This is a genomic window from Caulobacter sp. CCNWLW153, assembly GCF_036889365.1.
Lineage (GTDB): Bacteria > Pseudomonadota > Alphaproteobacteria > Caulobacterales > Caulobacteraceae > Caulobacter > Caulobacter radicis.
The window spans coordinates 1-55393 of record NZ_JBAKFV010000012.1 but is presented as its reverse complement, the minus strand read 5'-3'; the positions used below and the strand labels follow the sequence as shown (position 1 = coordinate 55393).

Here is a 55393-nt window from a genome sequence, read left to right as displayed (position 1 = left end):
CCAAGCCCATGGGGCCGCTGGAGATCGTCATGGGCGACTGCGCCTTCATGCCCGATCGCGGCGAGCTGACCCGCGCCGGCGCCCCGGTGCGCCTGACCGAGGCCGAGGTCGCCCTGCTGCGCCGCCTGGCCCGCGCCCTGCACGAGCCGGTCGACCGCCTGGAACTGGCCCGCGACACCGCCGACGCCACCGGCCGCGCCGTCGACGTCCAGGTCACCCGTCTGCGCCGCAAGATCGAGCCCGACCCCAAGAACCCGAGGTACCTGCAGACCGTGCGGGGGGTGGGCTATCGGCTGGCGCCGGATTGATGGCTACGCATCAAAATCCTTCTCCCCTTGCGGGAGAAGGTGTCGGCGAAAGCCGACGGATGAGGGGTCTCTCAAACCGGTCCGCTGCGTTGCTCCTCCCCCGCATGCGGGGGAGGGGGACCACGAAGTGGTGGAGGGGGCGAGACTGGGCGGGGCAGCGGCGGTCGCCCCCTCCGTCACGCTGCGTATCCGCAGCGCGCCACCTCCCCCGTTGCACGGGGGAAGAGTAGATGCGCCTGCGCACCCGCCTGTTCATTCCGCGCCAGATCAAGCGCTGGCTGCCGACCTCGCTGTTCGGCCGGTCCCTGCTGATCATCGTGCTGCCGGTGGCGGTGATGCAGATCGCCGTCACCTGGGGGTTCTTCGACGCCCACTGGGAGACGGTGAACAGCCGCCTGTCCGAGGGGCTGGCCGGCGACATCGCCTGGGCCGTGGCCACCTACCAGGACGATCCCAGCCCCGCCGCCGTCGACCGCATGGCCCAGCGGGCCGAGGAGACGATGGACCTGTCGATCGCCCTGCTGAGGGGGCGCGAGCTGCCGACGGGCAAGCGGCCGGCCATGTTCGCCTCGCTCGACCGCTCGATGCAGCGGGCCCTGGAGGAGCGGCTGGACGAGCGGTTCTGGTTCGACGCCTCCAACCGCTACGCCGCCCACGTGCAGATCCAGGTGAAGGTCAGGGAAGGCGTGCTGCGGATCTACGCCCCCACCGACCGGGCCTTCGCCACCCAGGGACACATCTTCATCCTGTGGATGGTGGTGGCGACGATGCTGCTGACGGCCATCGCCATCCTCTTCATCCGCAACCAGGTGCGGGCCATCGAGCGCCTGGCCGACGCCGCCGACGCCTTCGGTCGCGGGGCCGACCACGAGTTCAAGCCGCACGGCGCGCGCGAGGTGCGCCAGGCGGCCCAGGCGTTCCTGGCCATGAAGGCCCGGATCCAGCGCCACATCGAGCAGCGCACGGCCCTGCTGGCCAGCGTAAGCCACGACCTGCGCACGCCGCTGACCCGCCTGAAACTGGAGATGGCCCTTTCCGAGCCCGGTCCGCAGGTCGAGGCCATGAAGCGCGATCTCTCCGAAATGGAGCACATGATCGACGAGTACCTGGCCTTCGCGCGGGGGGAGGGCGGCGAGGCGCTGCAGGAGATCGAGCTGGCGCCGCTGATCGCCGGCGTCTGCGCGGCCGCCGAGCGCGGCGGGGCGCGGGTCGAGACCGTGCTCGAGCAGGACCTGGTGGCCAACCTGCGGTCCAGCGCCTTCAAGCGGGCCCTGGCCAACCTGGTCGACAACGCCGCCGCCCACGGCGACACCGTCCGGGTGACGCTGGAGGCGCGGCTGACGGGCGGGGTGAGCATCATCGTCGACGACGACGGCCCGGGCATTCCCGAGGACCGCTACGAGGACGCCTTCAAGCCTTTCAACCGGCTCGACGAGTCGCGGAACCAGAACGAAAAGGGCGTGGGCTTGGGCCTGGCGCTGGCCCGGGACATGGCCCGCGGGCTGGGCGGGGACCTTGTGCTGGAGCGCTCGCCGATGGGCGGCCTGCGGGCGGTGATGAGACTGCCGGGCTAGAACGGTGCGGGAATGCGGCCCTGGATGAGGATCCTGGGCCTGGCTTCGGACGCGCGCTCGACCGACACGTCGTACATCAGGTGGACGCTGTCGCCGAGCGGCCGGGGATGGCGGCTGATCCAAAGGCTCCAGCGGCCGTCCTTGTCCTTGCGCAGGTGATAGAGGCTGGGCAGCGGCAGGGCGGCGAAGGCCGCCGCCTCGCCCTTGGGGCAGGCGGGCGGGCCGCTGATCGTGTCGCAGGCCAGGCTCGCCTCGGCGCGCCGGCCCAGGGCCTGCTGGCCGACCAGCCAGGCCAGGAGCTGCGCGGCCTCCTCCGGCGTGGCGCCCGAGACCGTGGCGAAGCCCTCCAGGCTTTGGCCTTGGCAGGCGGCGCCGACGGCCAGGGTCACTTTGACGCCGATCTTGTCGGGATCGGGCGCGATCGTCGGATCGCCGCCGCCCGGATCCTGGCGATAGCGCAGCCCGACCTCGTGGATGCGGCGGGTGCAGACGCCCGGCGCGACGGGCTTAGGCGCGTCGCCGAACTCGAAGCGGCCCATCACGGCCAGCATGTGGTCGGGGCTGAACCGATGCGCGGTCGGGGCGGCGCCGGCCGGCAGCAGGGCGCGGGCGGCCGCCAGATTGGCCGGCGTGTCCGGCGAGGGCGCCTGGGCGAGCGCCGGGCCGGCGAGCCCCAGGGCGAGGATGATCGGAAGGGCGGTGCGGGGCGGGCGCGGCATGGCGCGAAGGTCCCGTGTTTTCGCGTTGCGCGCAACGACCTTGAATGCATCTAATAGTTGATTATCTGCGATGTTCGCCTTTCCCGTATTCGCGTTACGCAAAAGGGGTCGCGAGATGAAGATCAGGGACATCCAGCAGCAGTTGGCCGCGCGCGGCTACACGCCGGGGCCGATCGACGGGATCTGGGGGCGTCAGACCATCGCCGCCGTCCGTCGTTTCCAGGGGCGACACGGGCTGGAGCCCGACGGCGTGGTCGGGCCGCTGACCCTGGCGGCGCTGTTCCAGGGCGCGCCGGCCGTCGCCGCCCCAACGCCTTCGGCCCTGACGGGCTTCGACGATCCCGGCCTCGTCTGGTTCCATGAGGCCCGCCGCCTGATCGGCACGCGCGAGAAGCCCGGCAAGGGCGACAATCCCGAGATCCTCGACTGGGCCTCCGAACAGGGCCTCAAGAGCCTCTATACCGGCGACGACATCCCCTGGTGCGGCCTCTTCGTCGGCCACTGCGTCAGCAGCACGCTGGACCGCGAGGCCACGCCCTCCAACCTGCTGTCGGCCAGGGCCTGGGAGCGGTTCGGCATCCCGATCGCCCCGACGCCCGGCGCGGTGATGGTGTTCTGGCGGGAGAGCCGGGGCAGCGGCAAGGGCCATGTCGGCTTCTATGCCGGCGAAGACGAGGCCGGCGCCTACCGAATCCTCGGCGGCAACCAGTCCGACAGCGTCTCCCTGGCCTGGCTGGGCAAGGACCGCTTCCTCGGCGCCCGCTGGCCCGCCACCGTGCCGCCGCCGGTCCCGCGCGCGATCAAGGTGACGCGGACGGCCGGCCTGTCGTGGAACGAGGCCTGAGGGCGGAGAGCTCTTACTTGGCGCGTCTCGGCGGTCTTCAGAACCCCGCGCCGACCTTGGCCAGTTGCTCGGCCATCTGCTTCAGGCGCTTGTCGAGTTCGGCCATGGTGCGGTTCAGCGCGCCCTCGTCGTCGCGCCAGACCTGCAGGGTGCGGGCCCAGACGGCGGTCATGGCCGCCAGCCGCACGGGCGAGGCCTCGATCCCGGCCGCCTCCAGGATCGCCCGGGCCGTCCTGGGGAAACGGGCGGCGACGCGGGGCAGGCCTTCCGACTTGGAAATGGCGATCAGGGCGTGGCGGTGCGGTTCCATGGCCTCGACCCGGGCCATGGCGGCGTCGAACAGGCGGTCGTGGGCGGCCGCGCCCTCGCCGGCGTCGGCGTTCAGGGCCGCCTGGTCGAAGCGGCGCGAAAGATGGGCCAGAACCTTGGCCTTGCTGTCGGCCTTCACATACAGCTCGGCGAACGGCGCGCCGGCGGCGACGGCGATGTCGCGCAGGGCGATCTGCGGCCAGGGACGGTCGGCGGCCAGGGAAAGCGCGGCGGCGGCCGCGCGGTCGAGCAGGTCTTCGGCGGGCGTGGTCATGGCCAAAGACATGGCCGCGCGGGCGCCGGCTGGCAAGGTCGGCGCTTGCCTCGCGGCCCTAGTTCGGGGAAAGGGGCGCCCATGAGCCTTTCCTATTTCCGCTGCGACTGGGCCCACGAAAGCGCCGAAGAGCCCGTGTCGATCTTCTACGAGGTCGACGACGAGGGCCGGGTGCTGCGCCTGATCGATGTTTTCAGAGACGGCAGCCGCGAGCGCGACGCCGTGGCCAACTATGTCGGGCGCGAGCACGAGCTGCCTGGCGTGGACAGCCTGTCGGAAGACGACTTCCACGACTCGGTCGAGGCCCTGCTCGACGATGAAGACGTCATCGAGGGCGAGGATCGCCTGTCGCTGACCCCCGTGGAGGCCTCGGTGTTCGAGGCGGCCTGGCGGTTGGACGCCTGATCCAGCTTTAGCCCAGCAGCCACCTCAGGCCGGCCGCGGCGACGATGCCGATCGGCACGACCGCCAGCATCGGCAGGCGCAGGGCCGCCAGGAAGGTGATCGCCAGCGCCAGCAGCTCGGCCGGGCGGGGCGAGACGAAGTGCGGGGCGATCACCGCGATCAGCACGCAGCCGGGCGCGGCCTCCATCACCGCCGTGGCGCGCGGGCCCAGCGTCCGGTTCCGCAGCACAAGATAGCCGCCGATTCGGGTCAGGTAGGTGACGGCGGCCATGGCCAGGATCGTGGCCAGGACGGGCAGCGAGATCATGCGGCGGCTCCCGTCTTGCGCGGGGCGGCCCACAGCCAGGCCGTGGCCAGGCCCGCGATCGCCCCGGCCGCCACCGTCCAGGCCCCCGGCGCCAGGAGGTGGCCGGTCGCGGCGACGGCCAGGCTGACCAGCCACGGCCGCGCGGCGCGGAAGCTGGTCCACATGCCGCGCAGCAGCACCAGGAAGATGGCCGGAAAGGCCATGTCGAAGCCCAGGGTCTCGACGTCGCCCAGCACCGGCCCGACCAGGGCGCCCAGGGTCGTGAAGGCGATCCAGGCCAGCCACATCGGCAGGGCCACGCCCATGTAGTGCGCCAGGCTGAAGGTCTTGCGCGAGCGAGCGTCGGCCAGGGCCATGGCCCAGCTCTCGTCGCACATCAGGAACAGGGCCGGCAGCACCCGCCGCTTGGGCAGGGCCTTGAGGAACGGCGCCAGGGCCGCGCCCATCAGGAGGTGGCGGCTGTTGACCATCAGGGTCACGGCGGTGATCAGGGCCAGGTGCGGCGGCGAGGTCCACAGGCCGATGGCCGCGAACTCCGACCCGCCGGCGAAGTTGAGGCCGGTCATCAGCGTGGTCTCGAGCGCCGACAATCCCTTCTGGCCGGCCTGGGCGCCCAGCACCAGGGCGAACGGGACGAAGCCGGCCGTCACCGGTAGCGAGGCGACCAGGCCCCGCATGAATTCGGGCCTGGGGTTGGAACGCAGTTCGGAGGGCCCGTCGCCAGGCATGGCGGCGGGAGCGCAGGTTTCGATTGTCATGGGCGACCGGGGGAGGAGCGGTTGCGAGGAGGATTGGCAGCCTAGCGCAAGCCTCGCGCAATCGGGTTGCGATCATGCTCCCATATGATCGATGTTTGGCAGCCAGGCGAAGCTGATCGCCAGATATTGGTTCTCGATTCCATGAAGCTCGACGACATCGACCGCCGCATCCTGCGCGAACTGCAGAAGGACGGCCGCATCCAGAACGCCGAGCTGGCCAAGCGCGTGGGCCTGTCGCCCTCGCCGTGCCTGCGCCGGGTGCGGATCCTGGAAGAGACGGGGGTCATCGCCCGCTACGTGGCGGTGGTCGACGCGGCCAAGGTCGGCCGGGGCCAGACCTTCTTCACCCGCATCTGGCTGAACTCGCAGCACGAGGACGCCGTCGACCACTTCGTGGCCGAGATCAACAGGATGCCCGAGGTGGTCGAGTGCTACGTCATGCTCGGCGACTGCGACATGCTGCTGCGGGTGGTCGCCGCCGACATCGCCGCCTATCGCCGCTTCCAGGCCGACCATCTCAGCCGCATCCGGGGCGTGCTGAACGTCAAGACCGACATCCCCGCCCAGACCGTGAAACAGACCTTCGCGGTGCCGCTCTAGTGTACCTTCTCCCATAGGGAGAAGGAGGGGCCCGCGCCGGCAGGCGTGGGAGCATGAGGGGTTACGCCGTCGGACGCCTTCACCCCTCACCCTCCCGTCGCTGAGCTATGGGCCCCTCCCTCTCCCCTCCGGGAGAGGGTCTTTCTGTTACTCCGCCGCCGCCGCCAGTTCCGTGGCCGGACGGTACTTCTCCAGCCAGTGCGCATAGGGCGCCGGCAGGGTGGTCCAGGTCGGGCGCTCCACGCCCAGTTCCTGGGCCAGCTCATAGGGGTAGTGCGGGTTGGCCAGGTGGGCGCGGCCGATCATCACGAGGTCCATCTGACCGCTGGCGACCAGGTTTTCGGCCAGTTTCGGCGCGTCCAGGCCCCAGGACGAGGCGACCGGCAGGCCGGCTTCCTCGCGCACGCGCTTGGCGATGGGGCCCAGGAACGGCGTGCCCCAGGGGATGCTGGTGTTTGGAATGGTGAAGCCGACGCTGACGTTCAGCAGGTCCAGGCCCCCGGCCTTCATCCGCCGGGTCAGGTCGATCGACTCGGCCAGGGTCTGCTCGTCGCGGCCGTCATATTCCAGCACGCCGAAGCGGGCGGTCAGCGGCAGGTTCTCGGGCCATTCGGCGCGGACGGCCGCCAGGGTCTCTTCCATGAACCGGCCGCGACCGTGCGTGTCGCCGCCGTACTGGTCGGTGCGATGGTTGGAGTGATGCGAGAAGAAGCTCTGGGCCAGGTAGCCGTGGGCGAAGTGCAGTTCCAGCCACTCGAAGCCGGCCTCGCGGGCGCGGCGGGCGGCGGCGGCGAAGTCGGCCTTGACCCGCTCGATGTCGGCCAGGGTCATCTCGCGCGGAACCTTGGGCAGGCCCTGCCCATAAGCGATCGCCGACGGGGCGATGGTCTGCCAGCCGCGCGGGTCACCGCCTTCGATGTGGTCGTCGCCTTCCCAGGGACGGTTGGCGCTGGCCTTGCGGCCGGCGTGGGCGATCTGGATGCCGGGGACGGCGCCGGCCGCCTTGATGGCCGCGGCGATCCTGGCCAGGCCTTCAGCCTGCTCGTCGGTCCAGATGCCGGTGCAGCCGGGGCTGATGCGACCCTCGGGCGAGACGGCCGTGGCCTCGACGATCACCAGGCCCGCGCCGCCGCGCGCCAGGCCGGCATAGTGCGGCAGGTGCCAGTCGGTCGTGACGCCGTCCTCGGCGCTGTACTGGCACATCGGCGGGATGGCGATGCGGTTGCGTAGGGTGGCGTCCTTCAGACGGAAGGGCGTGAACAGGGCGGACATGAAGTCTCTCTTGGCGGGGAATGACCAGCGGCACAGGTGTAGACCGCCGCCGCCCCGCTCAAGGGCCGTCGAGGACAAACTGTTGTGCCGTCAAGGCATAGGCCGCTGGTATCAGCCGCCCGTCATCGACTGCTCAGTCGCTTGATCCGGAGTCCGAGCCGCCGCCTCCACCGCCTCCACCGGAGTCGCCGCCATAGCCGCCGCCGTCCGAGCCCGACGAGGCGTAGCCGGGATCGGGCGAGGTGGTCGCCGGAGCGGCGGCGGTGTCGCATGTGCTCCAGTCGGTTGCGGGCGAGACGTCGAGCGGGGGAATGGCGCAGTCGATCGGCGACGGCTCCGGCGTCGCCGGTTCGGCCGGCTGCATGGCCAGTTTCTGGTCCAGCGCCTGGTCGAAGGTCTCGAACATTGTCGTGCTGTAGCCGGCCTCATGGCCCGCCTGGAAAGCGTCGCGCTGGGCGAACTCGCCGACGTTCAGTTCGCTCGGCGTGAACGCCACCTCGGCCGCGGTGATCAAGGGGTGCGTGAAGGACGGCAGCTCGATCGGGTCGAACGTGGAGCCAGGCGCGACGCCGAGATCGTTGGGCGTTTCGTTCTGGACTACCGGATCGACCCGCCAGGACCCGCTTTCGTAGTCCTCCTGCGCATCGTGGACACCGGCCTGGCGTCCTTCCTCGTGCCACTGCTCGATGCGCTGGGCCTCGGTCGCTTCCTGACCATGGTTGACCGCGGTCTCGACGACGTCGCTCGCGCCGTCCAGCCAGTCGAGCACGCCGGTGATGGAGGCCATGGTTTTCTCCGACGATCGGTCACGTCCACCTGACGTTCACATCAATCATAGCGGCTGTATTGCTGGCGTCACCATTTTGTGGTGAGTGATCGATACGCAAACCTTGACCTTGTCTTGCCGCCAACCACGACCGGGGGTGCTCATGGTGGAACCGCAGTCCGGCGCCGATGCGACGCCGGCCAAGGATGATCCGACGATCCTCGCCAGCGGCATCGTCGCGGCGGTGACGACGGTGGCGGCGGAGGCCGTGCTGGCCCGCACGCCCCTGGCGCCGACGGCCCCGCTCGTGGCGGCCACCATCGGCGCCACGGTCGGCTACGCCCTGGAGCACACGGAAGCTGGTCGGGAGCTGACCCATGCGTTCGGCGTGCCCGAGGCCAGCGGGCTGATGCCCGACTGCCTGCCGCAACCGGATCCGATCTCGGTGGTGACGTCCGCGATCGCCAGGCCGTTCGAGCCGGCGCCGATCGATCCTTGGGGCGGCGCCGAAAGCCCGCCGGAGATCAGCACGCTGGAGGTGGAGGCGCTTTCCACCGCGGCCGCGGCCGGGATCGCGCTGATGCACGAGGTGTCGCACCACGGAGGCGAGGTGATCTGCGATCCACCGGGCTCGATCTCGCCGGAGGCGGACATGGGCGCGGCTGATCCCGGCGCGCCGCCAGGCGATCTCGTCTGAATCGATATCGACCCGTTCGGGTCATGTGGGGGAAGTGGCAATGATCGATGGGGCGACGATCGCCGGATACGGGATCATGGGCGGCGGCTCGGGCCTGGCCTCGGGCCTGGTCTCGCGCATCATGCAGCATATCTTTCCCACGCCGTTGGAGAAGGCGCAGCTCCACAGTCTCTACGAGAACCTGGATCTGGCGCGGCAGCGCCTGGAGCGCGAAGAGGACCGGGTCCGCGAGGAATGGAACCTCAGGCGCGACCTGCAGCTAAAGCAGATCGAGGCCGGCCATACGCTGGAACAAGATCGCGACTTGATGCGCCGCTGGCCTCTGGAAGTGCCAGCGCCGGCCTTCCTGCGCTACTCTCAGGGCCGAACCGGCGCCGCGCTCAATGTGGTGCTCTGGCCCGAGCAAAGGCGGACGCCCCATCTGGAGGCCGCGCGCGCCAACGGGCTGCTGCAAAATTTCCATACGGCGGCGGACGCCTTGCTGGACTCGGCCGCAAGAATGTTCGGCCAGGACGTGATCTTCTACCGCGAGACGGAGAAGCCCTCCGGGGTGGCCCGGCCCACGCTCAGCGGCCAGCAACTGGAGGCGACGCTCTACAGCCTGACCGCCACCGAGCCGACGGTGCTGCTTCAGGTCGCGGTCGAGGGGCCGCAGGCGCTTCGGCTGAACTACAGCTGCTGGGCATGGGCGGGTGACAAGCAGGAGCCGTTGTCGGGGTCGATCGTGGTCGAAGGCGCCGCGCCGATGTCGGCCAAGGATATCGAACGCGCGCTGCTGGCCGTCATCTGCGCCTTGAGCGACCAGTATCAATTGGTGCGTACGCTGAAGGACCCCAAGGCGCCGCGGTTCCTGCAGCTGCTCGGCGTCGACTGCGGCCTGCGGGTTCGCGACGACCGCTCGGCGGGCGAGGCGATGTCCATAGAGGAGCTGCTCGGCCGCAATTACCGAAGCGCGCTAGACGACGTCGCCGGAAGCCAGCCCACGCTGGCGGCCGAGGCCGCGGCCCGCGCGGCCCTGGCGGCCAAGGGGCGTGGCCTTCACGACCTCGCCGAGACGTTCCTGGGAACTTCGCTCGACCACTATCGCGCCGGCCAGCCGGGAGGGCACGATATGGGGCGTGTGGTCGCCCTGCTGATGCGCCCGTCATCCCGCGATCCCGAGCCCTTGGTGCGCAACGCGCTTCGAGAGATCCGCAATCTCGATCCGATGGATTTCAGGGAGAAGGGCGGCAAGATGACGCTTGAGGACGTCCTTGCCAGCTTCGGCGAGTACGACAAGCAGCTCTCGCCCGAGGCCCGCGAAAAGCTGCGGGCCAAGATCACCGAGCTTATGACTTACAGGCCCAAGGTCGGGATCTTCGGCAAGGCCGGCGTCGGCAAGTCGTCCCTGAGCAACGCCCTGTTTGGAAAGGACGCCTTCGAAGTCAGCGACGTCTCCGCCTGCACGCGTGCGCCGCAGGAGGAACTGCTGAAGCTCGAGGGCGACCACGGAATGACGATCCTCGATGTGCCCGGCGTGGGCGAGAGCGCGGCGCGCGACAAGGAGTACGGAGCGCTCTACCGCAACCTGCTTCCAGAGCTCGACGCGCTGATCTGGGTGCTGAAAGGAGATGACCGGGCGTTCTCCACCGACCACGCCTTCTATACCGATGTGGTGAAACCCCACATCGATCTGGGCAAGCCCTTCCTGATCGCCCTCAATCAGGTCGACAAGATCATGCCGTTCAGGGAATGGCAGGACGAGCTGCGGCAACCAGGACCCACCCAGGCCGCCAACATCGAGCTCAAGCGCGACGATGTCGCCAGCATTTTCGACCTGGACCGCTCTCAGGTCATCCCGGTGTCGGCGCAGGAGAAGTACGGTCTGTCCACGCTCATCGACAAGCTGTTGCTGTCGTTGCCCGACTCCAAGCGGGCGGCGACATTCATCGCCCTGCCCGCCGAGCACATCTCCAAAGCCGCGAAGGAGGCCGTCGGGGAAAGCATCGCGAACGAAGTCAGCGGGGCCCTGGTCGGCGCGGGTGTCGTCACGGGAGCCTTGATCGGCACGATCCTCTTCCCGATCGTCGGCACCATCATCGGGGGAGCCATCGGCGGCTTCCTTGGATCGCTCTGGCGCAGCTGATGTCTTCCGACGCGCTCGTCTGCCAGATCCGATGCGACGAGACGATCCATGCGCTTGCGGCGCGACGCCGGGCGTTCCGGCCGCTGCGCCGCATGACGCCCTCGCCCGACGCCGTAAGTCACTGGACGGTGGACGAGGAACCGTACGCGCTGATCGAGGTGCTGGTGATGGGCAAGACCGGCTACGGCAAGTCGACCCTGTTCAATGTGCTCGCCGGCGTCGAGGCGTTCGAAACCAGCGACGTGGAGGCCTGTACGCGTGAGATGCAGTCAGCCGAGTTTCGGTTTGACGGCCCCTCCCGCTGCGCCCTCTCCTTCACCGACCTGCCGGGTATCGGAGAGAGCGCCGCCAGGGACGAAGAGTATCTGGAACTCTACGCCCGAGCGCTGAAGCGGGCGCACATGATCGTGTACGCCTTGCGCGCCGATCAGCGGGACTATCAGGTCGACGAGGAGGTCTTCCAGACGCTTCAGCTGCTGTCGCGGCTGCGCGGCTTCACCCTGGCGCTGACCTGCATAGACAAGATCAGCCCGACCAATCGCAGCTCGCCGTTTCGAATGACGCCGGAGCAGGGCGCCAACCTCGGCCATAAGGTCAGCGAGGTGCGCGGCCTGTTCAACCTGGCGCGTGATCAGGTCGTGCCTGTCTCGGCCCTCGAAGGCATAGGCATGGACGCACTGGCGGGCCGGATCGTCCATGTCCTGTCGGCCTACATGGAGGGCGGCTCGCAAGTCCGGGCGGCGGTGCGGGCCTGAGCCCGTCCGGCCCTACGCCACCTTCACCCGGGCGGCGCTTTCGGGCAGGTCCTGGCCGAAGGCGCGCTGGTAGAACTCGGCGACGGTGGGGCGTTCCAGCTCGTCGCACTTGTTGAGGAAGGTCAGGCGGAAGGCCAGGCCGATGTCGCCGTCGAAGATCTCGGCGTTCTGGGCCCAGGTGATCACCGTGCGCGGGCTCATGACCGTCGAGATGTCGCCGTTCATGAAGGCGTTGCGGGTCATGTCGGCCACGCGGACCATGGCCGCCAGGGTGCGCTTGCCCTCGGCGGTGTCGTAGTGCGGGTTCTTGGCCAGCACGATGGCCGCCTCGACGTCGTGCTCGAGGTAGTTCAGCGTGGTGACGATCGACCAGCGGTCCATCTGGCCTTGGTTGATCTGCTGGGTGCCGTGATAGAGCCCCGTGGTGTCGCCCAGGCCGATCGTGTTGGTCGTCGAGAACAGGCGGAAATACGGGTTGGCGCGGATGACGCGGTTCTGGTCGAGCAGGGTCAGCTTGCCGCCGGCCTCCAGCACGCGCTGGATGACGAACATCACGTCCGGGCGGCCCGCGTCGTATTCGTCGAACACCAGGGCGATCGGGCGTTGCAGCGACCAGGGAAGAATCCCTTCGCGGAACTCGGTGACCTGCTTGCCGTCCTTCAGGACGATGGCGTCCTTGCCGACGAGGTCGATCCGGGAAACGTGGCTGTCGAGGTTCACGCGCACCAGCGGCCAGTTCAGGCGCGCGGCGATCTGCTCGATGTGGGTCGACTTGCCGGTGCCGTGATAGCCCTGGACCATCACCCGGCGGTCCTTGGCGAAGCCGGCGCAGATGGCCTTGGTCGTCTGCGGGTCGAAGCGATAGGCGCTGTCGATCTCCGGCACGTGGCTGTCGCGGTGCGAGAAGGCCGGGACCTTCATGTCGCTGTCGACGCCGAACGCGTCGCGAAGCGTCACCCACTTGTCCGGGACCAGGGTGATCAGGGGATCGGCGGCGTGGCTGTCGGTCAGTTCGGGCATGTTTTTCGATTAGCGCTCCACCCCAGGGAGGGGAAGGGGGAATTGCAAGAAGATGCTCCCCTTGAAGGGGGAGCTGTCGCGAAGCGACTGAGGGGGAAGTTGCTGCAAGACAGGCCGGCGCTGCGGCGGCGGAAACCCTTTCCCCTCCGGCCCTTCGGGCCACCTCCCCCTTCAGGGGGAGGGTCTTGGCGCACGCGAAAAGGGCGGCGGATTGCTCCGCCGCCCTTCGTCTTGAGGATCCGAAGGTCCCTAGTTGTTGGCGATGATCACCGAGGCGATGATGCCGGTGGCGATGGCCGCCAGGACGTACTGGTCGTTCACGCGCTGCCAGCGGTAGCCGCGGGGCGGCTGGCGCAGGCCGTGACGGCGGTAGTCCTTCACGTAGTAGCTGTCGCCGCGATAGCGGGAGTCGAGGCGTTGGCCCTTGGCCCAGCGGCGATACTCGCGACGGTCCTGCTTGCGCTCGTAGCGGGCCTGGTCCTTGCGGCCCTTCTCGTAGGCGCGCTGCTGCTCGTAGCGGTCGTGACGGTCGTCGTGGCGGGGCTGGGCCATGGCGGTCCCCGACAGGGCGGTCCCGGCCAGCAGCGAGGCGGCGACGGCGGTGATGATGAGACGTTTCATGACAAGTCCTTTCCCTTCGATGCCTCCACCTTAGTGAGGTCGATTTGGACTGGTGATGAACGAAGCAACTCAGGAACGGTTCATGTTTCTTTCATGAAACATTGTAGCTATACACGATGAATACCGGTTGCGGCCGATCTGCTTTTCGCGCGTTGAGGGTGCATGCTGCTCAAGCTCCGCCTCGATCCCCGCCGCAACCTGCCCCTGCTGCTGAAGGCCGCAAGGCGCGAAGTCGCCGCCACGGCCGCCCTGCTGGTGGCCGGCCTTGGCCTGCTGGCCTTCCTGAACATCGCCGACGAGGTGGCCGAGGGCGACACCCGCGCGCTCGACTTCCAGATCCTGCAGGCGCTGCGCGTGCCCGGCCAGCCGCACCAGCTGATCGGTCCGGAATGGCTGCACACGGCCGCCGCCGATGTCACCGCTTTGGGCTCGGTGACGGTGCTGACCCTGCTGGTGCTGCTGGCCCTGGCGATCTGCGCCAGCCTGCGCCGCTGGGCCGAGGCGCTGGTCGTCGTCGTGGGCGCGGTCGGCGGCGTCAGCATCAGCCAGGGGCTCAAGCACCTTTTCCTGCGCGAGCGGCCGGACCTGGTCTATCGCGCCGTCGAGGCGGCCAATCCCAGCTTTCCGTCCGGCCACGCCATGCTGTCGGCGGTGGTGTTCCTGACCCTGGGGACGCTGGCGGCGCGCTTTGCGCCCCGGCGCCGGGTCAAGGCCCTGGCCCTGGCGGCGGCGGTGTTCTTTTCGGTGCTGGTGGGGCTCAGCCGCGTCTATCTCGGCGTCCACTGGGCCAGCGACGTGCTGGCCGGCTGGTGCGTCGGCGCGGCCTGGGCCATGGCCTGCTGGCTGGCGGCCTGGGGTTGGGCGCGATTTTTCCGCTCGCCGCTGGCGGAGACCTGAGACCCTCCCCCTGATGGGGGAGGTGGCCCGAAGGGCCGGAGGGGGAAGTTCCTGCTGACGTCGAGGCGGTTGCTGGCTAACAGACCACATCCCCCTCCGTCGGCTTCGCCGACACCTCCCCCTTCAGGGGGAGGATTGTTCCAGCCTGGCTTTCAGCGTTTCCAGGTCGCGGGTCACGGCGGCGGCGTCGCGCTCGAAGGCGGCGTCGTCCATGTCGGACAGGCGAAAGAGGGTGAGCGTCACCTCGGCGCCGTCGCCGTTGGCCACGACGCGCAGGGGCGCCGAGATCTCGGCGCCGTCCGGCAGGGTCACCCAGTGGTCGAGGACGCCGAAGGGGTTGGCCGGCGAGAAGCGCACGCGGGCCTCGCCGGCGGGGGTGTCGGCGATCCAGACGCCGTCTTCGTCGGAAGCCCGGCGCAGGCCGTCGCCGATGCCGGCGGCCCATTCGGCCATGGTCTCGGGATCGGCCGCATAGGCATAGACGGCGTCGGCCGGGCGCGCGACGCCGATGGTGATCGGGCGGCAGGGATGCAGGGTCATGCGAGGGGCCTCGTCATCGGCGGAACGCGCCGGCGGGCCGTCCTCGCGGGATCAGGCGCGCAGGATCAGAAGAGGACGGTGGCCAGGGCGATGAGGCCGGCCCAGAGCGCGATGCTGGCGCCGACGACGGCCACGCGGCTCCAACGAACTCGGCGACGCGGCGACGCGCTGTCGTGGCGCGCGCCCATGCTGAGATAGGCCATGTCTTCCTCCCCCGCCTCTGTTCTCCCTTGGGGGCGAGAGCGGGCGGTTTCATTTGATACGATCTCCTGGGTTGCAACGCTTGGCAAGAGCAACAGAGCCACGGACTCACAAAAATGTGCGTTCCAACACAGTGACTTGTGTCGACCAGCCGACTTCATCGCCGGCGGGCGGCCTCAGATCGAACCCGTCCCATGATATGGACGGCCGATGACCTGGTCCTCGTCGCCTTCCCAGGCCTCGTCGTCGGGCATCGAGACGTTGGCGTCCCAGTGCTCGGCCTGGCTGGCGCCCGATCCGCTGTCGGTGTGGCGGACGATGGCGTCGATGTCGCGGGCGTCGCGCGGGGCGGTTCCCGGCGGGATGGTCGCCGTCTCGGCCGGGCTCAGCGCATCGTTCTGGAAGTCGACGTGCTGGGGATAGAAGGCCAGGCGCCCGGTCAGGCGCTCCATGCCCGGCAGCGGGGCCTCGTACGACCACACGGCGTCCTCGATGATCTGGCCGTCGCGATAGATCGTGTAGTAGCTGGCCGAGCCCTTGTAGGGGCAGCGGGTGGTCTTGTCGGATCGGCGCAGGAAGGCCATCGCCACGTCGCCGCGCGGGAAGTAGCGGACGGGCGGATAGTCGGCCTCGCGCAGCACCAGGACGTCGTCGCTGTCGGCGATCTCGTGACCTTCGAACAGCACGCGGACCCGGCCGCTCTCGCGGGCGCAGGTGATCGGATGGTTGGGGTCTGACGATTGCATGGGCGTTCCCCAGGCGTTGAGGGTGTCGTTGCGGAACTTGCAGCCAGTGAAACGCGCGGCGCGCCCCAACCGCTCCCTCCCGGCAAGCCTTTGCTTGTGAAACGGAAAGCCGCGTGATCTTCTCCCCGCGAACCGGGGAGGGGAGGGCGAAACGACCGTTGGCGTCGCCCTATCTGACTTAAATACAGTCAAGGTCGAGAATGAATAGCATTGTCGTTGTCGCCGGCATTCTCGTCACATTGGTGACGGGCCTGCCGGTCTTTTTGCAGCTCATCAAGGAACACCCGAAAGGGTTGATCATCCTGTTCTTCGCCGAGATGTGGGAGCGGTTCTCCTACTACGGCATGCGGGCCATCCTGATCTTCTATCTGACGCAGCACTTCCTTTTCGAGCCGAAGGTCGCCAACGGTCACTACGGCTCCTACACCTCCCTCGTCTACCTGCTGCCGTTGATCGGCGGCTTCCTGGCCGACAAGTGGCTGGGCACCCGCAAGGCCGTTGCCTTCGGCGCGATCCTGCTGGTCGCCGGCCACCTGGCCATGGCGGTGGAAGGCAAGCCCGCCACCCAGACCCTGACCTATGCCGGCCAGACCTACCAGTTCCAGGCCGAAGGCCGTGGCGGTGAACGGGTCGCCAAGCTGGTGGTCGCGGGCAAGCCCTACGACGTCTCGGCCACCAAGGCCGGCGACTTCGAGATCAAGGACCTGCCGGCCGCCGCCCCGCTGCCCGCCGTGCTGCCCAAGGGCCAGTACCAGCTGGGCGTCGAGGGCCGTGACCCGACCTACCTGAACATCTTCTGGCTGGCGCTGTCGCTGATCATCGTCGGCGTCGGCTTCCTCAAGCCCAACATCTCGACCATCGTCGGCCAGCTGTACCCGCAAGGCGACCCGCGTCGCGACCCGGGCTTCACCCTCTACTACTACGGCATCAACCTCGGCTCGTTCTGGGCCTCGATCCTCTGCGGCCTGCTGGGCATCAAGGTCGGCTGGTGGGCGGGCTTTGGCCTCGCCGGCCTGGGCATGCTGGCCGGCTTCGTCGTCTTCGTGCTGGGCAAGCCCTGGCTGCTGGGCAAGGGCGAGGCGCCCGAGCCCAAGAAGCTGAAGGAGAAGGTCGCCGGTCCGCTGACCCGCGAGCACCTGATCTACGCCCTGTCGCTGCTCGGCGTGCTGGGCGTGTTCTTCCTGGTCCAGCGCAGCGCCATCGTCGGCGTGACCCTGGTGGCCGGCATGATCGGCTCGATCGGCTACGTCCTGTGGTTCATGTTCGCCAAGGTGCAGAAGGTCGAGCGCGAGCGCCTGGCCCTGGCCCTGTTCCTGATCTTCGGCGCGGTGGTGTTCTGGACCCTGTTCGAGCAGGCCGGCTCGTCGCTGAACCTGTTCGCGGCCACCAACGTCAACCTCAACCTGACCTCGGCCCCCGTGCAGTGGTTCGGCGGCGCGGTCACCTTCGCCACGCCCGCCCAGCTTGCGGCCGCCGCCATCGACCCGGCCCGCACGCTGTGGATCGATTCCAGCTTCAACGCCGCCCAGACCCAGGCCCTGAACGCCGGCTGGATCCTGATCTTCGCTCCGGTCTTCGCGGCGCTGTGGACCTTCCTGGGCCGCCGCGACAAGGACCCGAACCCGGTCGTCAAGTTCGGCCTGGCGCTGTTGCAGGTGGGCCTCGGCTTCCTGGTGCTGCAGTGGGGCTCGACCTTCGCCGACGGCGCCTTCCGCATGCCGCTGTTCTTCCTGGTGCTGATGTACATGCTGCACACCACCGGCGAGCTGTGCATGTCGCCCGTGGGCCTGTCGCAGATGACCAAGCTGTCGCCGGCCTCGATGGTGTCGTTCATCATGGCCGTGTGGTTCATGGCCGTGGCCATCGCCCAGTATGTCGGCGGCTTCATCGCCGGCCTGACGACGGTGGAAACCGTCGGCGGCCAGGTGCTGGACCCCGAAGCGGCGCTGCGCACCTCGCTGCAGGTGTTCAACGTCATCGGCCTGATCGCCGCCGGCATCGGCGTGCTGTTCCTGATCGCCTCGCCCTTCCTCAAGAAGTGGTCGCACGGCGCGGACGAGCACCACGCCGCCCCGACCGACACGGCCACGGTCGCCGACTGATCTTCGCGATCCGTCCTGAAGACGAAGGCCCCGGAGCGATCCGGGGCCTTTTCTTTTACTCCTCCACCGTGAAACGGGGGAGGTGGCGCGGCGCCATCGGCGACGTGACGGAGGGGGCGAGGGACAGAGCGCGGAGCCCAGTCTCGCCCCCTCCACCGGCTGGGCCGGTCCCCCTCCCCCGCGGGCGGGGGAGGAGATGGACTTTCGTTTTCTTTCCCCTCCTGTCGGGTTTCGCACAGTCGCCTGTTCAGCGGTCGCGCGAAGTGACGCCGATGCACGTCAGGGTCGCGCTCGCGGCCGAACGGGGAGACGGCCATGGGAACGACCTACACGATCTTTGGCGCCGGGCCGGCGGGCCTCTACACCGCCTGGCGGCTGGTCACCGGCGGCAAGGCCGTCGCGGGCGACACGATCCAGCTCTACGAGTGGGGCGACTACGCCTTCGACGGGCCGGGCTCGGGCACGCGCCTGCCGGCCGGCCGCATCGTCACCCACTTCTGCAACGACGACCCGCGCCAGTCCTATATCGAGGCCGGCGGCATGCGCTTCATCCAGTGGGACGCGACCAAGAGCGAAGGCCACCAACTGGTGACCCTGACCATCGAGAAGCTGGGCCTGGCCGGCAAGATCATCGACTTCAACACCACCGACAATCCGCTGCTGTTCCTGCGCGAGGAGCACATCTACCAGAACGACCTGGCGACCCATCCCGCGCCCTACAACACGCCGGGCAACAACGAGCAGCCGGCCGCCACCCTGTTCTCGAACATCTCGGCCCTGATCACCGGCGACGCGCCAGTGAAGACCCGCGCCCAGCAGTGCGCCTTCTACGGCTCGGGCCGGCTGCCGCCGACCTTCAACTCGTTCGTCTATCCGCCGGGCTCGATCGCCGGCAACATCGGCTACTGGAACGTCTTCTACGACCAGGCCGGCAACGAGGGCTACGAGTACGCCGCGGACGCCGGCGGCTACACCTCCAACGTCATCAACTGGAACGCCGCCAACGCCGCCGTCTACAACGGCGAGTTCGCGCCCGGCGGGGCGTTCAAGACCCTCAGCGGCGGCTATTCCCAGGTCTTCGTCGAGCTCTACCAGCAGACCCTGAAGGCGGCCCAGGCGGCGGGCGTGACCTTCGAGCTGACCCAGCGCACCCGCCTGCACTCGATCTGGCTGGAGGGCGAGACGGTCAACTACCGCCTGGCCAGCGCCGAGACGCCGTTCAAGGGCGGGGCGGTGCAGACGACGGGGAACGCCTTCCTGGCCATGCCGCCGGCCTCGCTGGACCTGGTGGCCGAGGCCACGCAGTACGCCGACATGCCCGACGGCACGCTCGACATCCTCAACGCCGAGGGCGTGCAGCTCTATATCGACGGGGTGATCCGCCAGCCGTCGATGCGGGTGATGCTGTTCTTCGACCGTCCGTGGTGGAACGATCCCAGCGTGCCCTATCCGCCCAGCCTGACGGGCGCGCCCAACACCTTCGGCCCGACCATCACCGACCTGCCGCTGCGCCAGGTCTACTATTTCGGCGACAACAGCGACGGCGCGGCCAACCCCGCCTACGGCGTCCTCGCCTCGTACGACGACATGCAGTACGTGCAGTTCTGGCAGGAGCTGGAGGTCGACGTCACCGAGCGCCGCAAGGTGCCGATCGACCAGGACCACCAGGTGCTGTTCGGCCCGCGCAAGGCCACCGACACCATGATCCGCATGGTGCTGCTGGAGCTGGCCAAGGTGCATTGGGGCGATCCGAACGCCGCCCACCAGATTCCGTGGCCGGTCGAGGCGATCTTCAACGACTTCTCGCTGAACCCGTTCGGCGCCGGCTACCACGCCTGGGCCGCGCACTACGACATCTGCGACGTGATGCAGCGGATCCGCCAGCCGACGGGCCTGGTGCCCGGGGCAGCGGCGGCCAACCTCTTCATCATCGGCGAGGCCTATTCCAACGACCAGGCCTGGGTCGAAGGCGCCTTCTGCACGGCCGAGTCGGTGCTGGTCGACTATTTTGGAATGACGAGCATCGCCGACACGACCAACTACCCGCTGATCTGCAGCTGCGGGTGAGGGATCAGGCGGCGGCCGAGGCCGCCGCCGCGTCCTTGGCCGCCTGCACCTTGGGCTGGCGGGCGGCGACCAGGAACGACAGGATGATCGCGGCCACCCCGATCAGGGCGGTGTAGATGAAGAAGGCCACATAGCCCGCCCCCATGGCCTGGCCGCTGACGCCCAGCTTGGCGCCGGCCGCGGCGAAGGTCTCGGGCGGGGTGCGGGCGAACAGGCCCTTCAGGCCGGCCAGAGCGCCGTGCTCGGCGGCGGCGGCCGAGGCCTCGACGATGCGGCCCGACTGCGAGGCCACCAGCTTGCCCGGCAGGGCGTAGAGCGACGAGAACAGGGCGTACTGGGTGGCGGTGAAGCCGGCTGTGGTCAGGCTGGACATGTAGGCGATCAGGGCCGTGCCGGCGATGCCGCCGCAGATGTTGTCCAGGCAGATGCTGGTGAACAGCATCGGCACGCTGTGGCCGCTGACGGCCAGGACCGCGAAGCCCAGGTTGCTGATCGGCTGGGCGAAGGCGCCGATGATGAGGGCCTTCATCAGGCCGAAGCGGGCGACGATCACCCCGCCCAGGAACACGCCGATCATCGAGGCGATGATGCCGAACACCTTGCGGATCTCGGCGATCTCGGTGAGCGAGAAGCCCATGTCCCGATAGAACGGGTTCATGATGTTGAGCACGAAGTCCGACACCCGGTAGATGCAGATCGCCGCCAGGATCAGGCCGGCGACGCCCGAGAAGCGGGTCATGAAATCCTTCAGCGGCGAGCCCAGGGCGGTCGACAGGTAGACGCCGGGCTTGGTGCGCAGGCCGGGGATCGGCCAGGCGGCCAGCACGATGACGCCGAGGCCCGTGAGGGCGCCCAGCAGTTGCAGCCAGACGCCGTTGGGCTTGGCCTTCCAGGCTTCGGCCAGGGTTTCGCCGCCGACGATCTTCGACAGCAGGTCGGCGTCGCCCGCCAGGCCCGACCCCAGGATCAAGGCGCCGAACGCGATGATCGCCAGGCGCGCCAGCCACTCGAGCACCACCAGGGCCTGGGGCTGGGCGACGTCGTCGGTATGGATCGGGCGGATCGTGTGGGCCGCCTCGCGCGGGGCCCACAGGGTGGCGGCGACGCCGATCAGCACCGCCAGGGCCATCAGCGCGTAGGAGAAGTTCCAGCCGAAGCGCTCGGCGAGAATCAGCGGCACGGCGCCGGCCACGACCATGGCTCCGCGATAGCCCCACTGCACGGCCACGGCCATCGGGCCCTGGCGCTCGGCGTCGGCCACTTCGATGCGCCAGGCGTCGATGACGATGTCCTGGCTGGCGGTGAAGAAGCCGGTCAGCACCGCCAGGGCGGCCAGCAGACCCAGATTGGTAGCGGGGTTCAGGGTCGAGATCGTCCATAGACCCAGCATGATCCCGGCCTGGCAGACCAGCATCCAGGCGCGGCGATGGCCCAGCAGGCCGTGCAGCACCGGGATCTTCGTGCGGTCGATCAGCGGCGCCCACAGGAACTTCAGCGAGAACGACAGGGTGGCCAGGCTGAAGAAGCCGATCACCGCCAGCGACAGGCCCGAGTCGCGCAGCCACAGCGACAGGGTGTCGAAGATCAGCATGTAGGGCAGGCCGGAGGCGAAGCCGAGGCCCAGCAGGGCCAGCGCCCTGCGCTCGCCGAACACCGCCAGGGCGCCGGCCAGGCTCTTCCTGGGCGCAGCGGTCGCTTCGCTCTTGCTCTGCTCGGTCATGGTCTTCCCCGGAGTGGACGGGGAGGCTGGGACCGTCCCGTCAGCCGGCGACCTTGGCGCGCGTCGCGTCGTTCGTCCAGCGGCGCGGGCGGTCCGGACCGGTCCAGCGGGAAAGGGCGTCGCGCAGGGCGGCGGGGGTCAGCGGCTTGACCAGGAAGTCGTCCATGCCGGCCGTCAGGCACTGGCGGCGGTCCTCGTCGAAGGCGTCGGCGGTCAGGGCCAGGATCGGGGTGTCGACGCCCTTGGCGCGGACGGCGCGGGTGGCCTCCAGGCCGTTCAGGCCTGGCATGCGCAGGTCCATGAACACCAGGTCGTAGGTCCCGCGCGACAGGGCGGCCACGGCCTCGTCGCCGCTGGCGATGCGGTCGACCGTACAGCCTTCGCGCTCCAGCAGGGTGCGGGCCAGGAGGGCGTTGATCGGATTGTCCTCGGCCAGCAGCACGCGGGCGCCCGGCGCGGCGGCCGGGGCGATGCGGTCGTCCTGCGCCTCGGCCGGGGTGACGATGGCTTCCAGCGCCGCGTCGATCGGCTTGGCGCCCAGCACCTGGGCGGCCAGCGAGGTGCGGCGCAGCGGCTTGATCAGGTAGCCCGAGAAGCCGGCCTTGGAGAGGTTGGGGATCAGGTCGCGCTGGTCGGGGGTGAGCATGGCCACGGCGGCGCGGCCGGCGGGCGCGGCCAGCGGACCGGCCAGGGCCGCGTCGACCAGCAGCACGGTCTGGGCCGGCAGGGTCTCGACCTTGTCGAGGCCCGCGAGGTTCTTCACCCAGGCGCCGCTGGCGATGGCCTGGGCGCCGACCGCCTCGCGGACCACGGGGTTGGGCGAGACGACGGCGACGAACCGGCCTTCCAGCGGCGGGGCCGCCGGGACCTCGTGATGGCGTTCGAACGGGGCCTCGAACCAGAAGTCGGCGCCGCCGCCGGGGTTTTCCGCGACGCCGGCCTCGCCGTCCATGGCGCCGGCCAGGCGGGCGACGATGGCCAGGCCCAGCCCCGCGCCGCCCAGCTGGGCCTGGTGCGACGGGTCGGTCTGGACGAAGGCCTCGAAAATCTTCTCGCGCGCCTCGGGGGCGACGCCCGGACCGGTATCGGCCACCGAAAAGCGCACGCGGCCGGCGCCGGCGTCGCGGGCGGTGATCAGCACGCCGCCTTTTTCGGTGAACTTCACGGCGTTGCCGGCGAAATTCAACAGCACCTGGCGCAGACGGCCTTCGTCGGCCAGCAGCGGCGGCAGGCCGCGCTCGACCGCCCAGGCGATCTCGATGCCCTTCTCGTGGGCGCGCGGGCTCATCAGCTCGGCCACCTGGCGCAGCAGGTCCTCGGGCGAGACGGGCGCCAGATGCAGCTCCAGCGCCGTGGCGCCCAGGCGCGCGAAGTCCAGCACGTCGTTGACCAGGGAGAGCAGGTGGTCGCCGCTCTCGCGCAGGGCCGCGACATAGGAGCGCTGCTCGGCGGTCAGGCGGGTATTTTCCAACAGACGCGCCATGCCCAGCACCCCGTTCAGGGGCGTGCGGAACTCGTGGCTCAGGGTGGCCAGTTGCTCGGCGGAGACGGCGTCGCGGGTCTTGGTCATGGCGCGGGAGTGTAGGGCGCGGGGGTTAAGGGGCGGTGGAGGCGGGGGCGATGCTTCAGGAACCTCCCCCTGTGGGGGGAGGCGATCGCGTAGCGATCGGTGGGGGGAGTAATCAGAAAATCAGCCGGCTTCCCGGAAGCTGAAGATGGCCCCCCGCCGGCCTTCGGCCGCCTCCCCCACAGGGGGAGGTTCCTAGACTACCCCCTCCATCTCCCCCGCGGTGCTCGTTCGCCGGTGCGCCAGGGCTTCGGCCACGTGGACCCGCTTCACCGAGCCCGCGCCTTCGAGGTCGGCGATGGTGCGGGCCAGGCGCAGGGTGCGGGTCCAGCCGCGGGCGCTGATGCGGCCGGCTTCGGCGGCGCGGGTCAGCAGGGCGCGGCCGGCTTCGTCGAGGGCGCAGATGCGCTCCAGCAGTTCGCCCTCTGCCCGGCCGTTCAGCGTCTCGGGCGTTCCGGGCATGACGTCTTCGGCGCGCTGCGCCTGAAGCCGGCGGGCGGTCGAGACCCGAGCGGCGACCTCGGCCGAGCCCTCGCTGGCGGCGGGCAGGGCCAGGTCGGCGGCGGTGACGGCGGGCATGTCGACGGCCAGGTCGATGCGGTCCATCAGCGGCCCTGACACCCGGCCCTGATAGTCGCGGATGCAGCGCGGGGCCTTGCCGCAGGCGCCGCGCCCGGCCCCGCCGTGGCCGCAGCGGCAGGGGTTCATCGCCGCCACCAGCTGCACCCGGGCCGGATAGCGGATGTGGGCGTTGGCGCGGGCGACCATCACCTCGCCCGTTTCCAGCGGCGCGCGCAGGCTGTCCAAGGCCTGGACGCCGAATTCAGGGAGTTCATCAAGGAACAGCACGCCGTTATGAGCCAGCGACACCTCGCCGGGCTTGGCGCGCAGGCCGCCGCCGGTGAGGGCGGCCATGCTGGCGCTGTGGTGCGGGCTGCGGAACGGCCGGGCCCTGGTCAGCGCGCCCCTGGCGATCAGCCCGGCCACCGAATGGACCATCGAGGTCTCCAGCAGTTCCTGCGAGGTCAGCGGCGGCAGCAGGCCGGGCAGGCGCTGGGCCAGCATCGACTTGCCCGAGCCCGGCGGGCCGACGAACAGGAGATTGTGGCCCCCGGCCGCGGCGATCTCGAGCGCGCGCTTGCCCTGCTCCTGGCCCTTGACGTCGCGCAGGTCTTTCGCCCGCTCCCCCTCGATCACCGGGCCGGGCGCGGGGGAGCCCAGGACCTGACTGCCCCGGAAGTGGTTGATCAGCGCCACCAGCGAGCGGGGCGCCAGGATCCGCGTGCCGCCGGCCCAGGCCGCCTCGGGCCCGCAGGCCTCGGGGCAGATCAGTCCCAGCTCCATGGACCCGGCCGCCATGGCCGCGGGCAGGGCGCCGGCGCAGGCGACGATGCGGCCGTCCAGCGACAGCTCGCCCATAGCCGCCCAGCCGTCGAGCGCGTCGGGCGGGATCACGCCCATGACGCCCAGCAGGGCCAGGGCGATGGGCAGGTCGAAATGGGTGCCTTCCTTGGGAAGGTCGGCGGGGGCCAGGTTGGCGACGATGCGCTTGCCCGGCATCGACAGGCCAAGGCCGGCGAAGGCGCCGCGCACCCGCTCTCGGCTTTCGGCCACGGCCTTGTCGGGCAGGCCGACCACGGCGAAGGCGACGACGCCGCCGGTCAGCTGCACCTCGACGTCGACGCGGCGCGCCTCGACGCCCTCGAACGCAACCGTGACGACCTTTGCCGCCATCGCTCCCCCTGAAACAACGTTCGACTTATCCACAAGCCAAGCATGGCTGTCGGCTCGGAGCAAGAACGAAAAATGAACGTTTCAGGAAAGTGTGACGATTCAGTCGTCTACGGCGACTTCCTCAAGCAGGGGTTGATCGGATGGTTTCGATCCGATCCCAGAGCACCGCAGCGGCGTCGATGCCGCTGAACCGCTTGAGCTGCTGGGCCCCGGTGGGCGAGGTGACGTTGATCTCGGTCAGGTAGTCGCCGATCACGTCGATGCCGACGAACAGCAGGCCGCGCTTCTTCAGTTCCGGGCCGATGATGGCGCACAGTTCCTTGTCGCGGGCGGTCAGCTCGACGGCCTCGGCGCGGCCGCCGACGCGCAGGTTCGAGCGCACCTGTCCGGCGGCCGGCACGCGGTTGATGGCGCCGACCGGCTCGCCGTCGACCAGCAGCACGCGCTTGTCGCCCTTGCTCACGGCCGGGACGAACTTCTGGGCGATGACCTGCTCGCGGCCGATCATGGCGTGCAGCTCCAGGAGGGCGTCGAGATTGGGATCGTCCGCCAGCAGACGAGCCACGCCCGAGCCGCCGCCGCCATAGAGGGGCTTGAGCACGATGTCGCCGTGGCGGGCGCGGAAGTCGTAGATCGCCTCGTGGTCCGACGTGATCAGGGTCGGCGGCTGCACGCCCGGGAAATCGGTGACGAACAGCTTCTCGGGCGCGTTGCGCACCTCGGCCGGGTTGTTCACCACCAGCGTGTGCGGATGCACCTTCTCCAGGAAGTGCGTGGCGGTGATGTAGGCCATGTCGAACGGCGGATCCTGGCGCATCAGCACCACGTCGACGTCGTCCTTCATGTCGAGCAGCACGGTCTCGCCGAGCTTGGCGTGGGCGCCCTTCTCGGCGAACACCTCCAGCGGCTGGGCGCGGGCGAAGACGCGGCCGTCCTCCAGCGACAGCTTGTCGGGCGTGTAGAACCACAGCTTGTGGCCGCGGATCTTGGCTTCCATCATCATCAGGAAGGTGGTGTCGGTGTCGATGTTGATCCCCAGGACGGGATCCATCTGGACGGCGACTCTCAGCGACATGACGACTCCGGATGTTGGTTCGCGCCGCACAGGTACACGGTTCTCGGGCGCAGGTGTCTAGTTAAGTCGAAGCGGCGCGATTGCGAGGGGCGGTGCGTGAATCCTTCTCCCCATGCGGGAGAAGGTGGCGGCGCAGCCGGCGGATGAGGGGTCTCTCAGAACTGACCGTGGCGCCTGATCGATCCGCCTGTCGCGGCTGATAAGGCTTTTCGACCCCTCACCCGACCTCCTTCGGAGGCCACCCTCTCCCGCAAGGGGAGAGGGATCAGTTCAGCCTCAGCCGCACCCGCTCCCGCGCGGCCCGCGCGGCAATGGTCGCTCCCCCATCCAGCGTCTGGGCGCGGGACAGCGCCTGCAGGGCCCCGGCCAGGGCGCCCTGGCCCTCGCGGGCGGCGGCGACGTCGAGCCAGGGGTGGTGGTCGGTGGGGTCGAGCAGGGCGCGGCGCAGGGCCGAGCGCTCGGCGCGGGCCCAGTCGCGCGACTGCTGGGCGCGGGCGAAGATGTTGTTCTGCAGGCGGATCAAGACGGCGCGGTCCGAGATCGGGGCCATCAGCTGGTCCAGCCTTGCCGCGACGTCGGGCATCAGGCCGGTGCGCAGGGCGCGGCGTGACAGCTCGGACGGCAGCACCACCCGGCCCTCGCTGAACGGATCCAGCGCCAGGGGGCCCTCGTCGGTCTCGATGCGCAGCAGGAAGTGACCGGGGAAGTCGACGCCGTTGACGTCCAGCCCCACCTCGCGGGCGGCGTGGATGTAGAACACCCCCAGCGCCACCGGCAGGCCCTTGCGGCGCTCGGCGATGGCGATGACGTCGGCGTTGTCGGGGTGGTCGTAGGTCAGAAGGTCGCCGGTCAGGCGCAGGTCGCCGGCCATGGCCTCGGCGATGGCCTCCTCGGGCGACTCGCTCTGCATGCGCGCCTTCAGGCGCTCGACCGCCGAGCGGGCCAGATCCAGGGCCGGCTGCTCGTCGCGGTCGGGGTCGTCGTGCGCGGCGCAGGCCAGGGCCGCCTCGAACAGCGGGAAGGCTTCGTCGTCGAGCTCGCCGGCGCGGGTCAGGGTGGCTTCGGCCTCGTCGCGGGTCATGCGAAGGCCCTCCCGTCATCCGGCCAGGCGTCGGGCACGTGGCGGGGCGGCCGGCCGGGCGTCATCGCCAGCAGGTCCAGGCGCACGGCCATGCCCTTGAGGCCGGCGCGCGTCGCCGCGGCCAGCGCGCCGGCGCGGCGCAGGCGCATCCGTTGTTCGAAGCTCACCGCCTCCAGCGCCGCCTCCAGGCTCGTCCGACTCTTGACCTCGACAACGATCAAGACGCGTCCGCGTTGCGCCAGGATGTCGATCTCGCCCGCCCGGGTCGCCAGGCGGAAGCCCAGGATGCGGTAGCCCTTCAGCATCAGCCAGGCCGCCGCCCAGGCCTCGGCGCGCCGGCCCGAACGTCGCGCGGCCGCGCCGCGGACCTTGCGGATCTCGCGCAGCGGCGGGGCCGTCATCCGGCCTCCTTCAGGGCCAGGGCCTGGCGGTAGAGGTCCTTGCGCGACAGGCCCAGCGCCTTGGCCACCTCCGACGCGGCCTCGCCCAGCGGCAGGCGGGTCATGGCCTCGCGCAGGGCGGCCTCGGCGTCGTCGGCGCTGGCGGCCTTCTCCTCGCCAGGGCCCACCAGGATGACGATCTCGCCCTTGGGGGCCTCGAAGCGGGGATCGACGGCCAGTTCGCCCAGCGGACCGCGCACGCAGGTCTCGTAGAGCTTGGTCAGCTCGCGGCACACCGCGCCCGGACGATCGGCGCCGAACACCGCGGCCATGTCGGCCAGCGTGTCGTCCACCCGCGAGGCGCCCTCGAAGAAGATCAGGGTGGCGCGGACGTTGGCGAATTCCTCGAAGAAGGTGCGGCGGGCGCCGCTCTTGGGCGGCGGGAAGCCGGCGAACAGGAAGCGGTCGGTGGGCAGGCCGGCCAGGGTCAGGGCCGCCAGGGCCGCCGAGGCGCCGGGGATCGGGAACACCGGATGGCCGGCCGCGATGGCCTCGCGGGCCAGGCGGTAGCCGGGATCCGACACCATCGGCGTGCCGGCGTCCGACACCAGGGCCACGCGCTCGCCGGCCGCCAGGCGCTCCAGGATCGCCGGGATGGCGCGCTCGGCCACGTGCTCGTCGTGGCGCTCCAGCCTGGTGCGGATCGAGTAGGCCGACAGCAGCTTGCCGGTCACCCGGGTGTCCTCGGCCAGCAGCAGGTCGCAGGCGGCCAGTACGTCGAGCGCCCGCAGGGTGATGTCACGCAGGTTCCCGATCGGCGTAGCGACCAGGTAGAGGCCGGGCGCGAGCGGGGCGTCGGACAGGACGGGCGGGGGAAGCAAACGGCTCAAGCGGCGGTACTTTCCGTTGAGTGGGCCGGGCCAGGGCCCGTGAAGCGAGACGTTATCAGGTCGCGAGCACGCCTGTCAGCCGGTCGAGGAGCAATCGGCCTTGGCGCGTGGCGCGCAACCTCGCCGGGTCATCGACCAGAAGTCCCGCCTCGACCAGCGATTTCACCTTGGGCGTGTCTGGCGACAGGTCCAGAGCGGCCATCTCGGCGAAGGCGACGCCGTCGTCGATGCGCAGGCCCAGGAGCAGGCGCTCCTCGGCGGCCTCGACGGGGGTGAGGTCCTCGCGCTCGAAGCCGGTTCCGTCTTGGGCCACGGCGGCGATGTAGTCGGCGATCCTGGCGCGGGCGGTGGTGGCGACCTTGCCGCTCTCCAGCGTCAGGCGGCCGTGGGCGCCGGGGCCGACGCCCACATAGTCGACGCCCCGCCAGTAGACGAGGTTGTGGCGCGAGCGGGCGGCCGGGCCGCGGGCGTGGTTCGACACCTCGTAGGCGTCGAAGCCCGCGGCCTCCAGCACCTCCTGCGTGGTTTCGAACAGCTGGGCGGCCAGGTCCTCGTCGGGCGGGACGATCTTTCCCCGGCCGACGGCGCGGTCGAAGGCGGTGCCGGCCTCGATGGTCAGCTGGTAGGGCGAGACGTGCTCGGGGCCGAAGGCCAGCATCTGCGCCAGTTCCTCGCGCCAGGCCGCGTCGGTCTGGCCCGGGCGGGCGTAGATCAGGTCGACCGACAGGCGCGGGAAGAGGCGCGCGGCCGTGGCGATCGCCCGCCGGGCCGAGCCGGCGTCGTGGTTGCGGCCCAGCATCTTCAGCGAGGCGTCGTCCAGCGCCTGGACGCCCAGGGACAGCCGCGCCACGCCCGCCTGGGCCAGCGCCTCGAAGCGGCCGGCCTCGGCGTCGGTGGGATTGGCCTCGAGGCTGATCTCCAGGTCGCCGTCCGGCGTCCACAGGGCCTTGGCCGTCTCGATGACGCGGGCGACGGCCGCCGGATCCATCAGCGAGGGCGTGCCGCCGCCGAAGAAGATCGACAGTAGGCGGCGCGGTCCGGTGAGGGCGCGCTGGGCGGTCATGTCGGCGATTATGGCGTCGGCCAGCGCCGCCTGCTCGTCCGTCCGGCCCCGGTCGCGCACGACGTTGAAGTCGCAATAGGGGCAGATGCGGGCGCAGTAGGGCCAGTGGATGTAGAGGCCCAGGGGAGGCAGGCCGTCACTCAAACAGCGCCGCCTTCAGCTTCTCGAAGGCCACGGCGCGGTGGCTCATGGCGTCCTTCTGGTGCGGCTCCATCTCGCCGAAGGTCTGGTCGTAGCCGTTCGGCACGAAGATCGGATCGTAGCCGAAACCCTTGTCGCCGCGGGCCGGGAACACGAGGGTCCCGTGCACCTCGCCCTGCACCACCACCGCCGGGCCGCCGTTCGGCCAGGCGACGGCGAGCGCGCAGGTGAACCAGGCGCTCATGTCCTCCGAGCCCGTCTCCTCGATGCGCTCGGCCACCTTGTCCATGGCCATGGCGAAGTCCTTGCCCGGACCGGCCCAGCGGGCCGAATAGATGCCCGGCGCGCCGTCCAGCGCGGCGACCGACATGCCGGAATCGTCGGCCAGGGAAACCTCGCCCGACAGGTCGGCGGCGTGGCGGGCCTTGAGCAGGGCGTTGCCGACGAAGGTCGTCTCGGTCTCGTCCGGCTCGGGCAGGCCCAGCGCGCCGGCGGCCAGAACTTCGAAGCGGCCGTCGAGCAGGGCGGCCAGCTCCTTGGCCTTGCCCGGATTGTGGGTGGCGGCGACGATCTTCTGGCCGTTGATCAGTTTCAGGGTCATCGCACACTCCTCGGACGGAAACCGAGCGTGTTTAGACCTCCGCGAGGCCCGCGCCGCAAGGGCGGATCATTGCGAAAGTTTAATATCGTTTATCGATAAGCGACATTGTTCGATGGCCAAGGACCGGCGATCCTGGCGACATCGAGGAAGGCCCCGCGCCGGCCGTCGATCCGCCCCTGTCCGGAACCGCAAGATGACGCTGCCCCGTCTGTTCAGCCTCCTGGAATCCTCGGCCGTCCGCCTGGCGACCCTGGTGCTGATCGCGGGTCTTCCGATCTCGGCCGTGACGTTCCTGGCCCACACGCTCTAGACTTCAATCCCGCGGCCGCCTGGGGAGGCGAGTCGCTGTTGGCGGGGACACAAGCCCATGCGCGCCTTGGGGCCAGGCTCGGTATCGAGCTTCCTGAAGATCATTCTCGACGTCAGCTACTACGCGCTGTGGGTCTGGGTCAGTTTCCTGGCCCTGGTGACGGTGCTGGTGCTGCTGCTCAGCTTCAATCCGGACCTGCTGGCCTCGATGCTGCCGGCCGAGGCGGCCGGCATGCTGCGCAAGTACGGCGCCGGCGCGGCCGTGGCCCTGGGCGGCTGGGCGCTGATGTCGGGCGGCTGGATGGCCATCGTCGAGCGCCTGCGCAAGATCTTCGCCACCATGATCCTGGGCGACCCGTTCCACCCCGACAACGTGCGGCGCCTGCGGGTGATGGGCGTGGTTCTGGCCTGCCTGGAGATCGGCCGCTACGTGCTGTCGGCCCTGACCCGCATCCTGGTTGGCGGCGAAAAGCCGTCCGAGGGATCCTTCACCCTCACCGCCTGGTTCTCGGTCCTGGTCGTCTTCGTCCTGGCCGAGGTCTTCCGCGAGGGCGCCCGCCTTCGCCGCGAAGCCGAACTGACCATCTGATCGCGAGCTTCGCATGTCCATCCGCGTAAATCTCGACCGCGTGCTGCTGGAACGCCGCATGTCGCTGACCGAACTGTCCGACCGCGTCGGGGTGACGCTGGCCAACCTGTCGATCCTGAAGACCGGCAAGGCGCGGGCCATCCGCTTCTCGACGCTCGACGCCCTGTGCCGCGAGCTGGGCTGCCAGCCGGGCGACCTGATGACCTTCGAGCACGGTCCTGGCGACGGCGGCGAAGGCGACGGGAGCTGACGCCAGCCTTGCGAACCCGGCGGGCGGGCCACACCTGTGGCCCATGCAAATCGTCTGTCCATCCTGCGGGGCGGCCAATCGCCTGCCCGAAGACCGCGACCCCGCCGCGGCCAGGTGCGGTCGCTGCAAGAACGCCGTCTTCACGGCCATGCCGATCGAGGTCGACGCCGCCGGGCTCGACCGCCACCGCCGCCTGACCAAGGGCGCGGCCGTGCTGCTCGACGTCTGGGCTCCGTGGTGTGGACCCTGCCGGGCCATGGCTCCCAACTACGCCGCCGCGGCCGGCAAGCTGGAGCCGGGCGTGCGCCTGCTGAAACTGAACTCCGAAGCCCACCCGGCGCTGGCCTCGGCCTTGGGCGTCAGCAGCATCCCCGCCCTGATCCTGTTCCGCGACAATGCGGTGGTCGCCCGCTCGGCCGGCCTGATGAGCGCGCCGCAGATCGTCGACTGGACCCGTCGGGCGCTGGGTTGAGTTTCCCCTCCCCCTTGATGGGGGAGGGGCAGGGGTGGGGGTGACTGCGGCGGTTGGCGCTTGGCGTAAGGGCCTACGTGGTGGATCACCCCCATCCCCGACCCTTCCCCCATCAAGGGGGAAGGGAGCATTTGGAGGGAAGGTCCAAGATGATCGAACGTATCGGCAAGGCGGCGCGGTGGAGCGACGCGGTGGTCTTCAACGGCGTGGTGTACCTGTCGGGCCACGTGGCCGAGGAGACCCGCGGTCAGTCGGTGCTGGAGCAGACCAAGGAAGTGCTCGCCCAGATCGACGACACCCTGGCGCAGGCTGGTTCCAGCAAGGACAAGCTGCTCAGCGTCACCATCTACTTGGCCGACATGGCCGGCTTCGACGAGATGAATCAGGCCTGGGACGCCTGGGTGGACAGCGACAACCCGCCGGCCCGGGCGACGGTGGAAGCGCGGCTGGCGCGGCCGACCATGGCGGTCGAGATGACGGCGATCGCGGCGCGCTAGGACCGGTCTCGATCACACCTGGCGCGAGGGCTCGACCTTCGCAACCGAACGGCTAAGGTCCGCCGCGCGAGGCGTGGGGAGAAGTCGACATGTCGGACGGGCTTACTCGGCGCGAGATCGCAGGCGCGGTCCTGGCCGGCGCGGGGGCCTTGGCGTCGGCGGAGGGCGCGAGCGCGGCGGCCGATCCCCTGGTCCTCGACGACGCCAGCGGCCTGAACGCCACGCGGGTCGCCCGCCTCGTGCAGGCCAGGCCCGACAAGGCGCTGGTCGAGGCGCTGCGGCGCGAGCTGAAGGACGCCGCGGCCGCCGGTCGCCCGGTCTGCGTCGGCGGCGCGCGCCACTCGATGGGCGGGCAGAGCCTGGCGGGGGGCGGAACCGCCGTCACCTTCGATACGGGCGGCTGCGCGGCCGACGCGGCGAGCCTGACCTATCGCGCCCATGCCGGGACGCGCTGGCGCGACGTGATCGCCGTGCTCGACCCGCTGGGTTTCGCGCCCAAGGTCACCCAGTCCAACAGCGACTTCACCCTGGGCGGGACGTTCAGCGTCAACGCCCACGGCTGGGCCGCGCCTCTCGGGCCAATGGGCTCGACGGTGCGGGCCGCCACCCTCCTGCTGGCCGACGGCCGGGTGGCGCGGTGTTCGAGAGAGGTCGAGCCCGAGCTTTTCGCCCTGGCCATGGGCGGCTACGGCCTGGTGGGGGTGATCCTGGACCTCGAGGTCGAGATGGCGCGCAACACGAGCCTGGCGCCGCGCTACGAGGAGATGCCCGCGCGGGACTTTGGGGCGCGCTTCGCCGGGGCGGTGAAGGCGCCGGGCGTGGTCATGGCCTATGGCCGGCTGTCGGTGGCCCGGCGCGACTTTCTGGAGAAGGCGCTGATGGCCGTCTACCGGCCGGTGGAAGTTGCGCCCAGGCCGCTGGCCGGCGGCTCCGAGGCCATGGCCGGGGTCGCCCGCCAGGTCTATCGCGCCCAGATCGGCTCTGACGCCTGGAAGGAGACGCGGTGGTGGGCCGAGACCGAGCTCAAGCCGCGCCTGGAGCCCAAGGTCGTCACCCGCAACGCCCTGATCGCACTGCCGGTCAGCGCCCTGGCCGGCCACGACCGCCGCCGCACCGACATCCTGCACGAATACTTCCTGCCGCCGGACGGGCTGGCCGGCTTCCTCGAGGACTGCCGGCGGATCATCCCGAAGTCGGGCCTGGAGCTCCTGAACATCACCCTGCGCTATGTCGCGCCGGACCCGACCAGCGTGCTGGCCTTCGCGCCGGGCGAGCGGGTGGCCGGCGTGATGTCGTTCTCGCAACCGAAGACCGACGCGGCCGAGGCGGCGATGCGGGCGATGACGCAGGGGCTGGTCGACAGCGCCCTGGCGCACGGCGGGTCGTTCTACCTGCCCTACCGGCTGCATGCGCGGCCCGACCAGATGGCGCGGGCCTATCCGAACCTTGCGCGGTTCGCGGAGACGAAGCGGCGGCTCGATCCGGGCGGCCTGTTCCGCAACGCCTTGTGGGATCGGTATTTCGCGAACGTCGCCTGAGGCGGCGGCAAGCCGGTGAAGCTTCCGGTTGACGCGAGCGCGTGCGGGTTGAAAAAGCGGACGAACTTCGTGGAGGGCGGCTTGGCTTTGGGACTGAACATCGCGGGCGTCTGTCCGGCCTGCCAGGCGGGCGGCGTGACCTTCAGGTGGACGCAGTGCTTCAACCGGCGCGCCGTCACCCGATGCGGCAAGTGCGGCAAGGCCCTGGAGTCCAGGCTCTCGCTCGTGGCCTACCTGCTGATGATCTTCTATCTTCAGGTCTGGGCGATCGTCGGCGCGATAGCGCTGTTCATCACCGTGGCCGGCGGGGCATGGCTGCTGGCCTGCGCGATCCTGGCCGCCTTCTACCTGACCGTCGTGCTGCCCGCCAAATGGCTGCACAGCCTGGATGTCAGGCCCTACAGCCCCCTGGCCGTCTGAGCGGCGAACGACCCCGGTCGTCCGCCGCCCGAGCGGTCTTACTTCCCGCCGATCGCGGCGCGCTGGAAGGCGAACAGCTCGCCGATGCCCTTTTCGGCGAGGCCGAACAGGGTGTCGAACTCGCCGCGGGTGAAGCCGCGCTTCTCGCCGGTGGCCTGGATCTCGACGATGTCGCCGCCGCCGGTCAGCACGAAGTTGCCGTCGGCCTCGGCGTTTGAGTCTTCCTCGTAGTCGAGGTCGAGGACAGGCGTGTCCTTGAACACGCCGCAGGAGACGGCGGCCACCTGGCCCAGGATCGGGTCGGCCTTCAGCACGCCCTCTTCCAGCAGGTAGTTGGTGGCCAGGCGCAGGGCGACCCAGGCGCCGGTGATGGCGGCGGTGCGGGTGCCGCCGTCGGCCTGGATGACGTCGCAGTCGAGGCTGATCTGGCGCTCGCCCAGGGCCTTGAGATCGACGACGGCGCGCAAGCTACGGCCGATCAGGCGCTGGATTTCCTGGGTGCGGCCGGTCTGCTTGCCGGTGGCGGCCTCGCGGCGGCCGCGGGTGTGGGTGGCGCGGGGCAGCATGCCGTACTCGGCGGTGACCCAGCCGGCGCCCTTGTTGCGCATCCAGCCCGGAACGTTCTCCTCGACCGTGGCGGTGACCAGCACCTTGGTGTGGCCGAAACCGATCAGGCACGAGCCTTCGGCGTAGCGGTTGACGCCGGTCTCCAGGGTGACGGCGCGAAGCTGGTCGGGGGCGCGTTCGGACGGACGCATGGGCAAACTCCGGTCTTTGAGGCTCCAGGGGAGCCGAAGGGTCTGGTCGTATCTGAAGGCGCCGCTTATCCTCCCCCGAACGGGAACCTCCAAGTCCCCGCTCGATTTTTTCGACATCCGTTCCTATCTCGAAGGGCCATGACGCAGCTTTTTCCGGGACCGATCGCTCGGACGCCCGGCCTGACCGAGCTGGACGCCCGCGCCCGCGACATCTTCCGCCGGGTGGTCGAAGGCTATCTGGAGACCGGCGAGCCGGTCGGATCGCGCACCCTGTCCAGGGGCGGCGTGCAGCTGTCGCCGGCCTCGATCCGCAACACCATGCAGGACCTGGCGCAGCTTGGCCTGCTGGATGCGCCCCACACCAGCGCCGGCCGGATGCCGACGCATGCGGGCCTGCGGATGTTCGTCGACGGCTTTCTGGAGGTCGGCGACGTCGGCGAGGACGAGCGGCGCGAGATCGAAAGCCGCCTCTACGCCAAGGGCCGCACGTTTGAAGAGGCGCTGAACGAGGCCTCGGCCATCCTGTCGGGCCTGGCCGGCGGGGCCGGCATCGTCGTCACGCCGGTCCGCGAGGGCGGGGTCAAGCACGTGGAGTTCGTGGCGCTGGGCGGCGGCCAGACCCTGGCGGTGATGGTCTTCGAGGACGGCACGGTCGAGAACCGGCTGATGCGCGGCGGAGCGGGACTGACGCCCTCGGCCTTCCAGGAGGCGTCGAACTTCCTCAACGCCCGCCTGCGCGGCCGCACCCTGACCGAGGCCAAGGACGAGATCCGCGCCGAGCTGGAGACGGCCCGCCGCCAGCTGGACGAGACCGCAGCCCGCCTCGTCGAGGACGGCCTGGCCGCCTGGGGCGGCGGGGAGGGGAGCGAGCGGGCCCTGATCGTGCGTGGCCGCGCCAACCTGCTGGGCGACGCCGCCGCCCGCGAGGACCTGGAGCGCGTGCGCCAGCTGTTCGACGACCTGGAGCAGAAGGGCCAGCTGATCGGCCTGCTGGACGACGTGCGCGACGCCGAGGGCGTGCGCATCTTCATCGGGGCCGAGACGCGACTCTTTTCGCTTTCGGGTTCCTCCGTGATCGCGGCGCCCTATATGACGGGGCGACAGAAGGTGCTGGGCGCGATCGGCGTGATCGGCCCCACGCGTTTGAACTATGCCCGGGTGATCCCGCTGGTGGACTATACCGCCCGCGTGCTCGGCCGGATGATCGATGGATGAGGACTGTTTGAAATGACCGACGAGCAAACGCCGGCCGAAGACGTCGCTTTCGAAGCCGAGGACCTGGCGCAGGAAATCGAGGCCCTGAAGGCCGAGATCGCGGCGATGAAGGACCAGGCGCTGCGCTATGCGGCCGAGGCCGAGAACGTCAAGCGCCGCGCCGAGCGCGAGATGAACGACGCCCGCGCCTACGCCATCCAGAAGTTCGCCCGCGACCTCTTGGGCGCGGCCGACAACCTGTCGCGCGCCACCGCGGCCAGCCCGCGCGATTCGCAGGACGCGACGGTGAAGAACTACATCGTCGGCGTCGAGATGACCGAGAAGGAGCTGCAGGCGGCCTTCGAGCGCAACGGCCTCAAGAAGGTCGACCCGACCAAGGGCGAGAAGTTCGATCCCCACCTGCACCAGGCGGTGATGGAGCAGCCCTCGGACGAGGTCGCCGCCGGCGGCGTCGTCGCGGTGCTTCAGGTCGGCTACGAACTCTTGGGCCGCCTCGTGCGCCCGGCCATGGTCGCCGTCGCCGCCAAGGGCTCGACCGGCCCGGCCCCGGCCGAACCGGCGGCCGCCGCGGCCAACCCCTACGCCGCTTCGGGCGAGGAATCGGGCGGGTCGTTCGACACCAAGGCTTGATGAAGAGGCCCTCTCCGAAAGGAGGGGGCCTTTTTCCTTGGGGGCTTTGGGTGGGCCGCAGGCATCGGCCCTCTATCCGTAAAACCCCCGCGAAAGCGGGGTTTTACGGTTTAGGGGCAGCCCCTAAGCCGCCGCCTTCTCTTTCCCCACCTTGCTCCAAACCCGCTCATGCAGGTTGAACGCGACCGTCTGGACCATCGGTTCGACGATGCCCACGGCCAGGGCCACGCGCCAGTCGCGGGTCAGGGCGTAGGCGACGGCGATGGCCACCGTCAGGTGCATGGTGGCGTAGGTGGCGGTCTTGAGGGCGAGGCGCATGATGCGATCTCTTGTTGCGATTGATTATCAATATAAGAAATTGACTTGACCCCGCAAGGGTTGCGAACGGGATTCGCCCACTGCCGGATGCGCCAAAAGGCCGCGCTGGGCTCTTCCCCCGCCGCGCGTTTGCGCTAATGTCCGTGGTCCATTGACGACGGGGCCGTTGCGCGAGGGGGATTCTCTTGATCGACCAGGCCCTGCGTCCAGCTTGGACCGAGAAATGAAGCTTACCATCGAGCGGGCGGCGCTGCTGAAGGCGCTGGGTCACGTGCAGAGCGTCGTCGAACGCCGCAACACCATCCCGATCCTGTCCAACATCCTGCTGTCGGCGGATCGCGACACGCTTTCGTTCTCGGCCACCGATCTCGACATGGAGATCATCGACGAGGGCCTGGCCCAGATCGACGTGCCCGGCCAGATCACGGCCCCGGCCCACACCCTGTATGAGATCGTCCGCAAGCTGCCGGACGGCTCGGACGTGTCGCTGAACTTCTCGGGCGACGATCCGCGCCTGGTGATCCAGACCGGCCGCTCGCGCTTCAACCTGCCGGTGCTGCCGGCCGGCGACTTTCCGGTGATGAGCAACGAGGGCCTGTCGAGCCGCATCGCCGTCGACGTCAACGAGCTGATGCGCCTGATCGACAAGACGCGCTTCGCCATCTCGACCGAAGAAACCCGCTACTACCTGAACGGCCTCTACCTGCACACGGTCAACGAGGGCGGCGAGACCAAGCTGCGCGCCGTGGCCACCGACGGCCACCGTCTGGCCCTGGCCGAGATGCCGGCGCCGGAAGGCTCGGCCGGCCTGCCGGGCGTGATCGTGCCGCGCAAGACCATCGCCGAGGCCCGTCGCCTGCTGGAAGACGCTGGCGAGTCGATCGACCTGCAGGTCTCGCCCCAGAAGGTCCGCTTCGAGTTCGGCCGCGCCGCCCTGACCTCCAAGGTCATCGACGGCTCGTTCCCCGACTACATGCGCGTGATCCCCAAGGACAACGCCAAGATCCTGACGCTGGACAACGACCTGTTCGCCAAGGCCGTCGACCGCGTGGCCACCATCTCGGCCGAGAAGAGCCGTTCGGTGAAGCTGGCCATCGAGCCGGGCCGCATCACCCTGACCGTCCGCAACATGGAAGCCGGCCAGGCCGTGGAAGAGGTCGAGGTCGACTACGACGGCGAGCCCTTCGAAATCGGCTTCAACGCCCGCTACCTGCTCGACGTCTGCGGCCAGATCGGCGGCCCGCAGGCCGAATTCCGCTTCGCCGACCCGGCCTCGCCCACCCTGGTGGTGGACCCGACCGATCCGGGCGTGAAGTACGTGCTGATGCCGCTGCGGGTCTGATCGCGCGGTCTGGAACATGGACGGGCGCCCCGAGGGGCGCCCGTTTTGCTTTGAGGGGTCTCTTATCGTGATGAAACGCATGCTCGGCGCGTCGCTCGCCGTCCTGGTGCTGGCCGCAAGCCCGGCTTTCGCTCAAGCACAAGCGGGCGCCCAGCCCGTCGAGCGCCGCGAGATCGGCAATCAGATCCTCGAGAAGGTGCCGGTGGCCGATCCGGCGATCCGGGCCGGCCTGGCGCGCTACCAGAACGCCCGCAGCGCCAGCTTCCAGGACTGGGCGGCCGGCGGCGGCATGCTGATCGTCACGCGCTTTGGCAACACCAACCAGATCCACCAGGTCGCCGCCCCCGGCGCGGACCGCAGCCAGCTGACCTTCCACGACGAGCCGGTCAGCGGCGTCCACACCCTGCCCGGCGGCGATGTCCTGTTCTCCAAGGACACCGGCGGCGACGAGTGGTTCCAGCTGTTCGTGCGCGACGCCTCGGGCAGGGAAGTCCAGCTGACCGAAGCGGGCACGCGCAACCAGTCGCCGGCCTGGTCGGGCGACGGCAAGGTGCTGGTCTGGAGCCGCGCGACCAAGGGCTCGGCCAACTATGACGTCGTCATGCGCGATCCCGCCGCGCCCGACGGCCGCCGCGTGATCTTCAAGGGCGAGGGCCAGGTCTCGCCGATCGACGTCTCGCCCGACGGCAAGACCGTGCTGCTGGGCCGCTATTTCTCGATCGGCGAGAGCAAGCGCTGGCTGCTCGACGTGGCCACCGGCAAGACCACCGAGCTGAACCCGGTCAAGGGCAAGGTGTCGTACGACGGCGGCCTGTTCACGCCGGACGGCAAGTCGCTGCTGATGCTGTCGGACGAGGGCTCGGACTTCATGCGGCTGGTCGAGTTCGACCTGGCGACCGGCAAGAAGCACCTGGTCTCGGGCGAGCGTCCGTGGGACGTCGAGGACTTCAAGCTGTCGAAGGATGGCCGGGTGCTGGCCTATGTGGTCAACGAGGACGGCTATTCGAAGCTGGTGGTGCAGGACTTCCGCACCCGCCGCGCCCTGCCGCAGCCGCAGCTGCCGGGCGGCGTGGTCTCCAACCTCGCCTTCTCGGAAGACGGCTCGAAGATCGGCTTCAGCCTGGCCACGCCCACGGCGGCCAGCGACGCCTGGAGCTTTGATCTGGCCAGCGGCCAGGTGACCCGCTGGACGGCCTCGGAACTGGGCGGCCTGGACGCCAAGGCGCTGGTCAGCCCCGAGCTGGTGCGCTTCCCGTCGTTCGACAAGCGCTCGATCCCGGCCTTCGTCTACAAGCCCAAGCTGGCGGCGGGCCAAAAGGCCCCGGTGATCATCGACATCCACGGCGGCCCGGAAGGCCAGTCGCGACCGGTCTTCAACCCGTTCCACCAGCACACCACGGCCGAGCTGGGGGCCGCGGTGATCGTCACCAACGTTCGCGGCTCGTCGGGCTACGGCAAGACCTTCCTGAACCTCGACAACGCCGAGAAGCGCGAGGACTCGGTCAAGGACATCGGCGCGCTGCTGGACTGGATCAAGACCCAGCCGGACCTCGATGCGAGCCGCGTGGTGGTCTACGGCCAGTCCTACGGCGGCTACATGTCGCTGGCGGTGATGACCCACTATTCCGACCGCCTGGCCGGCGGGGTCGAGCGCTACGGCATCTCCAACTTCGTCTCGTTCCTGCAGAACACCGAGGCCTATCGCCGCGACCTGCGCCGGGCCGAGTACGGCGACGAGCGCGACCCGAAGATGCTGAAGGCCTTCGAGACGATCTCGCCGCTGAACAACGTTGCCAAGATCACCAAGCCGATGCTGGTCATGCAGGGCTGGAACGATCCGCGGGTGCCCAAGTCGGAGTCCGACCAGGTGGTGGCCAAGCTGCGCGAGAAGGGTGTCGAGACCTGGTACGTCCAGTTCAAGGACGAGGGCCACGGCTTCGCCAAGAAGATCAACAACGACCGCCGCCGCGAGGTCGAGACCCAGTTCCTGCAGAAGGTGCTGGGGACCGGCGCCGCGCAGTGAGCCATCGAGGCGGTCCCGCCGGCCTGCTGCGCGAGGACCGCTTCGACGACCTCTTCGAGCGCATGCTGACCCTGTGGGCGGCGATCGACTTTTCGGATTGCGCGACCTGGTTCGAGCGCTCCGAGACGGTCGCCAGCGCCTTCGCCTCGCTGGAGCACGCGGTGGATCTTTCGGCGATGAACGTCGCCGTGCACCGGGCCATCGCGATCGACGCGCCGTTCGAGGCTTCGGTGCGCGAGCTAGTCGACCGCGCTGTCGCCCGCGAGGTGTTCGAGGTCGAGATGCGCCGCGTGCTGCTGGGCGCGGCGGGGGTCTGGCGGCTGACCGACGTGGAAGTGGCTCGGGGGTATTTCGGGTAGGGGGCGTTGGGCGTCTCGCCGAACCCCGCCATCGCCTGATCCCAATCCGCCTTCCTCGCCCTTGTGGCGAGGATCCATCGTTCAGCCTGCTCAGGCCTTTCGAGTTCTGCTCAGGTCTGAGCAGCGGCCGCCATGGGCCCTCGCCACAAGGGCGAGGGAGGCAGATTTTTTGCTTATGGAACTTGGAGCAAAGCGGCGGCGCTACGCCCCTTGCCCCCACTGCTCGCGCCATGCCAACGTCCGTTTCATAAGAAAACGGGAGGCGCCGCCATGGCCAAGATCAGCTACATGACCGTCGGTTCGAACCGGCTGGAGGAGGCCAAGGCCTTCTACGACGCCCTCTTGGGCACGATCGGCATGAGGCCGCTGTTCGAGCATCCGTCCGGCGGCCGGCTCTATCGCGGCAAGGGCGTGGGCATGTTCGGGGTGCTGGGGCCCTATGACGGCAATCCCGCCTGCATCGGCAACGGCATGATGGGCGGCTTCGACTTCGACACCCGCGAGGAGGTCGACGCCTTCCACGCCAAGGCCATCGAACTGGGCGGAACCTGCGAAGGCGCGCCGGGCGAGCGGATGCCCAAGGCCTATTTCGCCTATTTCCGCGACCTCGACGGCAACAAGCTGTGCGCCTACCGGCTGGGGGAATAGATCTCCTCAAAAATCCCGTCATTCCCGCCCTTGTGGCGGGAACCCCTCTTTCAGCCGCAAGGGCGGATGGGGCGGCGAGCTCGGCGCGCCGCTTGCGGTTCACGTGGAAGCGGAACCAGGGTTTCCCGCCACGAGGGCGGGAATGACGGGAAGAGAGGTGGCGGAGGTTCTTTTTTCCGCCCTGATCCGAGCGTAGCGCGGCGGTGTCGCTTTTTGCTGCTGGAGGCACCCCATGCGCCTGGCCTGGGATCGTATCGCCGTCGTGCTGGTCAGCGCCGGGGCCTGGGCCATGGTGCTGCTGGCCGGGCCGCACCTGATGCACGGCCTGCGGACCGCGCCGCGCCTGCTGGCCCACGCCGGGGCGGGCCGCCGCTTGCAGGGGTGAACCCAAGGCCAGCCGAGGCGTGACGCCGTCCGCGACGTGGCTTACAGAGGCGCCATGGCGTCCGCCACCATCGCCCGCCTGCGGCTCACCGACTTCCGATCCTACGAGCGCGCCGATCTGTCGACCGGCGGGCGCAGCGTCTACCTGTTCGGACCCAACGGCTCGGGCAAGACCAACCTGCTGGAAGCCGTCAGCCTGCTGTCGCCGGGCAAGGGCCTGCGTGGGTCGAGCCTGGCGGAGGTGGGCCGCCGCATGCCGGGCGAGGGCGTTTGCCGGGCCTGGGCCGTGGCCGCCGAGATCGAGCAGGCCGACGGCGAGGTCCTGAAGGTCGGCACGGGCACGGAAGCGGCCGGGGCCTCGCGCCGCATCGTCCGCATCGAGGGCGAGACCGTGCCGCCGGGACGGCTGGCCGACCACGTCCGCCCGATGTGGCTGACCCCGGCCCAGGACCGCCTGTTCCTCGAGGCGGCCTCGGATCGCCGCAAGTTCTTCGACCGGCTGGTGTTCGCCGCCGAGCCGGCCCACGCCAGCCACGCCAACGCCTATGACAAGGCCCAGCGCGAGCGCATGCGGCTGCTGAGCGACGCCGCCGACGGCGGGGCGCCGGCCGATCCGGCCTGGCTGACCGTGCTGGAGGCTCGCCTGGCGCAGGCCGGGGCGCTGATGGCGCAGGCGAGGGCGCGCACCCTGACCGCGCTTCAAGCCGAGATCGACGGGCGCGGCGACCGGCCGTTTCCGCAGGCCCGCCTGACCCTGACCGGCGCCTGGGAGCTGATGGCCCTGGACGGGGTTCCAGCGGCCGAGATCGAGCTTCAGCTGGCGGGGGCCCTGGCCGCCGCAAGGCCGCGCGACGGGGCCGCGGGCAGGGCCTTGACAGGCCCGCACCGGGGCGATCTGGCGGTGTTCCACGTCGACAAGGACCGTCCGGCCTCGGAATGCTCCACCGGAGAGCAAAAAGCGCTGATTTTGAACCTGGTTTTGGCCCAGGCGGCGAGACTTTCGCGTGCGGAATCCGCGCCGAATCCTATAGTGTTGCTCGACGAAGTCGCCGCGCATCTCGACCTCACCCGGCGAGCCGCTCTGGCCGACGAACTCACGGCGCTCAAGCTCCAGGCCTTCCTCACCGGCACGGACGAGTCGCTGTTCGACCATCTCAAGGGTCGGGCGTTGGGCGTTCGCGTCAGCGAGGCCGGCCTGACCCCCATTGAGTCTACGGCTCTGGAAGACGAATGACCGAGAATACCGAAGGCCAAGTCCCCGAAGTTCCCGAAGAAGCCGTCGCCGGCGAATACGGCGCGGACTCGATCAAGGTCCTCAAGGGCCTGGATGCGGTGCGCAAGCGCCCGGGCATGTACATCGGCGACACCGACGATGGTTCGGGCCTGCACCACATGGTCTACGAGGTGGTCGACAACGCCATCGACGAAGCCCTGGCCGGCCACGCCACCAAGGTTCAGGTGATCCTCAACGCCGACGGCTCGGTGACGGTCACCGACGACGGTCGCGGCATCCCCACCGATATCCACGAGGGCGAAGGCGTCTCGGCGGCCGAGGTCATCATGACCCAGCTGCACGCCGGCGGTAAGTTCGACCAGAACAGCTACAAGGTCTCGGGCGGTCTGCACGGCGTGGGCGTCTCGGTCGTCAACGCCCTGTCGGACTGGCTGGAACTGCTGATCCACCGCAACGGCAAGGTCCACCAGATGCGCTTCGAGCGCGGCGACGCGGTGACCTCGCTGAAGGAGACCGGCGTCTCGCCGGTGCGCGAGGACGGCCCCAAGGCCGGCGAAACCCTGACGGGCACGGAAGTGACCTTCTTCCCGTCGAAGGACACCTTCGCCTTCATCGAATTCGACCGGAAGACGCTGGAGCACCGCCTGCGCGAGCTGGCGTTCCTGAATTCGGGCGTGACGATCTACTTCAAGGATCACCGCGACGCCGAGCCTTGGGAAGAGAAGCTGTTCTTCGAAGGCGGCATCGAGGCCTTCGTTCGTCACCTCGACAAGGCCAAGACCCCGCTGCTCAAGGCGCCGATCACGGTGCGCGGGACCAAGGACAAGGTCGAGCTCGACCTGGCCATGTGGTGGAACGACAGCTACCACGAGCACATGCTGTGCTTCACCAACAACATCCCGCAGCGGGATGGCGGCACGCACCTTTCGGCCTTCCGCGGCGCCCTGACCCGGGTGATCAGCAACTACGCCGAAAGCTCGGGCATCCTGAAGAAGGAAAAGGTCAACCTGGGCGGCGAAGACAGCCGCGAAGGCCTGACCTGCGTGCTGTCGGTCAAGGTGCCCGACCCCAAGTTCAGCTCGCAGACCAAGGACAAGCTGGTCTCGTCCGAAGTGCGTCCGGCCGTCGAGAACCTCGTCGCCGAAGGTCTCTCGACCTGGTTCGAGGAGCATCCGAACGAAGCCAAGCAGATCGTCAGCAAGATCGCCGAGGCGGCCGCGGCCCGCGAAGCCGCCCGCAAGGCGCGCGAACTGACCCGCCGCAAGAGCGCTCTGGATATCACCAGCCTTCCCGGCAAGCTGGCCGACTGCTCGGAACGCGATCCGGCCAAGTCCGAAATCTTCATCGTCGAGGGTGACTCGGCCGGCGGCTCGGCCAAGCAGGCCCGCAACCGCGACAACCAGGCCGTCCTGCCGCTGCGCGGCAAGATCCTGAACGTCGAGCGGGCGCGCTTCGACAAGATGCTGTCGTCCGACCAGATCGGCACGCTGATCACGGCGCTGGGCGCCGGCATCGGCCGCGACGACTTCAACCCGGACAAGGTGCGCTACCACAAGATCGTGCTGATGACCGACGCCGACGTCGACGGCGCCCACATCCGCACCCTGCTCCTGACCTTCTTCTACCGGCAGATGCCGCAGCTGATCGAGCGCGGCTACATCTACATCGCCCAGCCGCCGCTCTACAAAGCCAGCAAGGGCAAGTCGTCGCGCTACCTCAAAGACGACACCGAGATGGACGCCTTCCTGGTGGACGAGGGCGTCGACGGCGCCGAGCTCGACCTGGGCTCGGGCGAGCGCCTGATCGGCCAGGACCTCCTGGCCCTGGTGCAGCTGGCCCGCTCGGCCAAGGGCAATATCGACCGCCTGGCGGCCCGCGCTCCGGCCTCGGCCATCGAGCAGGCGGCCCTGGCCGGCCTGCTGGGCGAGACCCCCAACGCCGACGCCGCGGCCGCGCGCCTCAACCTCTACAACGAAGAGGGCGACGGTCCGTGGTCGGGTGAGCGTGGCGACACCGGCTTCGTGTTCAGTCGCGTGCGCCGCGGCGTGTCGGAACGCATCGTGCTCGACGACGTGCTGCTGCACGCCGCCGACGCCCGTCGCCTGGCCGAACGCGCGGTCAAGCTGGCCGAAGTGTTCGAAAAGCCGGCCGTGTTCCGCCGCAAGGACAAGTCGACCACCATCCGTGGTCCGCTCGACCTGGTGCAGGCCGTGCTCGACGCCGGCCGCAAGGGCCTGACCATCCAGCGCTACAAGGGCCTGGGCGAGATGAACCCCGACCAGCTGTGGGAAACCACGCTGGACGTCGACGCCCGCACCCTGTTGCAGGTCAAGGTCAACCACGCCGACGACGCCGACGACATGTTCAGCCGCCTGATGGGCGACCTGGTCGAACCGCGCCGCGAATTCATCCAGGAAAACGCCCTGGACGCCGAAGTCGACGTCTGACGAAGCTTGGCCCTTGTGGGCGAGCGAGGTTCTGTGAAACCCTCCCAGGTTGAGGCGCCTGGGAGGGTTTTTCATGTCGGTTTCGGTGTTGGCGGCCGCGATGCTGGCGCTGTCGGTTCCGCAAGGGCCGGTCCCGCCGGCGGTCGACGAGGTCGAGGTCTCGCCCCAGGGCGTGGATCCCTATCCGGCCTTCGTGCGGCGGGCCACGCCCCTGACGCCGGCCGGCAAGGTGATGGTGTGGTCGACGGCGCTGTGCCCCTACGTGGCCGGCGGACGGACCGAAGAGAACCGTTACCTGCACGACCGCATCAGCCAGGCGGCGCGCCAGGCTGGCGTGCGGATGGCGGGCAAGGGCTGCCGGCCCAACCTCACCGTCGTGCTGGCCGACGAGCCGGAGGCGCTGGTGCGCAAGGCCAGGGCGGCGGGCAAGTTCTGGGTCGACCGCGAGCGTCCGCTGAGCTTCGAGCGCTACGCCACCACCGACCGGCCGGTACGGGTGTGGACCAACTTCGCCGAGGTCGACGTGATGCGCGGGGCGGTGAGCGCCGACGGCCTGGGCAACGACCTGCTGATGTTCACCACCAGCAGCGCCGGCTCGCGCGTGCGCACCTCGGTCGCGGGCGTGATCCAGGACCAGTTCGTGGTCGTCGATCGTCGCCGGATGGGCGGACGCAAGTTGGCGGGGCTGGCCGACTACGTGGCGCTGGCGGGCGTGGCCTCGGCCCGCGCCGACCGGGACTATGCCGGCTTCAACACGGTGCTGAACCTCTTCACTGAAGAGGGCAGGGGCGACGCCTCGCCGATGGACCGGGCCTATCTGCGCGGCCTGCAGACGGTGAAGGCCGACTCGCCGGGCGGCTCCCAGCTGGGCCAGGTGGTCACGGCCATGCGCGCCGAGCGCGACGGAAGGGCCGACCGCTAGACGACCCGGCCGACGCCCGACGCCAGCTGCGACATGGCCTGGGACAGCGTGCGGCCATCCGGCCCCAGCGGGGTGTTCAGGGCCGCGGCGCGGATGCGCTCGGCGGCGCCGGCGTCGCCCTGCATCGCGGCCATCAGGCTCTTGGCCAGGGCGGCCGACAGGCAGGCGCGGTCGAGGCGCAGGGCCACCTGGCAGCGCCGCGTGGCCGCGTCGATCCGGCCGTCGAGCACGTCCAGCACCGCCAGGGCGCCATGGGTCTCGGCGAAGCTGTCGTCCAGCGCCAGCGCCTTGTCGAACAGGCGGCGGGCGGCGGCCAGGTCGCCTTGCGCGAAATGGCCCCAGCCGGCGGCGATCCACGAGCCGAGATGGTCGCCAAAGCGCGCGGCCGCGGCTTCGACCAGGGCCGTGCCAGCGACGGAGTCGCCCCGGGCCAGCAGGGCCAGGCCCTTGCCCAACTGCGCGCGGCCGCTGGTCGGGTCGGCGGCCAGGGCGCGATCGAACAGGTCGGTGGCCTCGGATACCTGGCCCTGGTCGAGCGCCAGGGCGGCCAGGGTCGAGAGGCCTTCATGGGTGTCGCCGGCCTCAAGGGCGTAGGCGCGCGCCAGTTCGGTGTCCTCGGCGTCGACCGCCGCCACCGCCAGGGCGCTCATCAGGGCCTGGTCCTGGACGCCGGCGGCCACATAGGCCGCGCCCTCGGCCAGGGCCTCATCCAGCCGCCCAAGGCGGTGCAGGGCCTGCACCTTGAGCGCGGCGGCGGCCGGCGCGGCGGCGACCACGGCCTCGTCGACCAGGGCGACGACGGCCTCGGGGGCGGCGGTCATGGCGCTGGCCCAGGCCAGGTTGAACCGCAGCTGCGGGTCGCCTGGCGCCTCGGCCAGCAGCGGCTCCAGCAGCGCCACGGCGTCGGCGTGACGGCCCTCGCCCATCGCCGCCAGCCCGGCCAGGTTGCGCAGGCGCGGCGACAGCGGAGCCTGCGCAGCATAGCGCTCGACCAGTCCGGCGACCTCCGCCCAGAGCCCCTCCTCGACGGCCGCCCCGGCCGCGTCCTCGATCAGCCGCAGGTTCGACGGATCGATACGCAGGAAGCCCGAAAGGCGCTCGAAATGGGACGCGGCAGGCGCGGATACGGTCTGGGACATCAGGGGCGCCGGGGTGAACGGTGATTGGAACGCAAGGTTACGCGTTGCGGGGGATCAGCCTATGGGGCGGGTTGCGGGGCGACAAGGTTGCGTGTTTCGATTAGTTCTGAGCGGTCTTCGGTGGGCAGTTTCTCGGTTGAGGCCGTCATTGACGCCCACCCTGGTCCCTCTTCCATCCCCGCAACCTTCCGGATCAGGCAGCCGGGCGATCCAGCAGCCGGACCGGCCTTCAGGAGGCTGGTGTAGGCGGTCGGTCCGTCCGGGCCTAGCGCGGGGGGGCGTTCCGAAAGCCAGCGCCAGAACATCATCGCGTCGAACAACGACCCCGCGACGGTCGCTTTGGTCACCCATTTATATTACATGCCGCGCAAAGTGCCGGTGAATTTCCCGCAGTCGCATTCGTGAACCAAGGCGGTGCCGCGCTCTTCGAAGCGGATCGGCACGTGGCAAATGTCGCATTTCACCGAATTCATTCCCGTGCGGCGGTAATCATCAAGGGCTTGAAGAAACAACGCCTTGTCGGCCTCAGTAAGCGGGCTAAGCATGGGGCCTCTCTATCGTCCGAACCAGTACTGGGATTTGTCGACATCCCGTACACGCAAGCCACTCGCATGAATGCGCTCAACCGCATCGCGCAACAACAGGGTGCGATCCTTTGGTGTCAAGCCTGGGGCCAAACGAGCAGCTCGCCAACTAGCCTGAACTTCATCATGAAGAGAGCCTGCCTCGAAAGCTCTACCGGCCAAGCTGGTTTCTCGGTGACCGACAATCTCATGCGCAAGCAGGCCGTTCGGCGAAATTCTTGAGTTCGCAGAAAGGCCTGGACCGATTCCGGGGTTGAGATCGGGCCCCACAAAGACCGTGTCGAATAGGTCGCTATATGCGCTTCGTTGGTGAGCGGCGACGCCTGTGAAGAATTGAAGCTTCTCATCCGGCAACCCAAGGGTAGCCGCATACTTGCGCGCTGACTGGATTTCTGCCTGTGAAAGGGCTTCTGTACCTCGGCTCAAGCCACCAAGGAGCCGGTCTCGACCGAGGGAAGCTGTATCAAAGCCAATATTGTCCAGCACCAGCGGTCCGCCGCGTAGAACCGGAGCCGCCGCGCCAAATCGCGCCACGGCGGCTTCCCCGCCCGTTACCGCGCTCATCACGATATCAGGGGTGTAGTAGCCCAGCCTGTTTGCGACGAGCAGGTCCAGATTTCCCTGCTGCTGCGCCGTCTGAATCTGCGTCACCCCCTTCTCGATCTGGCCGCCAACCGCCAGGGTAAACTCGATGCGGCCTTTGAAGTTGAGCGGGTTCATCAAGCGCGAGATGGCCCTCCCGCCTTCCCACGTCGCCTTCAGCATCTCTCCCGTGACGCCGACGGGGTCCAAGACCCAGCTATCGACCGCATCCGTGAACGCGTTGGCCCGTTCGGTGAGGCCGTCTGCGTAGGCAGAGGAGCGTAGTCCTGCCCGCGTCAAAGCCTGGTCTCGCTTGGAGACGGACAGGGAGAACATCTCACCTGTGACCTCGAGGCCTTCGAAGTAACCGCCCTGATAGTAGACATCGCCAGTATTGGTGTCGGTCACCGTCAGCGTCGAATATTTACGTCCGTCGCCAGCCTCAATCTCTCCATAGGTCGGATGGAGATCTGCGCCTGCAGGCCCCTGCATCGTCAGGGATCCGAACTGGCCCACCGTCTGCTTGTAGGCGAAGCTCGTCGAGTACCGGCTTGCCGGGATGAACGTTGCATCGCCAATCTCGATCCTGCCGCGGCGCGAGACCTTGGTGATAGCGCCGGACGGCGTGGTGCGGAACGTCGGCATGGTGCTCAGCGGGCCCGGATCATCCGGTCGCCACGCTTGCAGTGGTGCTGGTTCTTCGACCGACACGGTGTCGTTCCACACCTGGACGTTGCCGTAGGCCGGCTCCTTGGATCCCGCCTTGTTTCGCCCATCGTGAGCGGATTGGGGCTTGGTCGCCATCCCGTTGGTGATCGCCCGGCCGATCGTGCTGCCGACCACACTGGGCAGCATGGATCTGACGTTGTCACCGAAGTCGGTGCCGGTGAGCAGCGATTGCGCGCCCGCGCTGGCCAGCAACTCGGCTGTGCCGGCCAGGGCCATGTTGCGGATTGAGCCGGCCGGCGCCCAGGACGTGCCGCCCGCGGCCCTGGCGACGCCGCCGCCGACAGCCGTCCCGACGGCGCTGACCGCCACGCTGGTCCAGTCGAACTTCGACTGGAGTCCCGTGGCGACGGCGACCCCCTGCGTTACGACGTTGGCGGCGGCGCCGCGGACGATCTGCGTGCCCAGATTTCCCGGGCCACCAACCCCCACCGCTCCGCCGACGGCGCCGTTGATGGCCGCCATGCCCACGCTTTTCCAGCTGAACTTGTCCTGCACGCCCGTGGCGATGCCCACGACCTGCTGGGCCACGTTGCCCACCGCCATGGACGCGGCGCCGATGACGATTTTTCCCAGGAAGGAGGCCGACGGTCCGCCAAGCGCGCCAGCGGTGACGTAAGTCACCACGGCCGCCACGACCACGGCCAGGATCTGGCCGAAGACGCCGCAGCCCTGCTTCTTACGCGGCTGGACCGGCGCCACCTGGTCGGGCGCGACCGAGCCCAGGGCCTGGGTCGGGTCGTAGGCCTGGAAGGTGTCGCTGCTGTGGTGGACGTTGGTGACCTGGGCCGGGATCTGGATCCGCGTGCCCTGGACCAGTTCCTCGGACCCCGTCAGGCCGTTGAAGTTGGCGATCAGGTACCAGAGGCTGGCGTCGCCCCACAGGCCCGCGGCGATCGACTGCAGGGTGTCGCCCGGCACGACCGTATAGGTCGGCGCGCCTTCGGCCTCGGCCAGTGAGTTGGCGTTCAGCGCGTCGTACTGCTGGTCCATGTCGGCATAGGACGACGGCGACCCGCCCTGGAAGGCCGTGCTCTGCGCGGGGGCCGAGCGCTGGGCGATCGAGGCGGCGTAGTTGGTCTTTCCGTTGGCCCCGTCGTTGCCGATGTTGGCCCGCTGGATGTTGTTGAAGCGGTAGTAGTACTCGACCGGATTGGCCGACGAAGCGCTGGTTTCCTTGCGCGACAGGATCTGGCCGGCGGCGTTGGTGACGTAGTGCACCGTGCGCGGACGGCCGTCCTGGATGGCCACCGAGACCACGTTGCCGCTGGTGTCGTAGGTGAAGGTCGAGGTGTTGACCGTCGACTTGGTGATGTCGGGCCGGATCGAGATCACGCTCTGTTTGGGGCCGTCCCACCAGACATAGGTGTTGACGGTGTCGCTGGTCGGCTGGGCCGTCGTCTGGCCCGACTTGATCTGGCTGGAGGTCGTGCGGGTGTGCACCACCATCCCGCCCAGATAGGCGCCGGTATAGACGCCGCCGCCGACATCGGCCCGGTAGTCGTAGGTGGTGTTGGCGGTGATGATCGCGCCGTCCGACTGCAGGGTCGAGGTCTGGGAGAGGATCACCTGCGAGCCGGCGTCGTAGGTCGAGTCCTCGCTGTAGGCGATCTTGCCGTCGGCGTTGTATTCGCTGTGCGAGAGCAGGCGGCCCATGCTGTCGCGCACGTTCTGCACGCGCAGCGCGCCGTTGATGTGCACCGTCGAGAGGTAGCCGCTGGGGGTGTAGGTGTAGGTCTCGGCGTTGCCCGTCGACGTCGCCGAGATGCGGCGACCGGCCCGGTCGTAGGTCAGGTCGACGCCCGTGTCGCCGCGGCCGATGGTGTTGCCGGCCGCGCCGCGCGCCTGGGTGACCGCGCCCTGGGCGTCGAGCAGCTGGCCCCCGGTGGTCACGAACCGGTTCATGCTGTCGTAGCGGTACCACTGGTTCTTGCTGACCAGCGCCCCCGACACCAGGTCGCGATAGGTCGAGGCGACCAGGCGGACGTTGTTGTTGGCGTCGTACTCGTAGTTGATGTCGACCGGATTGGCGCCGTCCTCGCCGCTGTCGACCAGGCGCGTGGTGCGGCCCAGCGCGTCGTAGGTCATCGACGCGTCCTGCAGGGAGCGGGTGACCTGGTAGACCTGCCCGAACTCGTCATAGGCGTTGGTCGTGAGGACCTGGGTCTCGCGGGTGCGTCGGCCGGCGGCGTCATAGCCGTAGGTCTGGACCGACTGGGCCCCGGTCAGGCCGAAGTTCAGGTTGCTCTCGGACGCCAGGGCGCCGGTGTTGAAGTAGGTGTAGCGCAGGTCCTGGCCGGCGCTGTTGGTCTTCTGGACCAGGCGGCCGGCCAGGTCATAGGTCAGGTTCGAGGTGCGGCCGCCGAAGTCCACGCCACCGAGCGAGCGCCCGAAGTAGTCGGCCTTGGCCGTCGAGATCAAGCCGGCGGTGTTGGTGATGGTCTGGGTCCAGCCGCCGAACACGCCCAGGCCCGTCGTGGCCAGCGAGGCGTCATAGGCGTAGGCGTAGGTGGTCGCATAGCCGTTGAAGTCGATCTGCGAGACCACCCGGCCGTCGAGGTCGTAGTCCGTGCGCTCGGCCAGGGCCGTGGTGCCCAGCTGCGAGTTCGAATGCCGGATCCGCTGGCCCAGGCCGTCATAGGTGTAGCTGTCGATGAGGCTCTGGGTGCTTCCGTAGAGGCCCATGAACTGCTGGCGGTTCAGGATGCTGCCGTCGGCGAAGCGGATCTCGCTGACGCCGTAGCGTGCGCTGGTCAGCTGGTTGACCAGGACGATGTTGTCGCCCGTGCCGTTGGCGATGATCAGGTTGCTGCCGCTGCCGGTGAAGATCAGCTGGGCGGCGGTGATGCCGGGGCCCAGTTGAAGAATCGAGGTGCTGGTCGCGCCCGATCCCGCATCGGCCTCGATCCGCACGGCGCCGTAGCCGACGTTGAAGAGGAAGGTGTCGTCGCCGCCGTTGCCCTTGATGTAGTTGGCCACGCCGTTGGTGTCGAAGACCTCGCCGCCAGGCGTTCCGTACAGCAGGCGATTGGCGGTCGACCCCGTCGCGGCCAGGGCCAGCATCTGCTGGCGGCTGATCGTGGTTCCGTCGGCCAGCTCGATGGTGTCGACGCCGTAGGAGAACGGGCCGGTGGCGGAGTTGGTGTAGAACTGATCGTTGAGCTGGACCCGGCCCCCGCCGCCGACCGTGATGATCAGGTCGTCGCCGGTGGTGCCGGAGAAGGTCAGGTTGGCCATGCCGATGCCGGCGCCGAACCGCAGCACCGATCCAGACCCGCCGTACTGGTACTGCTGGATCTCGAGCGCGCCGTAACCGACATTGTAGAGGAAGGTGTCGGCGCCGCCGTTGCCGTTGATGTAGCGCGCCGCCCCCGTGGTGTCGAAGGTCTCGGCGCCCGAGGCGCCATAGAGGAATCGATTGGCGGCCGAGCCGATCGAGAGAATATCGAGCATCTGCTGACGGGTGAGCGTCGAGCCGTCGGCGAACTCTATCGATCCGACGCCGTAGTAGCTTCCGCTGGTGAACTGGTTGTTGATCTGGATCACGTCGCCGTTCGCGGCGCTGATGATCATGCCGCCGGTGCTGGTGCCGCGGAAGGACAGGTTCGAGAGCGTGTAGCCGGCGCCGAACCGCAGGACGGCGTTGGCGGCGTTGCCCTGGTTGATCTCCAGCGCGCCGTAGCCTGGATTGTAGATGATCGTATCGGCGCCGCCGCGACCATCGATGTAGTGGGCCTGGCCATTGGTGTCGATCACGTCGGCGCCGTCGGCGCCGTAGATGGTGCGATTGGCGGCCGAACCCGTCGTCACCATGGCGCCCAGTTGCGCGCGATTGAGCGTGGTCCCGTCGGCCAGCAGGACCGATGCGACGCCGTAGAAGGTTCCGCTGCTGAACTGGTCGTTGATCTCGATCCGGTCGCCGTTGGGACCGGTGATGATCAGGTCGCCGCCGATGCTGTCGAAGACCAGATTGGAAAGGGTGAGACCGGCGCCCAGCTGGAGGGTCGCGCCGGTCCCGCCGCGCTGGGTGATCTCAAGCGCGCCGTGTCCGGCGTTGTAGACGAACGTGTCGTTGCCGCCTTGGCCGTTGATGTATCGAACACCCGAGGTCGCGATCAAGGTCTCGGCGGCGGTCGTGCCGTTCAGCGAGGTCCCCGCCGGCGAGAGCGGCGTCGTGATCAGGGCGACCTGTTCGCGGCTGAGGGTGGTCCCGTCGGCGAACATGAAAGAGCCGATGGAATAGTAGGAGCTGCTGACGTGGGACCTGATCCGGATCGCGTCGCCATTCTGGCCGGTGACGAGCAGGTCGCCGCTATCGGATCTGAAGGTCAGGCTGGCCTGGGTGATGCCCGCGCCGAACTGCAGGATGGAGCCGGCGCTGTTGGGATTGTCGATCGTCAGCTCGCCATAGCCGAGATTGTAGACGAAGGTGTCGCCGCCGCCGCCGCCCTGGGCGAAGCTGGCGAAGCCCATGCTGTCGATGATGTCCGCGCCGCCGCTGCCGTAGATCTTTGCGTTGGCGGCCGATCCGGTGCTGACCAGGCTGGCCAGCTGCTGGCGGTTCAGCGTCGTTCCATCGGCGAACTGGACCGAGCCTACGCCCCACAATATGCCCACGAAAGGCGCGGCGAAATGGTTGCTGACGACGATCCGGTCGCCGTTGGCGCCGGTAATGATCAGGTCATTGCTAGTGTTGCTGGTGAAGCTGAGATTCGAGGTGCTCAGGCCCTCTCCCAGCACCAGGACCGATGTGCTGCCGCTCTGTTGGTCGATTTGCAGCGCGCCGTAGCCGGCCTTGTAGACGAAGGTGTCGGTGCCGCCGCCGCCGCGGATGTAGTGGGCCGCGCCCTTGCCGTCGAAGTAGTTGTTCCCCGAGGTTCCATAGAGGCTGCTGTTGAGGGTCGAGCCGATCGTCACCCGTTCCGCCAGCTGCTGGCGGGTCAGCGTCGTGCCGTCGGCGAACTCGATGAGGTCGATCCCCGCCACCGTGCTGCCGTACTGGCCGTTGACCTGGATCAGGTCGTTGGCGCCGCCGCCGATGATCAGGTTGCCCGAGGCGTCGCTCGAGATCGCCAGGTTTTCGGCCGTGAAGCCCGGTCCCATCCGCAGGATGGAGCCTGAGCCGGTCGCGGCGATCTCCAGGGCGCCGTATCCCGCATTGTAGATGAAGACGTCGGCGCCGCCGTTGCCCTGGGCGTAGAACGCCTGGCCCCGGCTGTCGAAGGTGTTGGCTCCCGATGTGCCGTAGAGGCGTCGGTTCCCGGCCGATCCGGTGGTCACCAGGCCGGTGATCTGCTGCTGGCTGAGCGTCGAGCCGTCGGCGAACTTGATCTGGGCGACGCCGTTGGACGAGGCGGCGAACTGGCCGGTCACGTGGATCCGGTCGCCCTGGGCGTTGATGATGACCAGGTTGCCGCTGCCGTCATTGCTGAAGGCCAGGTCGGACAGCGAGGTCCCGATGTCGAATTCGAGCACGGCGCCGCTCGACGTTCCGCCGGGCGCGTTGATCACCACCGAGCCGACGCCGCGGTTGAAGCGGAAGACGTCCGCCCCGCCATTGCCCTCGAGGACCGACGGGCCGCGGATGTCGAACTCGTCCTTGCCCGTGGTTCCCCGCAGGGTCAGCGGGTTGGACTTCGAGGTGTGGGCCAGGCTTACCAGGCGGCCCATGCCGTCGTAGGTGCGGGTCTCCACCGCCCCCACTTCGTTGATCGCGAAGCGGGCGTCGCGGAACACGTCGTAGCCGGTCTGCACCACGCCGCCGTCGGCGCGCCGCTCGGAGATCGCCAGCGCCTGGTCGTCGCCGTAGCCGCTGCCGGCGAGGAGTTGCCTTGTGGTGAGGGCGCCG

At 69.1% G+C, this 55393-nt stretch carries 51 protein-coding genes and 1 pseudogene (1 of these 52 cut by a window edge); 27 read left to right on the top strand and 25 right to left on the bottom strand.

Annotated features, from left to right (window positions below; all coding sequences use genetic code 11):
* Both V6S85_RS18085 and V6S85_RS18080 read left to right on the top strand, forming a co-directional pair.
* A protein-coding gene (locus V6S85_RS18085) for a response regulator (protein WP_116566059.1) crosses the window boundary here: on the top strand, positions 1-308 show its final stretch. It extends 394 nt beyond the left edge of the window; only the last 308 of its 702 coding nucleotides appear in the window; its start codon lies off the left edge, out of view; its stop codon occupies positions 306-308.
* Between the two features lie 230 nt (positions 309-538).
* Positions 539-1882, top strand: coding sequence for an ATP-binding protein (locus V6S85_RS18080; RefSeq protein WP_116566058.1), 1344 nt, complete (start codon positions 539-541; stop codon positions 1880-1882).
* Here the strand turns inward: V6S85_RS18080 and V6S85_RS18075 are convergent.
* Complete coding sequence (locus V6S85_RS18075) at positions 1879-2601, bottom strand: hypothetical protein (RefSeq protein WP_334349804.1); 723 nt, start codon at positions 2599-2601, stop codon at positions 1879-1881. The genes V6S85_RS18080 and V6S85_RS18075 overlap by 4 nt on opposite strands.
* Positions 2602-2716: 115 nt before the next feature.
* On the opposite strand from V6S85_RS18075, the gene V6S85_RS18070 reads away from it, so the two are divergent.
* The gene (locus tag V6S85_RS18070) at positions 2717-3445 is read left to right on the top strand and encodes an NlpC/P60 family protein (RefSeq protein ID WP_116566054.1); all 729 of its coding nucleotides are present in this window, start codon (positions 2717-2719) and stop codon (positions 3443-3445) included.
* A 37-nt stretch (positions 3446-3482) separates the two neighbouring features.
* Here V6S85_RS18070 and V6S85_RS18065 read toward each other — a convergent pair whose 3' ends face one another.
* Complete coding sequence (locus V6S85_RS18065) at positions 3483-4028, bottom strand: TetR family transcriptional regulator (RefSeq protein ID WP_334349902.1); 546 nt, start codon at positions 4026-4028, stop codon at positions 3483-3485.
* Positions 4029-4109: 81 nt separating this feature from the next.
* Between V6S85_RS18065 and V6S85_RS18060 the strand changes: the two genes are divergently transcribed.
* Positions 4110-4433 (top strand): DUF6881 domain-containing protein, encoded by a 324-nt coding sequence (locus V6S85_RS18060; RefSeq protein ID WP_116566050.1) that lies wholly within the window; start codon positions 4110-4112, stop codon positions 4431-4433.
* Between the two features lie 7 nt (positions 4434-4440).
* Here V6S85_RS18060 and V6S85_RS18055 read toward each other — a convergent pair whose 3' ends face one another.
* Together V6S85_RS18055 and V6S85_RS18050 are read right to left on the bottom strand one after the other, a co-directional pair.
* Positions 4441-4740, bottom strand: coding sequence for an AzlD family protein (locus V6S85_RS18055; RefSeq protein WP_334349803.1), 300 nt, complete (start codon positions 4738-4740; stop codon positions 4441-4443).
* Entirely contained in the window at positions 4737-5498 is a 762-nt protein-coding gene (locus V6S85_RS18050; protein WP_334349802.1) for an AzlC family ABC transporter permease, read from the bottom strand. The genes V6S85_RS18055 and V6S85_RS18050 overlap by 4 nt, the downstream gene beginning before the upstream one ends.
* Positions 5499-5639: 141 nt before the next feature.
* Here V6S85_RS18050 and V6S85_RS18045 point away from each other — a divergent pair, with 141 nt between their 5' ends.
* Positions 5640-6098 carry an Lrp/AsnC family transcriptional regulator gene (locus V6S85_RS18045; protein ID WP_116566044.1) on the top strand — a complete coding sequence of 153 codons (459 nt, stop codon included), beginning with the start codon at positions 5640-5642 and terminating at the stop codon, positions 6096-6098.
* Positions 6099-6245: 147 nt separating this feature from the next.
* Here V6S85_RS18045 and V6S85_RS18040 read toward each other — a convergent pair whose 3' ends face one another.
* Both V6S85_RS18040 and V6S85_RS18035 read right to left on the bottom strand, forming a co-directional pair.
* Positions 6246-7370: an NADH:flavin oxidoreductase/NADH oxidase gene (locus V6S85_RS18040; RefSeq protein WP_334349801.1), complete on the bottom strand. Its 1125-nt coding sequence runs from the start codon at positions 7368-7370 to the stop codon at positions 6246-6248.
* Positions 7371-7503: 133 nt separating this feature from the next.
* Entirely contained in the window at positions 7504-8157 is a 654-nt protein-coding gene (locus V6S85_RS18035; protein WP_334349800.1) for a hypothetical protein, read from the bottom strand.
* Positions 8158-8299: 142 nt separating this feature from the next.
* On the opposite strand from V6S85_RS18035, the gene V6S85_RS18030 reads away from it, so the two are divergent.
* From V6S85_RS18030 to V6S85_RS18020, 3 genes are read left to right on the top strand one after another with little or no spacing between them, the layout of a single operon-like run.
* Positions 8300-8833: a hypothetical protein gene (locus V6S85_RS18030; protein WP_116566038.1), complete on the top strand. Its 534-nt coding sequence runs from the start codon at positions 8300-8302 to the stop codon at positions 8831-8833.
* A gap of 40 nt (positions 8834-8873) precedes the next feature.
* Positions 8874-10958, top strand: a complete 2085-nt coding sequence (locus V6S85_RS18025) for a GTPase family protein (RefSeq protein WP_334349799.1) — start codon at positions 8874-8876, stop codon at positions 10956-10958.
* Positions 10958-11713 (top strand): GTPase family protein, encoded by a 756-nt coding sequence (locus V6S85_RS18020; RefSeq protein ID WP_165828758.1) that lies wholly within the window; start codon positions 10958-10960, stop codon positions 11711-11713. Before V6S85_RS18025 ends, V6S85_RS18020 begins: the two co-directional genes overlap by 1 nt.
* A gap of 12 nt (positions 11714-11725) precedes the next feature.
* Here V6S85_RS18020 and cobS read toward each other — a convergent pair whose 3' ends face one another.
* Both cobS and V6S85_RS18010 read right to left on the bottom strand, forming a co-directional pair.
* Positions 11726-12733, bottom strand: a complete 1008-nt coding sequence (gene cobS / locus V6S85_RS18015; RefSeq protein WP_116490305.1) for a cobaltochelatase subunit CobS — start codon at positions 12731-12733, stop codon at positions 11726-11728.
* A gap of 249 nt (positions 12734-12982) precedes the next feature.
* A complete protein-coding gene (locus tag V6S85_RS18010) occupies positions 12983-13354 on the bottom strand; it encodes an RcnB family protein (protein WP_116566032.1) in 372 nt (123 codons plus the stop codon).
* A 162-nt stretch (positions 13355-13516) separates the two neighbouring features.
* Here V6S85_RS18010 and V6S85_RS18005 point away from each other — a divergent pair, with 162 nt between their 5' ends.
* A complete protein-coding gene (locus V6S85_RS18005) occupies positions 13517-14251 on the top strand; it encodes a phosphatase PAP2 family protein (RefSeq protein ID WP_334349798.1) in 735 nt (244 codons plus the stop codon).
* A gap of 123 nt (positions 14252-14374) precedes the next feature.
* Here V6S85_RS18005 and V6S85_RS18000 read toward each other — a convergent pair whose 3' ends face one another.
* The 3 genes from V6S85_RS18000 to V6S85_RS17990 all read right to left on the bottom strand — a co-directional run bounded on the left by V6S85_RS18000 (position 14375) and on the right by V6S85_RS17990 (position 15738).
* Positions 14375-14791 carry an SRPBCC family protein gene (locus tag V6S85_RS18000; RefSeq protein ID WP_334349797.1) on the bottom strand — a complete coding sequence of 139 codons (417 nt, stop codon included), beginning with the start codon at positions 14789-14791 and terminating at the stop codon, positions 14375-14377.
* A gap of 65 nt (positions 14792-14856) precedes the next feature.
* Positions 14857-14994: a hypothetical protein gene (locus V6S85_RS17995; RefSeq protein WP_165828757.1), complete on the bottom strand. Its 138-nt coding sequence runs from the start codon at positions 14992-14994 to the stop codon at positions 14857-14859.
* Positions 14995-15168: 174 nt separating this feature from the next.
* A complete protein-coding gene (locus tag V6S85_RS17990; RefSeq protein WP_116566212.1) occupies positions 15169-15738 on the bottom strand; it encodes a DUF427 domain-containing protein in 570 nt (189 codons plus the stop codon).
* 200 nt (positions 15739-15938) lie between these two features.
* Here V6S85_RS17990 and V6S85_RS17985 point away from each other — a divergent pair, with 200 nt between their 5' ends.
* Entirely contained in the window at positions 15939-17840 is a 1902-nt protein-coding gene (locus V6S85_RS17985) for a peptide MFS transporter (RefSeq protein WP_116566026.1), read from the top strand.
* A gap of 315 nt (positions 17841-18155) precedes the next feature.
* Positions 18156-19907 carry a hypothetical protein gene (locus V6S85_RS17980; RefSeq protein WP_334349796.1) on the top strand — a complete coding sequence of 584 codons (1752 nt, stop codon included), beginning with the start codon at positions 18156-18158 and terminating at the stop codon, positions 19905-19907.
* Between the two features lie 4 nt (positions 19908-19911).
* On the opposite strand, the gene V6S85_RS17975 is transcribed toward V6S85_RS17980, so the two are convergent.
* From V6S85_RS17975 to rdgB, 9 genes are all read right to left on the bottom strand, one after another.
* Positions 19912-21627, bottom strand: coding sequence for an AmpG family muropeptide MFS transporter (locus V6S85_RS17975; protein WP_334349795.1), 1716 nt, complete (start codon positions 21625-21627; stop codon positions 19912-19914).
* A 40-nt stretch (positions 21628-21667) separates the two neighbouring features.
* Positions 21668-23197 (bottom strand): response regulator, encoded by a 1530-nt coding sequence (locus tag V6S85_RS17970; RefSeq protein WP_116566020.1) that lies wholly within the window; start codon positions 23195-23197, stop codon positions 21668-21670.
* A 192-nt stretch (positions 23198-23389) separates the two neighbouring features.
* Positions 23390-24928 carry a YifB family Mg chelatase-like AAA ATPase gene (locus V6S85_RS17965; protein ID WP_334349794.1) on the bottom strand — a complete coding sequence of 513 codons (1539 nt, stop codon included), beginning with the start codon at positions 24926-24928 and terminating at the stop codon, positions 23390-23392.
* 121 nt (positions 24929-25049) lie between these two features.
* The gene (gene gshB / locus V6S85_RS17960) at positions 25050-26003 is read right to left on the bottom strand and encodes a glutathione synthase (RefSeq protein WP_101716777.1); all 954 of its coding nucleotides are present in this window, start codon (positions 26001-26003) and stop codon (positions 25050-25052) included.
* A gap of 265 nt (positions 26004-26268) precedes the next feature.
* A complete protein-coding gene (locus V6S85_RS17955; RefSeq protein WP_116569080.1) occupies positions 26269-27084 on the bottom strand; it encodes a SirB1 family protein in 816 nt (271 codons plus the stop codon).
* On the bottom strand, positions 27081-27485 hold the full coding sequence (locus tag V6S85_RS17950) for a YraN family protein (protein WP_116569081.1): 405 nt from the start codon (positions 27483-27485) through the stop codon (positions 27081-27083). The genes V6S85_RS17955 and V6S85_RS17950 overlap by 4 nt, the downstream gene beginning before the upstream one ends.
* Complete coding sequence (rsmI, locus tag V6S85_RS17945; RefSeq protein WP_334349793.1) at positions 27482-28354, bottom strand: 16S rRNA (cytidine(1402)-2'-O)-methyltransferase; 873 nt, start codon at positions 28352-28354, stop codon at positions 27482-27484. Before rsmI ends, V6S85_RS17950 begins: the two co-directional genes overlap by 4 nt.
* 55 nt (positions 28355-28409) lie before the next feature.
* A complete protein-coding gene (gene hemW / locus V6S85_RS17940; protein WP_334349792.1) occupies positions 28410-29561 on the bottom strand; it encodes a radical SAM family heme chaperone HemW in 1152 nt (383 codons plus the stop codon).
* Positions 29554-30159: an RdgB/HAM1 family non-canonical purine NTP pyrophosphatase gene (rdgB, locus tag V6S85_RS17935; RefSeq protein WP_334349791.1), complete on the bottom strand. Its 606-nt coding sequence runs from the start codon at positions 30157-30159 to the stop codon at positions 29554-29556. Before rdgB ends, hemW begins: the two co-directional genes overlap by 8 nt.
* Before the next feature lie 367 nt (positions 30160-30526).
* Here rdgB and V6S85_RS17930 point away from each other — a divergent pair, with 367 nt between their 5' ends.
* The 6 genes from V6S85_RS17930 (at position 30527) to V6S85_RS17905 (ending at position 34234) form a co-directional block, all read left to right on the top strand.
* A complete protein-coding gene (locus V6S85_RS17930) occupies positions 30527-31057 on the top strand; it encodes a DUF2975 domain-containing protein (RefSeq protein WP_116569085.1) in 531 nt (176 codons plus the stop codon).
* A gap of 13 nt (positions 31058-31070) precedes the next feature.
* Positions 31071-31307: a helix-turn-helix domain-containing protein gene (locus tag V6S85_RS17925; protein WP_116569086.1), complete on the top strand. Its 237-nt coding sequence runs from the start codon at positions 31071-31073 to the stop codon at positions 31305-31307.
* A gap of 43 nt (positions 31308-31350) precedes the next feature.
* Positions 31351-31779, top strand: a complete 429-nt coding sequence (locus V6S85_RS17920; RefSeq protein ID WP_334349790.1) for a thioredoxin domain-containing protein — start codon at positions 31351-31353, stop codon at positions 31777-31779.
* Between the two features lie 149 nt (positions 31780-31928).
* Complete coding sequence (locus V6S85_RS17915) at positions 31929-32276, top strand: RidA family protein (protein WP_116569088.1); 348 nt, start codon at positions 31929-31931, stop codon at positions 32274-32276.
* Between the two features lie 89 nt (positions 32277-32365).
* Positions 32366-33814 (top strand): FAD-binding oxidoreductase, encoded by a 1449-nt coding sequence (locus V6S85_RS17910; protein ID WP_334349789.1) that lies wholly within the window; start codon positions 32366-32368, stop codon positions 33812-33814.
* A gap of 81 nt (positions 33815-33895) precedes the next feature.
* A complete protein-coding gene (locus V6S85_RS17905; RefSeq protein WP_334349788.1) occupies positions 33896-34234 on the top strand; it encodes a hypothetical protein in 339 nt (112 codons plus the stop codon).
* A gap of 38 nt (positions 34235-34272) precedes the next feature.
* Here the strand turns inward: V6S85_RS17905 and rph are convergent, their stop codons facing one another.
* Positions 34273-34992: a ribonuclease PH gene (gene rph / locus V6S85_RS17900; RefSeq protein WP_101711711.1), complete on the bottom strand. Its 720-nt coding sequence runs from the start codon at positions 34990-34992 to the stop codon at positions 34273-34275.
* 138 nt (positions 34993-35130) lie between these two features.
* On the opposite strand from rph, the gene hrcA reads away from it, so the two are divergent.
* Together hrcA and grpE are read left to right on the top strand one after the other, a co-directional pair.
* Entirely contained in the window at positions 35131-36207 is a 1077-nt protein-coding gene (hrcA, locus tag V6S85_RS17895) for a heat-inducible transcriptional repressor HrcA (protein ID WP_116490327.1), read from the top strand.
* A 12-nt stretch (positions 36208-36219) separates the two neighbouring features.
* Positions 36220-36837 (top strand): nucleotide exchange factor GrpE, encoded by a 618-nt coding sequence (grpE, locus tag V6S85_RS17890; RefSeq protein WP_334349787.1) that lies wholly within the window; start codon positions 36220-36222, stop codon positions 36835-36837.
* 150 nt (positions 36838-36987) lie between these two features.
* On the opposite strand, the pseudogene V6S85_RS17885 reads toward grpE, so the two are convergent.
* Positions 36988-37155 (bottom strand): annotated as a pseudogene (locus tag V6S85_RS17885) (DUF2061 domain-containing protein); the annotation flags it as partial.
* Positions 37156-37378: 223 nt separating this feature from the next.
* Here V6S85_RS17885 and dnaN point away from each other — a divergent pair.
* The 8 genes from dnaN (at position 37379) to V6S85_RS17845 (ending at position 46514) form a co-directional block, all read left to right on the top strand.
* A complete protein-coding gene (gene dnaN, locus V6S85_RS17880) occupies positions 37379-38497 on the top strand; it encodes a DNA polymerase III subunit beta (protein WP_101716762.1) in 1119 nt (372 codons plus the stop codon).
* A gap of 70 nt (positions 38498-38567) precedes the next feature.
* Positions 38568-40520, top strand: a complete 1953-nt coding sequence (locus V6S85_RS17875) for a S9 family peptidase (RefSeq protein ID WP_334349786.1) — start codon at positions 38568-38570, stop codon at positions 40518-40520.
* Positions 40517-40879 (top strand): hypothetical protein, encoded by a 363-nt coding sequence (locus tag V6S85_RS17870; protein WP_116569092.1) that lies wholly within the window; start codon positions 40517-40519, stop codon positions 40877-40879. The genes V6S85_RS17875 and V6S85_RS17870 overlap by 4 nt, the downstream gene beginning before the upstream one ends.
* Before the next feature lie 270 nt (positions 40880-41149).
* Entirely contained in the window at positions 41150-41527 is a 378-nt protein-coding gene (locus V6S85_RS17865; protein ID WP_116569093.1) for a VOC family protein, read from the top strand.
* Between the two features lie 232 nt (positions 41528-41759).
* Positions 41760-41912 carry a hypothetical protein gene (locus V6S85_RS17860; RefSeq protein ID WP_165828988.1) on the top strand — a complete coding sequence of 51 codons (153 nt, stop codon included), beginning with the start codon at positions 41760-41762 and terminating at the stop codon, positions 41910-41912.
* 54 nt (positions 41913-41966) lie between these two features.
* Positions 41967-43145 carry a DNA replication/repair protein RecF gene (recF, locus tag V6S85_RS17855; protein ID WP_334349785.1) on the top strand — a complete coding sequence of 393 codons (1179 nt, stop codon included), beginning with the start codon at positions 41967-41969 and terminating at the stop codon, positions 43143-43145.
* Complete coding sequence (gyrB, locus tag V6S85_RS17850; protein WP_334349784.1) at positions 43142-45592, top strand: DNA topoisomerase (ATP-hydrolyzing) subunit B; 2451 nt, start codon at positions 43142-43144, stop codon at positions 45590-45592. Before recF ends, gyrB begins: the two co-directional genes overlap by 4 nt.
* Positions 45593-45665: 73 nt before the next feature.
* A complete protein-coding gene (locus V6S85_RS17845) occupies positions 45666-46514 on the top strand; it encodes a hypothetical protein (protein WP_334349783.1) in 849 nt (282 codons plus the stop codon).
* On the opposite strand, the gene V6S85_RS17840 is transcribed toward V6S85_RS17845, so the two are convergent.
* The 3 genes from V6S85_RS17840 to V6S85_RS17830 all read right to left on the bottom strand — a co-directional run.
* Positions 46511-47653, bottom strand: coding sequence for a hypothetical protein (locus V6S85_RS17840; RefSeq protein ID WP_334349782.1), 1143 nt, complete (start codon positions 47651-47653; stop codon positions 46511-46513). The genes V6S85_RS17845 and V6S85_RS17840 overlap by 4 nt on opposite strands.
* A gap of 356 nt (positions 47654-48009) precedes the next feature.
* A complete protein-coding gene (locus V6S85_RS17835; RefSeq protein WP_334349781.1) occupies positions 48010-48198 on the bottom strand; it encodes a hypothetical protein in 189 nt (62 codons plus the stop codon).
* 9 nt (positions 48199-48207) lie between these two features.
* Positions 48208-55393: calcium-binding protein (locus V6S85_RS17830; RefSeq protein WP_334349780.1), on the bottom strand; the 7186-nt coding region annotated here is incomplete at its 5' end.

What these genes read in the sequence shown, in the direction of transcription:
- V6S85_RS18080 (WP_116566058.1), top strand. Translation starts at nt 539, where the DNA reads ATGCGCCTGCGCACCCGCCTGTTCATTCCGCGCCAGATCAAGCGCTGG.
- V6S85_RS18075 (WP_334349804.1), bottom strand. Translation starts at nt 2,601, where the DNA reads ATGCCGCGCCCGCCCCGCACCGCCCTTCCGATCATCCTCGCCCTGGGG.
- V6S85_RS18070 (WP_116566054.1), top strand. Translation starts at nt 2,717, where the DNA reads ATGAAGATCAGGGACATCCAGCAGCAGTTGGCCGCGCGCGGCTACACG.
- V6S85_RS18065 (WP_334349902.1), bottom strand. Translation starts at nt 4,028, where the DNA reads ATGACCACGCCCGCCGAAGACCTGCTCGACCGCGCGGCCGCCGCCGCG.
- V6S85_RS18060 (WP_116566050.1), top strand. Translation starts at nt 4,110, where the DNA reads ATGAGCCTTTCCTATTTCCGCTGCGACTGGGCCCACGAAAGCGCCGAA.
- V6S85_RS18055 (WP_334349803.1), bottom strand. Translation starts at nt 4,740, where the DNA reads ATGATCTCGCTGCCCGTCCTGGCCACGATCCTGGCCATGGCCGCCGTC.
- V6S85_RS18050 (WP_334349802.1), bottom strand. Translation starts at nt 5,498, where the DNA reads ATGACAATCGAAACCTGCGCTCCCGCCGCCATGCCTGGCGACGGGCCC.
- V6S85_RS18045 (WP_116566044.1), top strand. Translation starts at nt 5,640, where the DNA reads ATGAAGCTCGACGACATCGACCGCCGCATCCTGCGCGAACTGCAGAAG.
- V6S85_RS18040 (WP_334349801.1), bottom strand. Translation starts at nt 7,370, where the DNA reads ATGTCCGCCCTGTTCACGCCCTTCCGTCTGAAGGACGCCACCCTACGC.
- V6S85_RS18035 (WP_334349800.1), bottom strand. Translation starts at nt 8,157, where the DNA reads ATGGCCTCCATCACCGGCGTGCTCGACTGGCTGGACGGCGCGAGCGAC.
- V6S85_RS18030 (WP_116566038.1), top strand. Translation starts at nt 8,300, where the DNA reads ATGGTGGAACCGCAGTCCGGCGCCGATGCGACGCCGGCCAAGGATGAT.
- V6S85_RS18025 (WP_334349799.1), top strand. Translation starts at nt 8,874, where the DNA reads ATGATCGATGGGGCGACGATCGCCGGATACGGGATCATGGGCGGCGGC.
- V6S85_RS18020 (WP_165828758.1), top strand. Translation starts at nt 10,958, where the DNA reads ATGTCTTCCGACGCGCTCGTCTGCCAGATCCGATGCGACGAGACGATC.
- cobS (WP_116490305.1), bottom strand. Translation starts at nt 12,733, where the DNA reads ATGCCCGAACTGACCGACAGCCACGCCGCCGATCCCCTGATCACCCTG.
- V6S85_RS18010 (WP_116566032.1), bottom strand. Translation starts at nt 13,354, where the DNA reads ATGAAACGTCTCATCATCACCGCCGTCGCCGCCTCGCTGCTGGCCGGG.
- V6S85_RS18005 (WP_334349798.1), top strand. Translation starts at nt 13,517, where the DNA reads ATGCTGCTCAAGCTCCGCCTCGATCCCCGCCGCAACCTGCCCCTGCTG.
- V6S85_RS18000 (WP_334349797.1), bottom strand. Translation starts at nt 14,791, where the DNA reads ATGACCCTGCATCCCTGCCGCCCGATCACCATCGGCGTCGCGCGCCCG.
- V6S85_RS17995 (WP_165828757.1), bottom strand. Translation starts at nt 14,994, where the DNA reads ATGGCCTATCTCAGCATGGGCGCGCGCCACGACAGCGCGTCGCCGCGT.
- V6S85_RS17990 (WP_116566212.1), bottom strand. Translation starts at nt 15,738, where the DNA reads ATGCAATCGTCAGACCCCAACCATCCGATCACCTGCGCCCGCGAGAGC.
- V6S85_RS17985 (WP_116566026.1), top strand. Translation starts at nt 15,939, where the DNA reads ATGAATAGCATTGTCGTTGTCGCCGGCATTCTCGTCACATTGGTGACG.
- V6S85_RS17980 (WP_334349796.1), top strand. Translation starts at nt 18,156, where the DNA reads ATGGGAACGACCTACACGATCTTTGGCGCCGGGCCGGCGGGCCTCTAC.
- V6S85_RS17975 (WP_334349795.1), bottom strand. Translation starts at nt 21,627, where the DNA reads ATGACCGAGCAGAGCAAGAGCGAAGCGACCGCTGCGCCCAGGAAGAGC.
- V6S85_RS17970 (WP_116566020.1), bottom strand. Translation starts at nt 23,197, where the DNA reads ATGACCAAGACCCGCGACGCCGTCTCCGCCGAGCAACTGGCCACCCTG.
- V6S85_RS17965 (WP_334349794.1), bottom strand. Translation starts at nt 24,928, where the DNA reads ATGGCGGCAAAGGTCGTCACGGTTGCGTTCGAGGGCGTCGAGGCGCGC.
- gshB (WP_101716777.1), bottom strand. Translation starts at nt 26,003, where the DNA reads ATGTCGCTGAGAGTCGCCGTCCAGATGGATCCCGTCCTGGGGATCAAC.
- V6S85_RS17955 (WP_116569080.1), bottom strand. Translation starts at nt 27,084, where the DNA reads ATGACCCGCGACGAGGCCGAAGCCACCCTGACCCGCGCCGGCGAGCTC.
- V6S85_RS17950 (WP_116569081.1), bottom strand. Translation starts at nt 27,485, where the DNA reads ATGACGGCCCCGCCGCTGCGCGAGATCCGCAAGGTCCGCGGCGCGGCC.
- rdgB (WP_334349791.1), bottom strand. Translation starts at nt 30,159, where the DNA reads ATGACCCTGAAACTGATCAACGGCCAGAAGATCGTCGCCGCCACCCAC.
- V6S85_RS17930 (WP_116569085.1), top strand. Translation starts at nt 30,527, where the DNA reads ATGCGCGCCTTGGGGCCAGGCTCGGTATCGAGCTTCCTGAAGATCATT.
- V6S85_RS17925 (WP_116569086.1), top strand. Translation starts at nt 31,071, where the DNA reads ATGTCCATCCGCGTAAATCTCGACCGCGTGCTGCTGGAACGCCGCATG.
- V6S85_RS17920 (WP_334349790.1), top strand. Translation starts at nt 31,351, where the DNA reads ATGCAAATCGTCTGTCCATCCTGCGGGGCGGCCAATCGCCTGCCCGAA.
- V6S85_RS17915 (WP_116569088.1), top strand. Translation starts at nt 31,929, where the DNA reads ATGATCGAACGTATCGGCAAGGCGGCGCGGTGGAGCGACGCGGTGGTC.
- V6S85_RS17910 (WP_334349789.1), top strand. Translation starts at nt 32,366, where the DNA reads ATGTCGGACGGGCTTACTCGGCGCGAGATCGCAGGCGCGGTCCTGGCC.
- rph (WP_101711711.1), bottom strand. Translation starts at nt 34,992, where the DNA reads ATGCGTCCGTCCGAACGCGCCCCCGACCAGCTTCGCGCCGTCACCCTG.
- hrcA (WP_116490327.1), top strand. Translation starts at nt 35,131, where the DNA reads ATGACGCAGCTTTTTCCGGGACCGATCGCTCGGACGCCCGGCCTGACC.
- grpE (WP_334349787.1), top strand. Translation starts at nt 36,220, where the DNA reads ATGACCGACGAGCAAACGCCGGCCGAAGACGTCGCTTTCGAAGCCGAG.
- dnaN (WP_101716762.1), top strand. Translation starts at nt 37,379, where the DNA reads ATGAAGCTTACCATCGAGCGGGCGGCGCTGCTGAAGGCGCTGGGTCAC.
- V6S85_RS17875 (WP_334349786.1), top strand. Translation starts at nt 38,568, where the DNA reads ATGAAACGCATGCTCGGCGCGTCGCTCGCCGTCCTGGTGCTGGCCGCA.
- V6S85_RS17865 (WP_116569093.1), top strand. Translation starts at nt 41,150, where the DNA reads ATGGCCAAGATCAGCTACATGACCGTCGGTTCGAACCGGCTGGAGGAG.
- V6S85_RS17860 (WP_165828988.1), top strand. Translation starts at nt 41,760, where the DNA reads ATGCGCCTGGCCTGGGATCGTATCGCCGTCGTGCTGGTCAGCGCCGGG.
- recF (WP_334349785.1), top strand. Translation starts at nt 41,967, where the DNA reads ATGGCGTCCGCCACCATCGCCCGCCTGCGGCTCACCGACTTCCGATCC.
- gyrB (WP_334349784.1), top strand. Translation starts at nt 43,142, where the DNA reads ATGACCGAGAATACCGAAGGCCAAGTCCCCGAAGTTCCCGAAGAAGCC.
- V6S85_RS17845 (WP_334349783.1), top strand. Translation starts at nt 45,666, where the DNA reads ATGTCGGTTTCGGTGTTGGCGGCCGCGATGCTGGCGCTGTCGGTTCCG.
- V6S85_RS17840 (WP_334349782.1), bottom strand. Translation starts at nt 47,653, where the DNA reads ATGTCCCAGACCGTATCCGCGCCTGCCGCGTCCCATTTCGAGCGCCTT.
- V6S85_RS17835 (WP_334349781.1), bottom strand. Translation starts at nt 48,198, where the DNA reads ATGCTTAGCCCGCTTACTGAGGCCGACAAGGCGTTGTTTCTTCAAGCC.